The sequence below is a fragment of the Pseudomonas marvdashtae genome (assembly GCF_014268655.2).
In the GTDB taxonomy this organism is placed as follows: domain Bacteria; phylum Pseudomonadota; class Gammaproteobacteria; order Pseudomonadales; family Pseudomonadaceae; genus Aquipseudomonas; species Aquipseudomonas marvdashtae.
This window is the reverse complement of sequence record NZ_JABWQX020000002.1, coordinates 618577-671127: the sequence shown is the minus strand read 5'-3', so window position 1 is coordinate 671127 and position 52551 is coordinate 618577. Positions and strand designations below refer to the sequence as shown.

General features: G+C 59.8%; 59 protein-coding genes and 1 pseudogene (1 of these 60 only partly in view). 15 read left to right on the top strand and 45 right to left on the bottom strand.

What is annotated here, in order from left to right; translation table 11 throughout:
• Positions 1 to 213: 213 nt before the first annotated feature.
• Positions 214 to 2856 carry a bifunctional lysylphosphatidylglycerol flippase/synthetase MprF gene (gene mprF / locus HU742_RS22905; RefSeq protein WP_186644229.1) on the top strand — a complete coding sequence of 881 codons (2643 nt, stop codon included), beginning with the start codon at positions 214 to 216 and terminating at the stop codon, positions 2854 to 2856.
• The gene (locus tag HU742_RS22900; RefSeq protein ID WP_186644228.1) at positions 2856 to 4145 is read left to right on the top strand and encodes a virulence factor family protein; all 1290 of its coding nucleotides are present in this window, start codon (positions 2856 to 2858) and stop codon (positions 4143 to 4145) included. Before mprF ends, HU742_RS22900 begins: the two co-directional genes overlap by 1 nt.
• Before the next feature lie 190 nt (positions 4146 to 4335).
• Here HU742_RS22900 and HU742_RS22895 read toward each other — a convergent pair whose 3' ends face one another.
• The gene (locus HU742_RS22895; protein WP_437179908.1) at positions 4336 to 6177 is read right to left on the bottom strand and encodes a potassium transporter Kup; all 1842 of its coding nucleotides are present in this window, start codon (positions 6175 to 6177) and stop codon (positions 4336 to 4338) included.
• A 345-nt stretch (positions 6178 to 6522) separates the two neighbouring features.
• On the opposite strand from HU742_RS22895, the gene rimO reads away from it, so the two are divergent.
• From rimO to tsaA, 5 genes are all read left to right on the top strand, one after another.
• Positions 6523 to 7863 carry a 30S ribosomal protein S12 methylthiotransferase RimO gene (gene rimO / locus HU742_RS22890; RefSeq protein WP_186611251.1) on the top strand — a complete coding sequence of 447 codons (1341 nt, stop codon included), beginning with the start codon at positions 6523 to 6525 and terminating at the stop codon, positions 7861 to 7863.
• A 163-nt stretch (positions 7864 to 8026) separates the two neighbouring features.
• Positions 8027 to 8500 carry a GNAT family N-acetyltransferase gene (locus HU742_RS22885; RefSeq protein WP_186644226.1) on the top strand — a complete coding sequence of 158 codons (474 nt, stop codon included), beginning with the start codon at positions 8027 to 8029 and terminating at the stop codon, positions 8498 to 8500.
• 83 nt (positions 8501 to 8583) lie between these two features.
• Entirely contained in the window at positions 8584 to 9294 is a 711-nt protein-coding gene (locus HU742_RS22880; protein WP_186635142.1) for an rRNA pseudouridine synthase, read from the top strand.
• A 57-nt stretch (positions 9295 to 9351) separates the two neighbouring features.
• A complete protein-coding gene (locus HU742_RS22875; RefSeq protein ID WP_186644224.1) occupies positions 9352 to 9813 on the top strand; it encodes a YehS family protein in 462 nt (153 codons plus the stop codon).
• 71 nt (positions 9814 to 9884) lie between these two features.
• Entirely contained in the window at positions 9885 to 10583 is a 699-nt protein-coding gene (gene tsaA, locus HU742_RS22870) for a tRNA (N6-threonylcarbamoyladenosine(37)-N6)-methyltransferase TrmO (RefSeq protein WP_186644223.1), read from the top strand.
• A 64-nt stretch (positions 10584 to 10647) separates the two neighbouring features.
• Here tsaA and fpr read toward each other — a convergent pair whose 3' ends face one another.
• Positions 10648 to 11427 carry a ferredoxin-NADP reductase gene (fpr, locus tag HU742_RS22865; RefSeq protein ID WP_003184787.1) on the bottom strand — a complete coding sequence of 260 codons (780 nt, stop codon included), beginning with the start codon at positions 11425 to 11427 and terminating at the stop codon, positions 10648 to 10650.
• Positions 11428 to 11549: 122 nt separating this feature from the next.
• Between fpr and HU742_RS22860 the strand changes: the two genes are divergently transcribed.
• On the top strand, positions 11550 to 12476 hold the full coding sequence (locus tag HU742_RS22860) for a LysR family transcriptional regulator (RefSeq protein WP_053214485.1): 927 nt from the start codon (positions 11550 to 11552) through the stop codon (positions 12474 to 12476).
• 3 nt (positions 12477 to 12479) lie between these two features.
• Here the strand turns inward: HU742_RS22860 and HU742_RS22855 are convergent, their stop codons facing one another.
• The 3 genes from HU742_RS22855 to HU742_RS22845 all read right to left on the bottom strand — a co-directional run bounded on the left by HU742_RS22855 (position 12480) and on the right by HU742_RS22845 (position 14526).
• Positions 12480 to 12842, bottom strand: a complete 363-nt coding sequence (locus tag HU742_RS22855; protein ID WP_186611246.1) for a diacylglycerol kinase — start codon at positions 12840 to 12842, stop codon at positions 12480 to 12482.
• A 70-nt stretch (positions 12843 to 12912) separates the two neighbouring features.
• On the bottom strand, positions 12913 to 13566 hold the full coding sequence (erdR, locus tag HU742_RS22850; RefSeq protein WP_186635131.1) for a response regulator transcription factor ErdR: 654 nt from the start codon (positions 13564 to 13566) through the stop codon (positions 12913 to 12915).
• 216 nt (positions 13567 to 13782) lie between these two features.
• Positions 13783 to 14526: a tRNA-uridine aminocarboxypropyltransferase gene (locus HU742_RS22845; RefSeq protein ID WP_186644221.1), complete on the bottom strand. Its 744-nt coding sequence runs from the start codon at positions 14524 to 14526 to the stop codon at positions 13783 to 13785.
• A gap of 183 nt (positions 14527 to 14709) precedes the next feature.
• On the opposite strand from HU742_RS22845, the gene HU742_RS22840 reads away from it, so the two are divergent.
• A complete protein-coding gene (locus HU742_RS22840; protein ID WP_186611243.1) occupies positions 14710 to 15132 on the top strand; it encodes a quorum-sensing-regulated virulence factor family protein in 423 nt (140 codons plus the stop codon).
• 462 nt (positions 15133 to 15594) lie between these two features.
• A complete protein-coding gene (locus tag HU742_RS22835; protein WP_186644219.1) occupies positions 15595 to 16713 on the top strand; it encodes an LOG family protein in 1119 nt (372 codons plus the stop codon).
• A 45-nt stretch (positions 16714 to 16758) separates the two neighbouring features.
• On the opposite strand, the gene recX is transcribed toward HU742_RS22835, so the two are convergent.
• From recX to HU742_RS22810, 5 genes are all read right to left on the bottom strand, one after another.
• Positions 16759 to 17226: a recombination regulator RecX gene (gene recX / locus HU742_RS22830; protein WP_186611241.1), complete on the bottom strand. Its 468-nt coding sequence runs from the start codon at positions 17224 to 17226 to the stop codon at positions 16759 to 16761.
• 8 nt (positions 17227 to 17234) lie between these two features.
• On the bottom strand, positions 17235 to 18287 hold the full coding sequence (gene recA / locus HU742_RS22825) for a recombinase RecA (RefSeq protein ID WP_186635122.1): 1053 nt from the start codon (positions 18285 to 18287) through the stop codon (positions 17235 to 17237).
• 83 nt (positions 18288 to 18370) lie between these two features.
• On the bottom strand, positions 18371 to 18871 hold the full coding sequence (locus tag HU742_RS22820; protein WP_186635119.1) for a CinA family protein: 501 nt from the start codon (positions 18869 to 18871) through the stop codon (positions 18371 to 18373).
• A gap of 71 nt (positions 18872 to 18942) precedes the next feature.
• Complete coding sequence (locus tag HU742_RS22815) at positions 18943 to 19458, bottom strand: lysis system spanin subunit (RefSeq protein WP_186644217.1); 516 nt, start codon at positions 19456 to 19458, stop codon at positions 18943 to 18945.
• Positions 19455 to 20000: a glycoside hydrolase family 19 protein gene (locus tag HU742_RS22810; protein ID WP_186635113.1), complete on the bottom strand. Its 546-nt coding sequence runs from the start codon at positions 19998 to 20000 to the stop codon at positions 19455 to 19457. The genes HU742_RS22815 and HU742_RS22810 overlap by 4 nt, the downstream gene beginning before the upstream one ends.
• A gap of 63 nt (positions 20001 to 20063) precedes the next feature.
• Here HU742_RS22810 and HU742_RS22805 point away from each other — a divergent pair, with 63 nt between their 5' ends.
• The gene (locus tag HU742_RS22805) at positions 20064 to 20873 is read left to right on the top strand and encodes a WaaZ-like lipopolysaccharide core biosynthesis protein (RefSeq protein WP_225923643.1); all 810 of its coding nucleotides are present in this window, start codon (positions 20064 to 20066) and stop codon (positions 20871 to 20873) included.
• A gap of 82 nt (positions 20874 to 20955) precedes the next feature.
• Here HU742_RS22805 and HU742_RS22800 read toward each other — a convergent pair whose 3' ends face one another.
• From HU742_RS22800 to HU742_RS22695, 22 genes and pseudogenes are all read right to left on the bottom strand, one after another.
• Positions 20956 to 21972: a contractile injection system protein, VgrG/Pvc8 family gene (locus HU742_RS22800; RefSeq protein ID WP_186644215.1), complete on the bottom strand. Its 1017-nt coding sequence runs from the start codon at positions 21970 to 21972 to the stop codon at positions 20956 to 20958.
• 9 nt (positions 21973 to 21981) lie between these two features.
• Positions 21982 to 22194 carry a tail protein X gene (locus HU742_RS22795; protein ID WP_186644213.1) on the bottom strand — a complete coding sequence of 71 codons (213 nt, stop codon included), beginning with the start codon at positions 22192 to 22194 and terminating at the stop codon, positions 21982 to 21984.
• Positions 22187 to 22570 carry a phage tail protein gene (locus HU742_RS22790; protein WP_186635104.1) on the bottom strand — a complete coding sequence of 128 codons (384 nt, stop codon included), beginning with the start codon at positions 22568 to 22570 and terminating at the stop codon, positions 22187 to 22189. Before HU742_RS22790 ends, HU742_RS22795 begins: the two co-directional genes overlap by 8 nt.
• Positions 22570 to 24534 (bottom strand): phage tail tape measure protein, encoded by a 1965-nt coding sequence (locus tag HU742_RS22785; protein WP_367616117.1) that lies wholly within the window; start codon positions 24532 to 24534, stop codon positions 22570 to 22572. Before HU742_RS22785 ends, HU742_RS22790 begins: the two co-directional genes overlap by 1 nt.
• Before the next feature lie 212 nt (positions 24535 to 24746).
• Complete coding sequence (locus HU742_RS22780) at positions 24747 to 25322, bottom strand: phage tail assembly protein (RefSeq protein WP_186644210.1); 576 nt, start codon at positions 25320 to 25322, stop codon at positions 24747 to 24749.
• A 79-nt stretch (positions 25323 to 25401) separates the two neighbouring features.
• Positions 25402 to 25908 (bottom strand): phage major tail tube protein, encoded by a 507-nt coding sequence (locus HU742_RS22775; protein ID WP_186635096.1) that lies wholly within the window; start codon positions 25906 to 25908, stop codon positions 25402 to 25404.
• Positions 25908 to 27074 (bottom strand): phage tail sheath protein, encoded by a 1167-nt coding sequence (locus tag HU742_RS22770; protein WP_186644209.1) that lies wholly within the window; start codon positions 27072 to 27074, stop codon positions 25908 to 25910. Before HU742_RS22770 ends, HU742_RS22775 begins: the two co-directional genes overlap by 1 nt.
• A 2-nt stretch (positions 27075 to 27076) precedes the next feature.
• Positions 27077 to 27304: a hypothetical protein gene (locus HU742_RS22765; RefSeq protein WP_186644208.1), complete on the bottom strand. Its 228-nt coding sequence runs from the start codon at positions 27302 to 27304 to the stop codon at positions 27077 to 27079.
• Between the two features lie 85 nt (positions 27305 to 27389).
• Positions 27390 to 27647: a tail fiber assembly protein gene (locus HU742_RS22760; protein WP_186644207.1), complete on the bottom strand. Its 258-nt coding sequence runs from the start codon at positions 27645 to 27647 to the stop codon at positions 27390 to 27392.
• 9 nt (positions 27648 to 27656) lie between these two features.
• Positions 27657 to 28277, bottom strand: coding sequence for a hypothetical protein (locus HU742_RS22755; RefSeq protein WP_186644206.1), 621 nt, complete (start codon positions 28275 to 28277; stop codon positions 27657 to 27659).
• Positions 28278 to 28301: 24 nt separating this feature from the next.
• Entirely contained in the window at positions 28302 to 28832 is a 531-nt protein-coding gene (locus HU742_RS22750) for a phage tail protein (RefSeq protein ID WP_186644204.1), read from the bottom strand.
• The gene (locus tag HU742_RS22745; protein ID WP_186644203.1) at positions 28829 to 29473 is read right to left on the bottom strand and encodes a phage tail protein I; all 645 of its coding nucleotides are present in this window, start codon (positions 29471 to 29473) and stop codon (positions 28829 to 28831) included. Before HU742_RS22745 ends, HU742_RS22750 begins: the two co-directional genes overlap by 4 nt.
• The gene (locus HU742_RS22740; RefSeq protein ID WP_186644201.1) at positions 29470 to 30465 is read right to left on the bottom strand and encodes a baseplate J/gp47 family protein; all 996 of its coding nucleotides are present in this window, start codon (positions 30463 to 30465) and stop codon (positions 29470 to 29472) included. The genes HU742_RS22745 and HU742_RS22740 overlap by 4 nt, the downstream gene beginning before the upstream one ends.
• Positions 30462 to 30794, bottom strand: coding sequence for a phage baseplate protein (locus tag HU742_RS22735; protein WP_186635076.1), 333 nt, complete (start codon positions 30792 to 30794; stop codon positions 30462 to 30464). The genes HU742_RS22740 and HU742_RS22735 overlap by 4 nt, the downstream gene beginning before the upstream one ends.
• 10 nt (positions 30795 to 30804) lie before the next feature.
• Positions 30805 to 31416 carry a phage baseplate assembly protein V gene (locus HU742_RS22730; protein ID WP_186635073.1) on the bottom strand — a complete coding sequence of 204 codons (612 nt, stop codon included), beginning with the start codon at positions 31414 to 31416 and terminating at the stop codon, positions 30805 to 30807.
• Between the two features lie 3 nt (positions 31417 to 31419).
• On the bottom strand, positions 31420 to 31932 hold the full coding sequence (locus tag HU742_RS22725) for a hypothetical protein (protein WP_186644199.1): 513 nt from the start codon (positions 31930 to 31932) through the stop codon (positions 31420 to 31422).
• A 36-nt stretch (positions 31933 to 31968) separates the two neighbouring features.
• A complete protein-coding gene (locus HU742_RS22720) occupies positions 31969 to 32319 on the bottom strand; it encodes a phage holin family protein (protein WP_186611220.1) in 351 nt (116 codons plus the stop codon).
• A gap of 47 nt (positions 32320 to 32366) precedes the next feature.
• On the bottom strand, positions 32367 to 33011 hold the full coding sequence (locus tag HU742_RS22715; protein WP_186644197.1) for a hypothetical protein: 645 nt from the start codon (positions 33009 to 33011) through the stop codon (positions 32367 to 32369).
• A 19-nt stretch (positions 33012 to 33030) separates the two neighbouring features.
• A pseudogene (locus HU742_RS22710) lies at positions 33031 to 33144 on the bottom strand (Com family DNA-binding transcriptional regulator); the annotation flags it as partial.
• 30 nt (positions 33145 to 33174) lie between these two features.
• Positions 33175 to 33816 carry a hypothetical protein gene (locus HU742_RS22705; protein WP_186644195.1) on the bottom strand — a complete coding sequence of 214 codons (642 nt, stop codon included), beginning with the start codon at positions 33814 to 33816 and terminating at the stop codon, positions 33175 to 33177.
• Positions 33817 to 33856: 40 nt separating this feature from the next.
• Positions 33857 to 34012, bottom strand: coding sequence for a Com family DNA-binding transcriptional regulator (locus HU742_RS22700; RefSeq protein ID WP_186644248.1), 156 nt, complete (start codon positions 34010 to 34012; stop codon positions 33857 to 33859).
• A gap of 460 nt (positions 34013 to 34472) precedes the next feature.
• Entirely contained in the window at positions 34473 to 35207 is a 735-nt protein-coding gene (locus HU742_RS22695; protein WP_186635495.1) for a LexA family transcriptional regulator, read from the bottom strand.
• Between the two features lie 646 nt (positions 35208 to 35853).
• Between HU742_RS22695 and HU742_RS22690 the strand changes: the two genes are divergently transcribed.
• From HU742_RS22690 to fdxA, 3 genes are all read left to right on the top strand, one after another.
• Positions 35854 to 36021 carry a hypothetical protein gene (locus HU742_RS22690; protein ID WP_186611217.1) on the top strand — a complete coding sequence of 56 codons (168 nt, stop codon included), beginning with the start codon at positions 35854 to 35856 and terminating at the stop codon, positions 36019 to 36021.
• A gap of 259 nt (positions 36022 to 36280) precedes the next feature.
• Positions 36281 to 38848, top strand: a complete 2568-nt coding sequence (gene mutS, locus HU742_RS22685) for a DNA mismatch repair protein MutS (RefSeq protein WP_186644246.1) — start codon at positions 36281 to 36283, stop codon at positions 38846 to 38848.
• 144 nt (positions 38849 to 38992) lie between these two features.
• The gene (gene fdxA / locus HU742_RS22680; RefSeq protein WP_030139464.1) at positions 38993 to 39316 is read left to right on the top strand and encodes a ferredoxin FdxA; all 324 of its coding nucleotides are present in this window, start codon (positions 38993 to 38995) and stop codon (positions 39314 to 39316) included.
• Between the two features lie 491 nt (positions 39317 to 39807).
• Here the strand turns inward: fdxA and rpoS are convergent, their stop codons facing one another.
• From rpoS to HU742_RS22640, 8 genes are all read right to left on the bottom strand, one after another.
• A complete protein-coding gene (gene rpoS, locus HU742_RS22675; RefSeq protein ID WP_186611216.1) occupies positions 39808 to 40815 on the bottom strand; it encodes an RNA polymerase sigma factor RpoS in 1008 nt (335 codons plus the stop codon).
• A 106-nt stretch (positions 40816 to 40921) separates the two neighbouring features.
• Positions 40922 to 41767 carry a peptidoglycan DD-metalloendopeptidase family protein gene (locus tag HU742_RS22670; RefSeq protein WP_186635064.1) on the bottom strand — a complete coding sequence of 282 codons (846 nt, stop codon included), beginning with the start codon at positions 41765 to 41767 and terminating at the stop codon, positions 40922 to 40924.
• Positions 41768 to 41993: 226 nt separating this feature from the next.
• On the bottom strand, positions 41994 to 42629 hold the full coding sequence (locus HU742_RS22665; RefSeq protein ID WP_161796107.1) for a protein-L-isoaspartate(D-aspartate) O-methyltransferase: 636 nt from the start codon (positions 42627 to 42629) through the stop codon (positions 41994 to 41996).
• 41 nt (positions 42630 to 42670) lie between these two features.
• A complete protein-coding gene (gene surE, locus HU742_RS22660) occupies positions 42671 to 43420 on the bottom strand; it encodes a 5'/3'-nucleotidase SurE (RefSeq protein WP_186635061.1) in 750 nt (249 codons plus the stop codon).
• Entirely contained in the window at positions 43408 to 44466 is a 1059-nt protein-coding gene (gene truD, locus HU742_RS22655) for a tRNA pseudouridine(13) synthase TruD (RefSeq protein WP_186644193.1), read from the bottom strand. Before truD ends, surE begins: the two co-directional genes overlap by 13 nt.
• Complete coding sequence (gene ispF, locus HU742_RS22650; protein WP_186644191.1) at positions 44463 to 44936, bottom strand: 2-C-methyl-D-erythritol 2,4-cyclodiphosphate synthase; 474 nt, start codon at positions 44934 to 44936, stop codon at positions 44463 to 44465. Before ispF ends, truD begins: the two co-directional genes overlap by 4 nt.
• Before the next feature lie 43 nt (positions 44937 to 44979).
• Complete coding sequence (gene fghA / locus HU742_RS22645; RefSeq protein WP_186644189.1) at positions 44980 to 45825, bottom strand: S-formylglutathione hydrolase; 846 nt, start codon at positions 45823 to 45825, stop codon at positions 44980 to 44982.
• A gap of 8 nt (positions 45826 to 45833) precedes the next feature.
• Positions 45834 to 46946, bottom strand: coding sequence for an S-(hydroxymethyl)glutathione dehydrogenase/class III alcohol dehydrogenase (locus HU742_RS22640; RefSeq protein WP_025212132.1), 1113 nt, complete (start codon positions 46944 to 46946; stop codon positions 45834 to 45836).
• Between the two features lie 107 nt (positions 46947 to 47053).
• On the opposite strand from HU742_RS22640, the gene HU742_RS22635 reads away from it, so the two are divergent.
• Entirely contained in the window at positions 47054 to 47950 is an 897-nt protein-coding gene (locus HU742_RS22635; RefSeq protein WP_186644187.1) for a LysR substrate-binding domain-containing protein, read from the top strand.
• Positions 47951 to 47986: 36 nt separating this feature from the next.
• On the opposite strand, the gene ispD is transcribed toward HU742_RS22635, so the two are convergent.
• The 5 genes from ispD to pyrG all read right to left on the bottom strand — a co-directional run.
• Positions 47987 to 48694 carry a 2-C-methyl-D-erythritol 4-phosphate cytidylyltransferase gene (gene ispD / locus HU742_RS22630; protein ID WP_186644185.1) on the bottom strand — a complete coding sequence of 236 codons (708 nt, stop codon included), beginning with the start codon at positions 48692 to 48694 and terminating at the stop codon, positions 47987 to 47989.
• A complete protein-coding gene (gene ftsB, locus HU742_RS22625) occupies positions 48691 to 48969 on the bottom strand; it encodes a cell division protein FtsB (RefSeq protein ID WP_024779031.1) in 279 nt (92 codons plus the stop codon). Before ftsB ends, ispD begins: the two co-directional genes overlap by 4 nt.
• A 171-nt stretch (positions 48970 to 49140) precedes the next feature.
• Complete coding sequence (eno, locus tag HU742_RS22620; RefSeq protein ID WP_186611208.1) at positions 49141 to 50430, bottom strand: phosphopyruvate hydratase; 1290 nt, start codon at positions 50428 to 50430, stop codon at positions 49141 to 49143.
• Positions 50431 to 50584: 154 nt separating this feature from the next.
• Complete coding sequence (gene kdsA / locus HU742_RS22615; RefSeq protein ID WP_122565457.1) at positions 50585 to 51430, bottom strand: 3-deoxy-8-phosphooctulonate synthase; 846 nt, start codon at positions 51428 to 51430, stop codon at positions 50585 to 50587.
• 4 nt (positions 51431 to 51434) lie between these two features.
• A protein-coding gene (gene pyrG / locus HU742_RS22610; RefSeq protein ID WP_186611207.1) for a CTP synthase crosses the window boundary here: on the bottom strand, positions 51435 to 52551 show its 3' portion. Its footprint extends 515 nt past the window's final position; 1117 of the gene's 1632 nt are visible here — the last part of the coding sequence; its start codon lies beyond the right edge, outside the window; its stop codon occupies positions 51435 to 51437.

The window sequence follows — 52551 nt, the reverse complement described above, 5'->3', positions numbered from 1 at the left end:
TCTGGTAGCTCGTCGGGCTCATAACCCGAAGGTCGTCGGTTCAAATCCGGCTCCCGCAACCAAATATCAAGAAAGGCTGCTCGAAAGAGTGGCCTTTTTTGTGTGTGTCGAAAAAGACTCCATTACAAATATTTTGTAATTATTTTCCGCCGCAGGGATTGGTAACTTGGCTGGATACCCCCATCCTGTCGCGCATAGCTCAAGAGGTGATTGATGCGCGCCCACTCGTCTGACTCACAAGACACTGTTACTGCGACACAACCGATCAAGGCCGAGCGATTGCGCTGGCTGGATCGGATCAGCCAGTACCGCCAACCGATCGGCCTCGCTGTCACGTTACTGCTGTTCGCGATTGCCTTGATTGCTTGCCGGCATCTCCTCAGCGAACTCGACCTCTACGCCCTTCACGACGCTATCCTGGAGGTGCCGAGGCCGGCCCTGCTCGGTGCGATCGCCGCCACCGTGGCCGGTTTCATCATTCTGCTGGGCTATGAGTGGTCCGCCACTCGCTACGCCGGCGTGAAGCTGCCGCCACAGACCCTGGTCCTGGGTGGTTTCAGTGCGTTCGCCATCGGCAATGCCATTGGCCTTTCGCTGCTCTCGGGCGGTTCGGTTCGCTACCGGTTGTATGCCCGACATGGCCTGGGGGCGGCGGACGTTGCCCACATGACCTTGTTCGCCAGCCTGTCCCTGGGCTGCGCGCTGCCGCCGTTGGCGGCGCTGGCAACCTTGAGCAACCTGCCCGCCGCATCTGCGGCCTTGCACCTTCCAGCCGCTTTGCTGGGCTCGATCGCTGTCGCCGTATTGCTGCTGACCGCCATGTTGGCCATTGGTATCTACCGCCGTCGCCTGCCGGAGCAACCTTTGCGGGACAGCCTCCTGGTCAAGGCCGGTCGCCGGACCTTGCGCCTGCCAGGCCGACGCCTGACGTTCCTGCAATTGGTCATCACCGCTCTGGATGTCGCGGCCGCCGCCACGGTCCTATACCTGTTGCTGCCTGAGGCGCCACCGTTCGGTCCCTTCTTGCTGGTGTACTTGTTGGCGTTGGCGGCCGGCGTACTCAGTCATGTCCCGGGCGGCGTCGGGGTGTTCGAGGCGATCCTGCTGGCCGCGTTTGCCGACAAACTGGGGGCCGCGCCACTTGCCGCCGCGTTGTTGCTGTATCGCTTGATCTATGTGCTGCTGCCGATGCTGGTGGCGTGCGTGTTGCTGCTGATCAATGAGGCGCAACGATTGTTCCAGACCCGCCAGACGCTGCGGGCGGCGTCGGGTTTCGCCGCGCCGATCCTGGCGGTGCTGGTGTTTCTGTCCGGCGTGGTGCTGCTGTTTTCCGGCGTGACGCCCGAGATCGACACCCGCTTGGAGCACATCGGCTTCCTGATCCCCCATCGACTGGTAGACGCTTCGCACTTTGGCGCCAGCCTGGTGGGCGTGCTGTGCCTGTTGCTGGCCCAAGGCTTGCGCCGTCGCCTGTCCGCCGCCTGGATGCTGACCACCGTCCTGCTGCTGGTTGGTGCCCTGCTCTCGCTGCTCAAGGGTTTCGACTGGGAAGAAGCCACGCTGCTGACCCTGACGGCTGCCCTGCTGGCGGTGTTCCGGCGGTCCTTCTATCGGCCGAGTCGCCTGACCGAGCTGCCGTTTTCGCCACTGTTCCTGATCGCCAGCCTATGCGTGCTGGGCGCGTCGATCTGGTTGCTGTTGTTTGCCTATCAGGACGTGCCCTACAGCCATCAACTGTGGTGGCAGTTCACCTTGGACGCCGATGCCCCTCGCGGCCTGCGCTCATTGCTGGGCGCCGCGGTGCTGCTGGTGGTGGTGTCGCTGACCTGGCTGCTGCGTACCGCGCGACCGGTGATCCACCTGCCCACGGCAGAAGAGTTGGAGCGGGCCAAGACGATTCTCATGGCGTCTTCGCAGCCCGACGGTGGCCTCGCGCTGACCGGCGACAAGGCGTTGCTGTTTCATCCCAACGATGAAGCCTTCCTGATGTATGCCCGCCGTGGCCGTAGCCTGGTGGCGTTGTACGACCCGATCGGGCCAAGCCTGCAGCGCGCGGAAATGATCTGGCAGTTCCGTGACCTGTGCGACATCTACCACGCCAGGCCGGTGTTTTATCAAGTGCGCGCCGAGAACCTGCCGTACTACATGGACATCGGCCTGACCGCGATCAAGCTTGGCGAAGAAGCGCGCGTGGATCTCAAGCGTTTCGATCTCGAAGCCAAGGGCAAGGAGATGAAGGACCTGCGCTACACCTGGAACCGTGGCACCCGTGATGGCTTGTCGCTGGAGATCCATGAGCCAGGCCAGGCGCCGATGGATGAACTCAAGGTCATTTCCGATGCCTGGCTGACCGGCAAGAATGTGCGCGAGAAAGGCTTTTCCCTGGGCCGTTTCAGCAACGACTACCTCAAGCATTTCCGCATCGCCGTGATTCGTTTCGAAGGTCGCCCGGTGGCGTTCGCCAATCTGTTGGAAACCCACAACCACGAGCTGGCCAGCCTTGACCTGATGCGCGCGCACCCCGACGCTCCGAAACTGACCATGGAATTCATGATGGTCGGCTTGATCCAGCATTATAAAAACCACGATTACGCCCGCTTCAGCCTCGGCATGGTCCCACTCTCGGGCCTGCAACCACGTCGCGGCGCACCACTGGCCCAGCGCCTGGGTTCGATGGTGTTTCGCCGTGGCGAGCAGCTCTACAATTTCCAAGGGCTGCGCCGCTTCAAAGACAAATTCCAGCCTGACTGGGAACCTCGTTACATGGCCGTGCCCGCCGGACTCGATCCGCTGGTGGCACTGGCCGATACCGCCGCCCTGATTGCGGGCGGCCTGACTGGATTGGTGAAACGCTGATGATGCAACGCTCCTGGCGATACGTAGTGGCCGCCCTGCTGGTGCTGGCGGTGATTCTCGGTAGCGGCTACTGGTACTGGAACCGTCCGGCCCCGCAACCAACCCTGGAACAACTGGAACCCGCCGACGGCGTGTCGATGACGCGGATCACGCCCGGCACCAAGTCCCGCGCCCACGCGCTGGTGGCGGTCAATGAGGACCAGAAGCTCAGCGACACGCAGTTGACCACCCTCAGCCGCAGCGGCTCGGCCGAGATTGTCCAAGTGATCCTGCCCAAGGACTGCATGCTCCAAGGCCGCGCCCTGCAGGCTGGCCTGAGACAGCTCCAAGGCCCGGCCACGCTGGTCAGCGGCATCGGCCCTGGCGCGGTGCTGGCCTGGCGCTGGCTGGCCGAACAGAAAGACGACAAGGCCCAGGCCATCTCGGTGGACCTGGCCCTGGAAAAACCTGGCTGCACGCACCTGTTGCCGAAAAGCGCGGCACACGGTCGCTGGCTGGTGGCCTGGAACGATAACCCCGACGACACCAGTGCCGGCTTCGTACGCGATCAACGCAACGCCGAAACCAGCATCAGCGACTACGACATCAATCTGCCGCAGGTGCTGAACAACGAGCTGCGCAAGATCCTGGTGGGCGCCGAGAAGGGCAAGGGTGGCCTGAGCATTCCAGTCGTGGAAATCCCTGCCAGCCAGGCCCGCGATACCGTGACGTTGTTCCTTTCCGGAGACGGCGGCTGGCGTGACCTCGACCGCGACGTGGCCGATGAAATGGCCAAGATCGGCTACCCGGTGGTGGGCATCGACACCCTGCGCTATTACTGGCAGCACAAGAGCCCGGAGCAAAGCGCGGCCGACCTGACCGAGTTGATGCAGCACTACCGCCAGATCTGGGGCACCAAGCGCTTCATCCTGACCGGTTACTCCTTCGGCGCCGATGTGCTGCCAGCGATCTACAACCGCTTGCCTGCGACGGAGCAGCAGCGGGTCGATGCAATCATCCTGCTCGCCTTCGCCCGCACTGGCAGTTTCGAGATCGAAGTGGAAGGCTGGCTCGGCAACGCTGGCACCGAAGCCGCCACCGGCCCGGAAATGGCCAAGCTGCCCGCCGAAAAAGTGGTCTGCATCTATGGTGCTGAAGAAGCCGACGAAAGCGGTTGCACCGACAAGACAGCCGTCGGCGAGGCCATCAAGCTACCTGGCGGACACCACTTCGACGAAAACTACCCGGCCCTGGCCAAGCGGTTGATCGATGAAATCAACAAGCGGCAGAACAAGACAGCCGAACAATAAGCGGCTACCCGCCTGACAAAAGCCCCAGCAGCCTTCGAGTTGCCGGGGCTTATTTGTGATCGCCGCTTATACACAACCCTCTGTGCGAGCAAGCCCGCTCCCACAAGTTTTTTGGTTTGGCATCAACATATGCATCGCCCACAAAAAAGCCCCCGCCGCCGCAAGGCAACGAGGGCTTGTTGTTCCCGGTCTACATCTCGACCTGCGTCCCCAGCTCGATCACCCGGTTCAATGGCAGGTTGAAGAAGCGCAGGTTACCGTTGGCGTTCTTCAGCATGAAAGCGAACAGCGATTCGCGCCAGCGGGCCATGCCTTCGAGCTTGGAGGCGATGACCGTCTCGCGGCTGAGGAAGTAAGTGGTGCGCATCGGACTGAAATCCAGCTCGTCCAGATGGCACAACTTCAGGGCCTCGGGCACGTCCGGCTCGTCGGTAAAGCCGAAATGCAAGATGACCCGGAAGAATCCCTCGCCGTAGGCATCGACTTCGAAGCGCCGTTGCGGCGGTACGCGGGGAATGTCTTCGTACACCACTGTCAGCAAGACCACTTGCTCATGCAGCACTTGGTTGTGCAGCAAATTGTGCAACAACGCGTGAGGCACGGCATCCGAACGCGCGGTCAGGAACACCGCCGTGCCCTGTACCCGGTGAGGGGGTTGTACGCGGATGCTGCTGATGAAGACCGGCAGCGGCAACGCCCCTTCGTCGAGGCGATCGACCAGCAATTGCTTGCCGCGCTTCCACGTTGTCATCAACACGAACAAGGCAATGCCGGCGATGACCGGGAACGCACCGCCCTGGATGATCTTCGGCACGTTGGCGGCGAAATACAGCCCGTCCACCAGCAGGAAACCGAACAGCACCGGGACCGCCAGCAACGGCGGCCATTTCCACAGCAGCAGGATCACGGCGGACACCAAGATCGTCGTCATCAGCATCGTCCCGGTCACCGCCACGCCGTAGGCCGACGCCAACGCACCAGAGGACTCGAAACCGAGCACCAGCAGCACCACGCCGACCATCAGCGACCAGTTCACCGCACCGATGTAGATCTGGCCCTGCTCGGCGCTGGAAGTGTGCTGGATGTACATGCGCGGGATGTAACCGAGCTGGATCGCCTGGCGAGTCAGGGAAAACGCACCGGAAATCACCGCTTGCGAAGCAATCACCGTAGCCAGCGTCGACAGCCCCACCAGCGGCAGCAACGCCCAGCTCGGCGCCAGCAGATAGAACGGGTTGCGCGCCGCTTCCGGATCACCGAGCAGCAAGGCGCCCTGGCCGAAATAATTAAGCATCAGGCCGGGCAGAACCAGGATGAACCAGGCACGAGCAATCGGTTTGCGACCGAAGTGGCCCATATCGGCGTACAGCGCTTCGGCGCCGGTCAGCGCCAGCACCACGGCGCCGAGAATCGCCACGCCCATGCCCGGATGGACAACAAAGAACCGCACGGCCCAGGCCGGGCTCACAGCCTGCAACACTTCCGGATGCTGGCTGATGCCATAGACGCCGAGGGCGCCGAGCACCAGGAACCAGGTCACCATGATCGGGCCGAACAGAATGCCGATCCGCGCGGTGCCGTGGCGCTGGATCAGGAACAGTGCGACGAGCACCACCACCGACAGCGGCACCACCCAATGATCGATGCCTTCGAATGCGAGGCCGAGGCCTTCGACCGCCGAAAGCACCGAGATCGCTGGCGTGATCATGCTGTCGCCGTAAAACAGCGCTGCGCCGATCAAGCCGCAGATCACCAGCAACGTGCGCAGCCGCGCCCTTCCCGCCGCAGCCCGCCGCGCCAGGGCGGTGAGTGCCATGATCCCGCCCTCGCCCTGGTTGTCGGCCCGCAGGACGAACATCATGTACTTGATCGACACGACCCAGATCAACGACCAGAAGATCAGCGACAGGATCCCCAGCACCCCATCGTGATTGACGGGCACGCCATAGGCACCGGAAAACACTTCCTTGAGGGTGTACAACGGGCTGGTGCCGATGTCGCCATAAACCACTCCAACCGCCGCGACCAGCATGCTCAGCGGTTTCGCTGCCGAATGCCCGGCGTCCGCCGCCTGACTACTTGCGTGACCCATCCAATACTCCTGGTTTGCTGACGCGTCTTCTTGAACGAAGCACCATGCCGTGTGAGCCAGCATGGGCTTTTTTACGCATTGTTACAGACGTTTTATTGACTGTAGGAATTCTTCAAGAAGTAAAGGCGCGAAGCATAGCGCAGCACTCGTCGCATTTCCCTGCATAAACCCGCATAAAGCTGGTCAAGTGCGTCGGCCATGGATAGAATTGCGCACTTTTTGATCAGAGGCGCGTCAGGCGCCCTGTCTCGGCAAGAGACGATCTCCCCTACACCGAGGTTAGACATGTCCACCACTCCCGCGTCAGCCAATCCAAAGGTTGGCTTCGTATCCCTGGGTTGCCCGAAGGCTTTGGTCGACTCCGAGCGCATCCTCACCCAGCTGCGCATGGAAGGCTATGACGTTGTGTCCACCTATCAGGACGCCGACGTGGTTGTGGTCAACACGTGCGGCTTCATCGACTCGGCCAAGGCCGAGTCCCTGGAAGTGATCGGCGAAGCCATCAAGGAAAACGGCAAGGTCATCGTCACCGGCTGCATGGGCGTGGAAGAAGGCAACATCCGTAACGTGCACCCAAGCGTGTTGTCGGTGAGCGGTCCGCAGCAGTACGAGCAAGTGGTCAATGCGGTGCACGACGTGGTACCGCCGCGCCAGGACCACAACCCGCTGATCGACCTGGTGCCGCCGCAAGGCATCAAGCTGACCCCGCGTCACTACGCCTATCTGAAGATCTCCGAAGGCTGCAACCACAGCTGCAGCTTCTGCATCATCCCGTCGATGCGCGGCAAACTGGTGAGCCGCCCGGTGGGCGATGTGCTCGACGAGGCCCAGCGCCTGGTCAAGTCCGGCGTCAAGGAACTGCTGGTGATTTCCCAGGACACCAGCGCCTATGGCGTCGACATCAAGTACCGCACCGGTTTCTGGAACGGCGCGCCGGTGAAAACCCGCATGACCGAACTGTGCGAAGCCCTCAGCACGCTCGGCGTCTGGGTCCGCCTGCATTACGTCTATCCGTACCCGCATGTCGACGAGCTGATCCCGCTGATGGCCGCCGGCAAGATCCTGCCGTACCTGGACATCCCGTTCCAGCACGCCAGCCCGAAAGTCCTCAAGGCCATGAAGCGCCCGGCCTTCGAAGACAAGACCCTGGCGCGCATCAAGAACTGGCGGGAAATCTGCCCGGACCTGATCATCCGTTCGACCTTCATTGTCGGCTTCCCTGGCGAAACCGAAGAAGACTTCCAGTACCTGCTGGATTGGCTGACCGAAGCCCAACTCGACCGCGTCGGCTGCTTCCAGTATTCGCCGGTTGACGGCGCGCCGGCCAACGACCTGGACCTGGACGTGGTGCCGGACGACGTCAAGCAGGACCGCTGGGATCGTTTCATGGCGCATCAACAGGCCATCAGCTCGGCACGCCTGCAAATGCGCATCGGCCGCGAAATCGAAGTGCTGGTGGACGAGGTCGACGAACAAGGCGCCGTGGGCCGCTGCTTCTTCGACGCCCCGGAAATCGACGGCAACGTGTTCATCGACAACGGCAGCAACCTCAAGCCAGGCGACAAGGTCTGGTGCAAGGTGACCGACGCCGACGAGTACGATTTGTGGGCTGAACAGATCGGTTGATCCAGACAAGGCGGGGCTGCTGTTGTGGCGAGGGAGCCACAGGCTGTTTTCAGCCACCCGCCTGCCAGCCCCAAAAAAATCCTGAAGCCCCGCTCTTGCAACAAGATGCGGGGCTTTTTTACGGCTATCGTATGGAGACATCCACCACAAGGAACAGGCGGACATGCGTCAGCATTCGGTCATCCACACACCGAAACCGAGCGACTATCAGGAATTGACCCGTGTCTGGGAAGCGTCGGTACGCGCCACCCATGACTTCCTGCCGGACAGTTACATCGAGCTGTTGAAGAACCTGGTGCTCACCCGCTACCTGGATGCGGTAATGCTCATCTGCACGCGAGACAAACGCCAGCGCATCACCGGTTTCGCCGGGGTGGCGGCCGGCAAGGTCGAGATGCTTTTCATCGGTCCTGAACACCGCGGCCAGGGCTTGGGCAAACAGTTGCTGCGCTACGCCATGGAGCATCTGAACGCCAATCAACTGGACGTCAACGAACAGAATCCGCAGGCGCTGGGCTTTTATCTCAAGCAAGGCTTCGAAGTGGTCGGGCGCTCGCCAAGAGATGGCATGAACCAGCCCTACCCACTGCTGCACATGCGTTACAAACAGCCTGGCCTGAGGGCTGGACGCGGCTAATAGTTGCATGAGGCAAATGGACCCGCGATTAACCGGCGCCAGGCAGGTACAATGCCCACCCTCTTTTTGTTACGGCCCCCGTCATGACTGACCCGATTCGTCTCTCCAAACGCCTCATCGAACTCGTCGGCTGTTCCCGTCGGGAGGCTGAGCTGTTCATTGAGGGCGGCTGGGTCACCGTGGATGGCGAAGTGATCGATGAGCCGCAGTTCAAGGTGACGACCCAGAAGGTCGAACTCGACCCCGAGGCCAAGGCTACCGCGCCGGAGCCAGTGACACTCCTGCTGAACGCCCCGGTGGGCATGGATGTAGACACCGCGATGGCCTCCCTTGGACCGCAGAGCCTGAGCGATGAACATCGCTTCGGCAAGCGCCCGCTCAAGGGGCATTTCCTGCGCCTGACCGCCAGCGCCGACTTGCAGGCTGGGGCCAGCGGCCTGCTGGTGTTCACCCAGGACTGGAAGATCCTGCGCAAGCTCACCGCCGACGCGGCCAAGATCGAGCAGGAATACGTGGTCGAAGTGGAAGGCGAAATGGTCGCCCATGGTCTCAATCGCTTGAACCATGGCCTGACCTACAAGGGCAAGGAGCTGCCGGCCGTCAAGGCCAGCTGGCAGAACGAGAACCGCCTGCGCTTCGCCATGAAGAACCCGCAACCGGGCGTGATCGCGCTGTTTTGCCAGGCGGTCGGCCTCAAGGTCGTCGCCATCCGCCGGATCCGCATCGGCGGCGTCTCCATCGGCAAGGTGCCGCTGGGCCAGTGGCGCTACCTGTCTGCCAAAGAGAAATTCTAATTTTCCGGCGCCGCAGCGAAGCGCGGCGCCCACTGTCGATTGATCAGGACTGCACACATGATTCACAACGACGTACTGCGCAGCGTGCGCTACATGCTCGACACCAGCGACAAGAAAGTCATCGAGATCATCAAGCTGGGCGGCCTGGAGGTTTCCTTGGAAGACCTCGCCGGCTACCTCAAGAAAGACGAGGAAGAAGGCTTCGTGTTCTGCCCTGACGAGGTCATGGCGCATTTTCTCGATGGCCTGGTGATCTTCAAGCGCGGCAAGGACGAAAGCCGTCCGCCGCAGCCAATCGAAGTGCCGGTGACCAACAACATCATCCTGAAGAAACTGCGCGTCGCCTTCGAGCTGAAGGAAGACGACATGCACGCCATCCTCAAGGCTGCCGAATTCCCAGTGTCCAAGCCGGAACTGAGCGCGCTGTTTCGCAAGTTCGGCCACACCAATTACCGCCCGTGTGGCGACCAGTTGCTGCGCAACTTCCTCAAGGGCCTGACGCTACGCGTCAGAGCTTAAACAGCAGCGACAAGCTTCAAGCGACAAGTTCAAAGCTTGCGGCTTGTAGCTTGCAACTTGAAGCGCTTGAAATGACCTACAACGTCTCCCCCATCGGCTTCGTCCGCTCCTGTTTCAAGGAGAAGTTCGCCATCCCGCGCCAACCACAACTGGCCCCTGCCGCGCGCGGCGTGCTGGAGCTGGTGGCGCCGTTCGATCAGGGCGACGCGGTGCAGGGCCTGGAGCAGGTCAGTCATGTCTGGCTGCTGTTTCTGTTCCACCAGGCCCTGGAGGACAAGCCACGCTTGAAAGTGCGGCCGCCGCGCCTGGGCGGCAACAAATCCATGGGCGTGTTCGCCACCCGCGCCACCCATCGTCCCAATGGAATCGGCCAGTCGGTGGTGAAGTTGGATCGGATAGAAGCCGACCGGCTGTGGATCTCGGGCATTGACTTGCTGGACGGTACGCCCGTGCTGGACATCAAGCCCTACGTGCCCTATGCCGACATCGTCGGCTCAGCCTCCAACGACATCGCCAGCGCAGCGCCTGGCCTGATCCCAGTGCAATGGGCGGACTCAGCCTTGCTTCAAGCCCGCGATCACGCCTTGCGCCTCGACGAGCCGTTGGTGGAGTTGGTTGAGCAATGCCTGGCGCAGGACCCCCGCCCGGCGTACCAGATTCCTACAGCCGAACGGGAATATGGCGCGCAGTTCTGGGACCTGGACGTACGCTGGCATTACCCGGAGCCCGGCGTGATTCGCGTGCTGGAAGTGGTTCCGGCGGGCAAATAAGCCTGGAAACGAAAAAGCCCGCGCGACCTTATTCAGGCGGCGCGGGCTTTTTATGGACTGCGACTTACTTTTCCACAAACGCTCGTTCGATCAAGTAATCCCCCGGCTCACGCATACGCGGCGAAACGGTCAGGCCGAAGCTGTTGAGCACTTCGCTGGTCTCGTCGAGCATGCTCGGGCTGCCGCACAGCATCGCACGGTCGTCTTGGGGGTTGATCGGTGGCAGGCCGATGTCGCGGAACAGCTTGCCGCTGCGCATCAGGTCGGTCAGGCGGCCTTCATTCTCGAAGGGCTCGCGCGTCACGGTTGGGTAGTAGATCAGCTTGTCACGCAGCGCTTCGCCGAAGAATTCGTTCTGCGGCAGGTGCTCGGTGATGAACTCACGGTAGGCGACTTCATTGACGTAACGCACGCCGTGGCACAGGATCACTTTTTCGAAACGCTCGTAGGTTTCCGGATCCTGGATGACGCTCATGAAGGGCGCCAGGCCGGTACCGGTGCTGAGCAGATACAAATGCTTGCCTGGCTTGAGGTCGTCCAGCACCAGCGTGCCGGTAGGCTTCTTGCTGATGATGATCTCGTCGCCTTCCTTCAGGTGCTGCAACTGAGAAGTCAGCGGGCCGTCGGGGACCTTGATGCTGAAGAATTCGAGATGCTCTTCCCAGTTCGGGCTGGCAATCGAATAAGCGCGCATAAGCGGGCGGCCGTTGGGCTGCTGCAGGCCGATCATCACGAACTGACCGTTCTCGAAGCGCAGGCCCGGATCGCGGGTGCACTTGAAGCTGAACAGAGTGTCGTTCCAGTGATGAACACTGAGGACACGCTCGTGGTTCATGTTGCTCATGTACGGGGGACTCCTGGAAATGATGCCTGCGCCGATAATCTGCGCAATTGCATCGCATTCTAATGGCGGCGACAATATCTGTTAAATGGATTATTAAGATAAGGGTTATCGGTTATATAGATATGCGATTTACTCTACGTCAACTTCAAGTCTTCGTCGCCGTCGCCCAGCAAGAGAGCGTGTCCCGTGCCGCGGGTCTGCTCAATCTTTCGCAGTCGGCTGCCAGCACCTCCATCACTGAATTGGAGCGCCAATCCAGCTGCCAACTCTTCGACCGCGCCGGCAAGCGCCTGAGCCTCAACGCCTTGGGTAAACAGTTGTTGCCACAGGCCGTGGCGTTGCTGGACCAGGCCAAGGAAATCGAAGACCTGCTCAACGGCAAGTCCGGCTTCGGCTCACTGGCGGTCGGCGCCACGCTGACGATTGGCAATTACCTGGCGACCCTGCTGATCGGCGGTTTCATGCAGCGCCATCCGGAAAGCCAGGTGAAGCTGCACGTACAAAACACTGCCAACATCGTGCACCAGGTTGCCCACTACGAAATTGATCTGGGTCTAATCGAAGGCGACTGCAGCCACCCGGACATCGAGGTGCAGAGCTGGGTCGAGGATGAGTTGGTGGTGTTCTGCGCGCCCCAGCATCCACTGGCCAAGCGCGGGCAGGCGACCATGGAGGAATTGACCCATGAGGCCTGGATCCTGCGTGAACAGGGTTCCGGCACCCGGCTGACTTTCGATCAGGCCATGCGCCACCACCGCAGCGCGTTGAACATTCGACTGGAGCTGGAGCACACCGAAGCGATAAAACGCGCCGTGGAATCCGGCCTGGGGATCGGCTGTATCTCTCGCTTGGCTTTGCGTGATGCCTTTCGCCGCGGCAGCCTGGTGGCCGTGGAAACGCCGGACATGGATTTGGCGCGGCAGTTCTACTTCATCTGGCACAAGCAAAAATACCAGACCTCGGCCATGCGTGAATTTCTCGAGTTGTGCCGGGCATTTACCGCAGGGGTCCAGCGCAGCGACGAAATCGTCCTGCCGGCCATCGCCTGAGACTCAAAGCAGTACCAGGCCCCACACCAACGCAATCATCGTCAGGGCGACAAACTGGGCGGCACTGCCCATGTCCTTGGCGTTCTTCGACAGCGGGTGCAGCTCGAGGGAAATACGGTCGATCGCCGCCTCCACTGCTGAATTGAGTAGCTCGACGATCAGGGCCAGCAGGCAGACCGCGATCAACAACGCTTGTTCGACACGGCTGACATTCAGGAAGAACGACAGCGGAATCAGGATGACGTTGAGCAGGACCAGTTGGCGGAATGCGGCTTCGCCGACGAAAGCGGCACGCAGCCCGTCCAGGGAATAGCCGGAGGCATTGAGGATGCGTTTCAGGCCGGTTTGGCCTTTAAAAGGTGACATAGAGTAGGCAACTGATCGAAAGGAGTGGAGAAGCTAGTGTAAACCCAGTCAAAAAAGCGTGAATTCCACGCTACGACTGCGGCGAAATTGACTCAAGTTGTTGCAACAACAACGCCGCCTGGGTTCGGGTACGCACGTTGAGTTTGCGGAAGATGGCGGTGACATGAGCCTTGATGGTCGCCTCCGACACGTTCAATTCATAAGCAATCTGCTTGTTCAACAGGCCTTCGCAGACCATGGTCAGCACTCGGAACTGCTGCGGCGTCAGACTGGCCAACCCTTCGCTGGCAGCCTTGGCTTCCGCCGACACGCTCACCGCTTCGAACGCCTGCGGCGGCCAGGACACATCGCCATCGAGGACGGCCTTTACGGCCGCCTGAATCATTTCCAGCGAACTGGATTTGGGAATGAACCCGCTGGCACCGAACTCGCGGGCCTTGACCATCACCGAAGCCTCTTCCTGAGCCGACACCATTACCACGGGGATCTGCGGATACTGTCCGCGCAATAACACCAGGCCAGAGAAGCCATACGCGCCGGGCATGTTCAGATCCAGCAGCACCAGGTCCCAGTCGGCCTTCTCAGCCAATCGAGTTTCCAGTTCCGCGATGCTGGCCACCTCCGTCAACCGGACATCCGAGCCAAGGCCCAGGGTCACTGCCTGATGCAACGCGCTGCGAAAAAGCGGGTGATCATCGGCAATCAGGATTTCGTATGTGGCCATTTTTCAAATGATCCTGTTTTTAGTGGCAGGCCCGATGCATTCGTGCCTCGCCAAACAACTCAAGACACCACCACGCAGCGGTATCCACAGGGGCACGTTCAACGCCAATCACAGCGTTTCAAACTTTTGGCCGCACCCTGGTCGGCGCCAAGCATGCCCAGCGAAGCCGGGGTGGTCAAGCAGCACGGCCACTGCTGTATCGAGTATGGGCCACTATTAGGCCAACACCTCGTGAGCCGCACGGACAAAGGGCTGCAACTCGGCATGGGCCGGGGTCGATACGTTCACCTCTTGCTGGCACTTGGCACCGAGGTAATGCTGGCTGAACACATCGAAATAGGCGTCCAGGGCCGACGCCGCGTCACTGTCTCCCGCCAACTCCAGGCACAGCGCAGCAACTTCGGCAGTGCACAGGTGCTCGCTACGGGAGGAGCGCCGCAAGCGATAGCGCGACAGCTTGTTGGGCAACAGGCTCAAGATAGGCAAACGGTCAAAATAAGGACTCTTGCGGAACATCTTCCGCGCTTCCGTCCAGGTGGCGTCCAGAAGAATGAAAAGAGGACGCTTGGAGTGATCGAGATCAACCGTATGGGTGACTCGCGACGGTTCGACGTATTCGCCAGGAAACACCAGGTACGGTTGCCATTGCGGATCGCCCAGCAGCGCCAACAGTTGCTCATCGACGTCGGTGCGCGACCAGATGAACGCATGATTGTCATGCACCACATCGGCAATCAGCCAACCGGTGTTGCTCGGTTTGAAGACTTCCTTGTTGGTCATGATCAGGCAGACCCCGGAGCGGGTCTCGACGCTCGGGCGCCAGGCGCACAAGCAATGGCTTACGATCACTCGGCATGCGCTGCAACGAGGCGCGCGCCAGCCCCGGGCCTGAATCGGCTTGATGCCTTCATCGATGCGCTGGTCGCGCAAGCGGGCTACGGCGTTAGGGGCATGGTTCATCGCGGGCAACGCCCACAGACAGGAAAACTCGACACGAACAACACTCGGCAGGGCAATGAAGACCGGCAGTCTACCAGAGCGCGCAAACCTGTACCGTCTACCCAGGCTCCCCTATAATCGCCGCCACTGAACGCACAGTCACGTGACCGGTCGAACCACCAGTTACTGAACCAGGAGAGTTTCATGCTGCGCCTTATCGTCCCTACCGTTGCCGTTTTGCTGGCGACGTCCATCAGCGCTCAGGCCGCGTCGCTGAAAGAACTCGAACTGAACAAGATGCTGCAAAACGTAGCCACGCAAAGCAGCGTCGGCACGCCGCGAGCCATCAACGAAGACATTCTCGACCAAGGGTATACCGTCGAAGGCACCGAGTTGGTCAATCACCTCAGCGTGCAAAGCAGCCATGCCCAGAAAATGCGCGCAGACCCCAAGGCCGTGTATTTCCAGCTGGGCTCCACCGTGTGTACCAATCCAGGTTTCCGCAAGCTGATGGCCAAGGGCGCAACCATGCGCTACGAGTTCACCGAGGTGAAAACCAACCGCCCGGTCGCAACCGAACGCTTCCAGGAATCGGACTGCCCGAAACCGGCCAAGACCAAGAAATAATCAACCCGAGCGAGCGCGCCGTTGTTCATCGTCGGCGCGCAACTCCGCCACCAGCGCCTGCAAAGCGCGAGCGCCATTCCTTGCCCTCCAATCGGTAGCAATACTCCTCTTCAAGACTCATCCGGTCGGTGACCTGACCAGCGGTTGAGCATTCGTCAGTTGCAAACCTTTACTTTCGAACGTCATGATCGAGAAAGCGAAGATCGACACAAGGGACTAGATTCAAAGTATCGCCTTATGACGGGCAGAACGAGGCTGCCCTCACCGATGCCGACGTGTGTTTTTTTTTCATCCAAGGGAAGAAAACAGAATCTGCTGGATGGCTTGCTCGCCTTGCTGCACATCGCGCCTAGCCAGTTTGATGCCCGGGCACAGGCCCGGACTGACAACGACACAGGACGTGTCGTGGCCCTGGCGAATCTCTCGTTCGGGCCGGGGGTTCTGTTCAGAAGGAGACACTGAATGCCGTACAAACCGAATGACCTGCTCAGTCGTCATTTTGAAAACCATGGCCACGACCTCACCCGCAAGGTCGAAGAGCAACTCAACCTGATATCACCCAACAGCCCTAACCTGCCCATTTATCGAGACATGATCCTGACCGTGCTGCGCATGGCCCAGGAAGATCACAATCGCTGGAACGCCAAGATCACGCTCCAGGCGTTGCGCGAGTTGGAACATGCGTTTCGCACGCTCGAACAATTCAAGGGTCGGCGCAAAGTCACGGTCTTCGGCTCGGCCCGGACTCCCATCGAACATCCGCTGTATGGCTTGGCACGGGAGCTGGGCGCGGCGCTCGCTCGGTCAGACATGATGGTCATCACCGGCGCGGGCGGCGGCATCATGGCTGCGGCCCATGAAGGTGCGGGGCGTGAACACAGCCTGGGATTCAACATTACCCTGCCTTTCGAACAGCACGCGAACCCCACCGTGGAGGGTACGCAGAACCTGCTGCCGTTCCACTTCTTCTTTACTCGCAAGCTGTTTTTCGTCAAGGAAGCCGATGCCCTGGTGCTCTGCCCAGGCGGGTTTGGCACCCTTGACGAGGCCCTGGAAGTGTTGACGCTGGTGCAGACGGGTAAAAGCCCGTTGGTACCGGTGGTGCTGCTGGACGCTCCCGGGGGAAAGTTCTGGCAAGGCGCCTTGGATTTCATCCGCGAACAGCTCGAGGAAAACCGCTACATCCTGCCGACCGACATGAAGCTGATGCGCCTGGTGCACAATGCCGAGGACGCCGTGGAGGAAATCAACCAGTTCTACCGCAACTTCCACTCCAGCCGTTGGCTCAAGCATCAGTTCGTGATCCGTATGCACCACCCGCTCAACGAACAAGCGTTGCAGCGGATGCAGGCTGATTTTGCCGATCTGTGCCTGAACGACTGTTTCCACCAACACGCCTACAGCGGCGAGGAGCCGGAGGAAGCCCCGTTCAGCCATCTGACCCGACTGGCATTTACCTTCAACGCCCGTGATCACGGCCGGTTAAGAGAGCTGGTGGATTATATCAACCTGTCAGAAAACTGGGCCCAGCCCGCCACCGAGGTCCACCCCCTTACCTGGGATCCGATCAAGGTTTCCTAAACCCCATAAAAAAACGGCCCGCTATCGAAATAGCGGGCCGTTTGTTTAGTCATCCAGGCTGCGACCGCTGAACAAGCGATTGATCATTTCCATGGAATATCCTCGATACGCCAGGAAACGCCCTTGCTTGGCTCGCTCCCGTGCATCGATGGGCAGATGCCCTGAAAACTTGCGCCGCCAGGTGTCCGTTAGCTGTTCTTGCCAGTCGATACCGCTTTCGCGCAAGGCGAGTTCGATATCCGGACGTTGTAAGCCGCGTTGGCCAAGTTCCTCGCGAATCCGCATCGGACCGTAACCGGACCGGGCGCGGTAAGAGACAAAGCTTTCGAGGTAACGCGATTCCGACAGCAGACCCTCTTCCGTCAAACGGTCGAGGGCCGTGTCGATCAACTCGTCGGGGGCGCCGCGTTGACGCAATTTACGCGTCAGCTCAACTCGACCGTGCTCACGTCTGGCGAGCAGGTCCATTGCGGTTCGCCGCACCGCGACGAGGGTATCGAGTACGGCGGTCATCGGATCGATCAGATGTCAGCGTCAGCCAGATTCTCTGCAGTTTCCCGATTAGCCACGGACTTGACGTCGGCAACCGGGCTCAACAGCTTGTCACGCAACTGCTTCTCAAGGGCAGCGGCAACTTCCGGATTATCCGCCAGGAACTTGGCCGAGTTGGCCTTGCCCTGGCCGATCTTGGTGCCGTTGTAGGCATACCAGGCGCCGGATTTCTCGACGAAGCCATGCAGCACCCCCAAGTCGATCATCTCGCCGTTGAGGTAGATGCCCTTGCCGTAGAGGATCTGGAATTCAGCCTGACGGAACGGCGATGCCACCTTGTTCTTCACCACTTTGACGCGGGTTTCGCTGCCGACAACCTCATCACCTTCTTTCACCGCGCCAGTACGGCGGATGTCCAGGCGAACCGAGGCGTAGAACTTCAGTGCGTTACCGCCGGTGGTCGTTTCAGGGCTACCGAACATCACGCCGATCTTCATGCGGATCTGGTTGATGAAGATCACCAGGCAGTTGGCGTTCTTGATGTTACCGGTGATCTTGCGCAGGGCCTGGGACATCAGGCGAGCCTGGAGGCCCACGTGCATGTCGCCCATTTCACCTTCGATTTCAGCTTTCGGTACCAGTGCCGCCACGGAGTCGACGATGATCACGTCAACTGCGTTGGAGCGCACCAGCATGTCGGTGATTTCCAGGGCTTGCTCACCGGTGTCCGGCTGGGAAACCAGCAGGTCGTCGACGTTGACGCCCAGCTTGCCGGCGTATTCCGGGTCCAGGGCGTGTTCGGCGTCGACGAAGGCGCAGGTCGCGCCGGCTTTTTGAGCCTGGGCGATCACGGACAGGGTCAGCGTGGTTTTACCGGAGGATTCAGGACCGTAGATTTCAACGATACGACCTTTTGGCAAGCCGCCGATGCCAAGCGCGATGTCCAGGCCCAGGGAGCCGGTGGAGATGGAAGGAATAGCCTGGCGGTCCTGATCGCCCATACGCATTACGGCACCCTTGCCGAATTGACGTTCGATCTGACCCAAGGCCGCAGCCAAGGCTTTCTTCTTGTTGTCGTCCATTAAAGTCCTCACGTAATCAATAAGGCCTGACGGCCAACACCTGTATAAGTAGCCAGTATTATTCCACAGCGATTGAGGATCGCCTACCCCTGATTTGAGATTTCTGCGGCGGCATGTTGTAACAGCCCGTCTAGGGCGGCCTTCACCGTTTGTCGGCGGACCTCGTCGCGGTTGCCTGGAAAGAATCGCTGCTCGCTGAACAGCGCCTCGCCAACGCCCCAGGCGAGCCATACGGTGCCCACCGGCTTGCTCGGCGAGCCCCCGTCTGGCCCGGCCACGCCGCTGACCGCCACGGAAAAACGCGCCAGGCTTTTCTGCTGGGCACCCCGCGCCATGGCTTCCACCACCTCGCGGCTGACCGCGCCGACCTTCTCGAACAGCCCGTCGGGCACGCCCAACTGCTGGGTTTTCTGACGATTGGAATAGGTGACAAACCCTGCCTCGAACCAGGCCGAACTCCCCGGGATCCGAGTGATCGCCTCGGCAATCCCACCACCGGTGCAGGACTCGGCGGTGGTGACATGGGCATTGAGCAGCTGCAGGCGCCTGCCCAATTCAGCGGCCAGTTCGGTAATGTCGTCCATGAAGCTCTCCTGATTCGACGCGATTGGGGCCTACCGTACACGACCATCCGAAGCATGCAAGGCTCGGCAGATCACCGGCCCAGCGCACTGACGTAAGCCTGGCAAGCCTGCAGCGCAATCAGTCCACGGTCACCCGCGTCGGTGATGGCGATAATTCGTTGAGCATGCGCCGGGTCAAGTCGGGCGCGTGGGGCACCATGATCCATGCCGCTGGCGCCGGGGGCGGCAGGCACTGCACAGCCGGCGGCAACATCGTCGGCGTCGAGGAGGACTGACAGCCGGACATCGGCAGTAGCAAGGCGATCGCGCAAGCGATCCTGGTCACGTTGGGCATCGCTCAAGGCTCGGTAGTGGATTTGCTCGCTGGCGGAAAGTTGCTGTTCGAGGGCGAGGCGTCTTTCTGTTTCTCTTTGCTGCGAAGCGGCCGCTGCAACGCTCATCTTTCTCAGGGTTTCAGCGTGGGAATTGGCCAGCTCGGCCAACGTCTTGCCGTAACGCCAGTCCTGGATTTTCCAGGCCACGCTGGTCGTCAGCAGCAAAAAAACCACGGCGGTGAGAGGCAGAAACCTCAGCAGGGCCGGGTTCATTCCAGCACCCGCAGCGCTCGCCCATATAAAACCTGGCGGTCCGCGGCGCCGTTCTGGCCGCCGTTGATTCGCCGGGTGATCGCGTCGAAATCGCCGGCGTCCGCGAGAGGATTAAGCCCCCGTGAGGCCCAGAACCACGCAGCCGAAAGCGCGGCCCACTGGGGTTGCTCCAGCAGCGCCGGTTCCGCGACCAGATCAAGGCCCAGCGCCTCACCGCAAGCCTGGTAGTTCGCCCGACCGGTAATCTGGATCAGCCCACGCCCCCGGTACCTTTGACCGTCACCGTCCGCTTCAGGCGTATTACCCAGGCACGAAGCCAGCCGACCGGTGTCATACTTTGATAAATAAACATCGTTGCCCAGCTCCCGTAGATAACGTAGCTGGCCGGACTCATGGCCGACCTGGGCGATAAACGCGGCGACACGCTTGAGGCCGATAATCTGGTAACGGCCCATGGCGATGTTCAGGACAGGTGCAAAAACGCCGGCACTGGCGCCGGCGTTTGGAAGAATACGCAGCAGTTGGGCTTGCGTGATGGGCATGGCGATTTCCTTAACGAGGTTGAAGGGCATCGTCGATCATTTGAATAACAAAATGGGACGTACATGAGCAGGGCGAAAAATCTGGGCAAAGCGCTCATCGCAGAAACAGCTGCATCTTTTAAACAGACCAGTTTCAGTGAATGCAAGAACATAAAAAGTGGCCCGGTTTTTATCATCGCCTCAGGCAACTCGGCGAGAGGCTTCCCGATAGAAGAGTTTTCAACCGTGCCGATGATTACCATGAACGGCGCTATATCCATGTTCAGCCAAGCCGGCACCAAGCCCTTTTTCTACATATGCTCGGATACCAACTTCCCGCTTCAACAGCCGGAACTCTTCGCAACCGCAATGCAAATCAGTGAAAACGTTGCGTTGTGGGAGGAACAGTTCGACATCGTCCAAACCAAGCCCAACGGGAACGCCTTCGGCTTGAAAAAGGCCCCCAGGGCCTCAATGTTTACAACGTTATTCAACCCGCAGGAATCGCTTGTCAGGGACAGTTTTCTCTTGAGCAAGCGAAGCAAGGACATTGGCTTCAGCAAAGACATGTCCCTTGGCTGCTTCGATGCTCGAACGGTCATGTATCTCGCCCTACAAACTGCCTACCATCTGGGTTTCAACAAGGTTTTCCTAGTCGGCTTCGACTTGAATCAGGCGGCTGGCCGATTCTATGAAACATCGGAAAGCAAACGCTCGCCTTGCGGACTGGACCAGCATTACGGCACCCGGATTCTGCCTTCCTTGAAACTGATGTCCGAGCACATCGTCAGCGACGACTTTCAGGTCTATAACTTGTCCGCGGATTCCAAGGTTCCGGGACATATTATTGAGAAGATCAGCCTTGATGACGCGCGACGGATGCTTAATAGGTGAACGCCGCCAAGCCGGCACTTGATTACTCCAGACACCGCGAGCAGTTCGTTTTAGCTGGATCGACGTGCACTGGTAACAAATGTCAGCCCCTCGCATCCAGACAAGTCGCCTCGATCTTGCAGCGGTAGCTTTTTTCCCGGTCGCCGCTGGCGGTGACCTTGTCGATCGACCAGCGGCCGCGCATGAAATCCGGCCAGGTTGGGTCAAGCAGCACGATGCCTTCTGCGGATAACGCCGGATTGCCAGGGCATTCAATGGTGACCTTGAGCGCTTCGCGCATCATCCGGCGTACCTCCCCTTCAGCGGCGGCGCGGGCATCGTCTGCGCTTTGGAAGCGCTGACGCAGCGTCTTGAATGGCGCGATACCGCTTTCTTCGACACGCGCTTTGCCCGCCACCGCATCCCACCAAGTGGTCTTGCAGCCCTGGTATTTCGCCCGGGCCGCTTCATCAAGAACCGCAGAGACAAAGGCTTGGTCACCTGGACGATTGTTCGTCGTCACCGACAGCTTTGTGTCCGGGAGGATTTTGCCCGACAGCGATTTCGCCTGGCCGCGACGTGCCAGCACATACAACTCGTTGATCGGCTTGGCGACCGCGTCGTAACGATGGGCCAGCCGAGTCAGGAATCCCATGTCGGTTTCGTTGGACTGGTCGATGTGCTCGATCTTGATCAGCGACAACTCGGGGGCGACGCGAGGGGAAAATCCGTGCCTCGAGGTCAATTGACGAAACAACGTCCCCAGAGTCGTCGGGCCGTGACTGACAGATCGGCGCTGCTTGAAACCGGTCTGGTCCGACGCGCTGAACGGCGCCGCCGTCGCCACCAATGTCAGGCGCAGGGGAAACAATGTCGGTGTGCGCCGGGTCACGACGAACTCACCTTTATCCACGAGCCCGGACTCTTGGTAACCGACCCGCAAGCCGATTTTCCCCTCAAGGCTGGGCAGTCCCTCGAGCCCTTCCAGGCTGAGCGTGAGCGTCAGTTGATCGGACTCGATACCCGCCGCATCGATGTGCGTCCAACTGAGCAATCGCTGGTTGAGCAGCGCGGCGTTCGCGCCATAAATTTCTACCGCAGGTGTAAAACCCAATGACATGTCGCCTCCTTAATCCCAGGCCGAAACCGATGGGGTTGCAACCGGTTTGAGCTCCACTTCCGGCAGGACGACCCACACGCCCGCAGGCAATACCGGACCCCATTCCGCCAGCCCCGGATTCAGCCGCCAGAGCGCTTCTTCGGCGGCGTCATCACAACGTCCGAGCTCGCGGTACAACAACAGATTCACCGAGTCGCCGGCGATGCTTCGAACCCTACGCATTGGCGAACTCCGTCAATTCAATCACCCAGCCAACCACCATCGCGGTGCCGTCGTCGATGATCTCGGTCTGGGTTTCCGAGACCTTGTTGATTTGCCACAAGCCCCAGTTGCGGCCGATGCCGTCCACCAGCGGCAAAGGGATGCGCAGCGCTTGCAATGCACGCAGCTCATCGAGTCGATCCATGGCGGTCGCGTACATGGACTTGCCGGTAATCGTCAGCCCTTGCAGGCCTTGGCCGACCTGGCTGGACTTGGGTTTGCTGGTGAGGATGTCGATGCTTTTCCAGCCACCGTCCGAGGTACGAACCAGGGAGTGGTAGGCGAAATTGCGAGACAGCCCGAAAATGAAACTGCCCAACGCCATTTGCTGACGCATCAGGTCACTCCGTCAGTCAGGGCCGCATCACTGCGCATGGCAAGTGAATTAGGCATGAGTTGGAATTGGCTGGTGATTTGTTGCACCACCAGGTTCGCCAATTGAGCGGCGCTGGCCTGGTCTTGGCCATTGATGTAGATGTTCGCGGTCAGGGCGTTTTGCTGGGTGGCGGCCTGGGCTTGGGGCAGCCCTCTCGTGGTTTGATCAGCCGGGGGGAGTTTGTCGACGGGCGAGGCGAGCTTCTCGCCCAGCCAGGAACCCGACTCACCGCCGATCCAGCTTCCCGCCAGACCGCCGACAATCGCGCCGAGGGCTCCACCTATGGCGGTGCCGATACCCGGACCGAAAAAGGTGCCGATCGTGGCGCCCGCAGTTGCACCTGCCGAAGCTCCGGCCCAGCCGCCGCCTGCAGCTCCCAGGCCTGCGCCAATCATCTGGACGTCGCCGTTAACTGCGCCTTCGACCAACTGGGGGACGGCGCCGAGAACAGGCGCTCCGGGCATGAAGCGCAACGAGCGCGCTGAAGTATTCATGCCTCGCAGGGAACGACCGACGCTCCCGCCAACCTCGGCTTTCGCAGCGCTCGCGGGCTCCAATATCCGCTTGGCCGCTCGATTGCTCAGCTCATCGGTGATGGCTTTAAGCAGCGCGCCCACCAGCGGTTTGAGCGCCGCACCGACCAGTACAATGGCAGCGGTGGCTTTGGGTGAAGTTTCGGCCAACTCGCTCATGCCGTCGTTAAGCGAACCGAGCCATTGCAACGAGCTGTCCATGACAGGCGCCACGGCATTGCCAGCGGCCAACGACAGCCGTTCGTTGCTGGCGTTAAAGACGTTCAACCGGCCTTGCAGGGTATTCGATAGCGCCAGCGCGTCCTGCTTCACCGAGCCGTCATTGCCCAGTTGTGAAGTGGCGTATTGGCCTGGAGCTTTCACCTGCCAGAAGGCCGCATTCACATCGTCCAGTTTCTGCGCCATGCGCAGCACCGCCTCATTCCCGGTGCCAAACAGCGAAGACGCAAGGTTCGTGCGTTTGTCGGCCGGCTGCGCGTTCAACGCTGCAAGCACGGACATCACCGTCCCCGGCGCGGCGTCCTTGTCGCGCAGGCCGCTCGCCACCTCTTTGGAATCCAGCCCCAGTCGCTTCCAGGCCGCTTGTTCAGTCGCGGAGACTTGATTGCCCTTGCCCAGCGCAGTCGTAAAACTATCAAGCGCCGCGCCAGCTTCAGCTTGTTGCGTACCGGTGTTGAGAATCGCCGCTGTCAACGCCGCGGCTTGCTCTGGCTGCAGGCCTACCGAAGTCGCCGCCGCACCGTCACGTTGCAACACGGTGCCGATATCACTCGCTTTTGCACCACCGCTGATCTTGCCTAGGTGGTTGGTCGCGTCCGCCAGATCAAACGCTTTCCCTGCGCTGAGCTTCATGGAAGTACGCCAGCCAAGCAGCATCTCGGCGGCGTCCATGGCCGGCATTCTGAACGTCGAGGCGGTCACGCCTGCATCACTGGCAAACCGCAACAGTGCCAATTGCCGGTCCGAGGCATTGGGCAGTTCACTGCCAATTCCATTCTTGGCGGCCAGGCTTTGCATCCTCACCAGCTCAACCGCCGTGGTTCCGCCGGCCGCTACCAATGGCGCGCTGGCAATACGCTGGGTTGGCTCAGCCATCTCGGCAATCTGGCGAGGCGTGAATTGGCCGGCCTGTTTGAGGTCGGCCATGGCCGAATCCATTTCAATCGCGGGTTTCAACAGCGCCGGCGGTTCGATACCGCGCCCCGCCTTACCTTTAGGATCATTGGCCGATTCACCTTTGGCGCCAGCGCCCATCGTCTGGAAGAAGGCGCGCTGCACCGAGAGTTTCAAGGTCAGCGACTCGACCGCCGTGGTCAGAAGGCCGAGCTTGAGCCCGAGGTTTTCCAGCGCCAGGTTGAATCCTGGCAGCCGATCGCCGGCGGAAATAATCAAATTGCTCGTGGGGCTGGCATTTGGAGCCGCTAACCCACTCTTATCGAAGGCTGCGTATCTGAGGGAATATCTATCGTCCGCCATTGGGCGCTACTCCTGTTTCACGCCAAGGCGAGTGATCGCGATGTCGTATCGGCGCAAGGCCTTGCCGGCGTCCCACTCCAGGATTTCCGCTTCACTCACCGAGTAAATGAGCGGCACCACATCGAGGATCAATTCGATGTCGCGCTCCGAAAGAAGTCCGCCGGTTTGTTTAAAAAATCGTCGATGCGTACCTGAAGTTGCGTCCAGTCGGGCACGGTCAGCGAGGCCAGGTCGGGAAGCATCAGGCCAGTGCAATGGGCCGTGATGAACTCGGCGCGTTCCTTGGCCGTCTTCAGTTTTTTCATCGCCTTGGTGGCCCGCAGCACGGGCATTTCCAGGGTCAACGAGGTCAGGCTGCGGCCCGCGACGTCGAGGGGTTGCAGCAGTTGCACCTGGTCGGGATCGGCGGGGGCGCCATCCACCTGTTCCAAGAAGTGGGAGGTCGGGCGCGTGGACATTTCGTGTACGTATTGCGCGATGCTCACGTAGTCCGGGCGCTTGAGTTGATCCAGCTCCTTGAGGGACAGGCCGGTCGCCAGCTTGGCCAGTTCGAAGAACTGATCGTCTTCGCCATCGCCGGCACGGGCCAGGGCGTCTTTTTGCGCGGCGTAGTACAGCGGCTTGAGTTGCAGTTGTTCGATTTGCGTCCCATCGTCACCCGTGATCGGCGACAACAGGACGTGAACAGGAGGTGTCCAGGACATGATGTATTCCTTGCTGAATGGCGAGCGACCCGTGGACGAACACGCGTCCACAGATCGGGTCAGCCGCCAGGTTTCTGGCTTAGGGCAGCAATACCGCACGGCGGGCATCGCCAAGAATGTCGACGCCGTTGAGCACGAACTTCTGTGTGCGCACATCGATGTCGATCACCGGGATGCCGTTTTCCAGACGGTTATAGGTGCGGCAGGCCAGCTCGAGGGTGGTGGTGGGTTTGTCGTTCATCTTCAACGCAGCTTCGTCCAGGGACTTCAACTTGCCGCCCACCGTGTGGTAGGTAAACCACGTGTTGCCGTCCTGATCCTGCCCGGCTTCGCGCACATTCAGCAGGATGTCATCGCCGACGCTCACGCCCAGGGCCAGCATGATTTCCGGGCCGACGCCTTGCAGCACCAGCTTGGCGGTCAGCGCCTTGCCGCTCTTGGCCATTTCCTCGCCAATGAAGCGCCCGCCGCGCATCTCTTCCATTTCGAATTCAATTTTCGGCGGCGTGAATTCTTCCACGGTCGCCGACAATGGCAGGCCTTGCAGGGTGGCCGCGATGGCCTGTCTTACGCGGTTGGTAAACATTAGAGAACGTCCTCCAGGAACTGCTCGATGATTTCATCGCGGGCATTGAGTTGATAAATCATGTGTTCGTTTGGCGCGTAGCGGCCGTAGTCGATGACCACATACCAGGTGCCGTTCTTGTACTTCTCGACGCTGTTCAATTCCGGGTGCAGGTAAACGCTGCCGCCAGGAATGGTTTCGTCGGCGACCAGGGTTTGCAGCCAGTCGTTGATGCGCTTGACCTCCTGGTCCATGAACGACTTGGTCAGATTCTTGGCCATGGCTTTCTGGCCGGCCTTCACCAGCTTGCGGCTGATGGCATCTTCCAGGCCGACGTAGCTGATGAACTTGCCGGTGATGGAGCGGTTACCCAACAGCGAGAAGCCGCCGAGGATGGTTCGGGCGTAATAGCTGACGCCGTAGCGGTTGAGCAGATCGCCCTCGGTTGAGGTGTCGAGGATGTTGTATTCGACGGTGCGGGAAACGTCTTCGGCGTAGGTCACCTGGTTGCCCGGGCTCTCCCACTGCTTGACCTTGGCGAGGGCAGCGATGGCCAGGCTCGACGGCGCCAGGAAAACGTTTTTCTTCGCCGCCTTGGAATACACCGCCGGCATGTTGTGCACCACCAGGCAACGGTCAAAACCGAGGTCGGCGCCGCCCAGTTCCTGGCTGTAAGTCACTTGATCGGCGACCGAGACGTCCTTGCCGTCGAGCACCACACGGGCCTTGATGCGCTTGCCAAACGAAGCGAACTCGCTCGCCACCGCCTTGGTGCCGGTGAAGCCCGGCGCGCCGATGATGGTCAGGTCTTCGGCGACCCCACTCAACGCCGCCATCCCCAACTTGCGCCCGGTCTGCGCCTCGATACCGCCGATCACATTGTTCTGCGTATCGGCCAGCGTCGCGCCCTCCTCGACGATGACCACGTAGACCGGCACCTTGACCACTTTGAGAATCTGGTACACCGCGTGGAACAACGTCCCCGCCTCGGCACCGGTCGGGTCCAACTGGGCCTGGGTGGTAAAGCTGTTGATGCGAAACGGGGTGTTTTTCGGGATCAGCGCGTTGGCGTTCGGTGCGGTGCCGACCAGACCGATGACGTTATCGCCCAGGCCACCCATGGCCTCAGGGGACTCAGTAGCGTTGACGGTGATGCCGTTGTGCTCGAAGTTCAAAACCTCAGCCATGGTTATTCAGCCTTCTTGGTGGTGGCCTTTTTGGCCGGGGTGGTTGGGGTGGCTTGCGTGTCAACTGCCGGTTTCTGCGTATCCAGGACGCCGGTCAGTTCGAGGCGACCGGCACTGCGCAAAGCACTGGCCTCGACATCCAACAGCTCCATTTTCTGGCCGGCGCTCGACCAGTGGCCGCCACCGATAGGAAATGGCAGCAGCACGGTGTAATGCTTACGAATGGGCATCTACGGTCTCTCCAGATGCGAAAACACAAAAGCCCCATTTAGGGGCTCAATGCGGGCGAAAAAAAACCGCTCTCGCGGTCGTGGTTTACTTGATGAAATCTGGCAGCACGGGCCAGCGCAGCCTGGACGGTTCCTCATCCGCTTCTGGGATGTCTCGCAAGGCCTGGCGGTAAGCCTTGATCTCGGCGAGTTGGGCTTCTGTCGCCGGGAAGTCCGGTAGTTGGGTAAAATCCGTGTCTCGCAGAAGTTGATTACGACGCGTGCGAATGGCAGCCCATTCGATTTCAGGCGACGGTACGGCCAGGGGAATTTCGGGTGTGTCATTGTTGGAAAGATCAGACATGTTCGTTCCTTAGCTGAAAACGACGGTTTCGGCCAGCGACAACCTGGTGACCAAATCCCCAAGGTTGAACAACCGACCATTGCCCACACGCATGGTGTCAATGCGCACGGTGGTGTAATAAATGTTTGGAATCAGAATTCGCATGACAATATTTCCGTTTGTATCGACATAGATAGAAGGGGTCATGTTTCCAAAAGTCGAAGCGTTTTGCAGGACCCGAGTGGGCTGGTAGCAATACCCCACCAACGTTTCGTCGATTATTTTGGCTGTGCCGTAACTGTAGCCCTTGATATTGAACCAGAACATCTCCGAATTGGTATTGATGTTAAGCGGTACTTTGAAATGCATGTATACATTTGCGCTGGCACCCAGGTTGGTGGAAACAAAATCACCTTGTGCCGTTGCACCATAGACGCCGCCTGTCCCGTGAACATGCCCCTGCAAGACGTTGCGTCGAATCGTGCCCAGGGCAGTTGGATCCCCTTCTACATCCTTCAGGCTTCGCCACTCATTGAACTGTGTCAAAGCCGTGGCCATGGTCGTGTTGATACTGCCGATTTTTCCATTGACCACAGAGGTCAAGTTATTGGCCGCTGATACCAGCGACGCGATAGTGGTTTCCAGACTCACATTCAGGTTCCTTGTACTATTTGATTATTTAGCTTCGAGCGCCATTACTCGAAACATCAGGCCAACGTGCCGCACCATGTTGTCGATATTGGCGGTAGCCAACGTGGCGATTTCTTCACTCAACAGAATATTCAGGTTGTCGGACCCGACCACCACCGTGACGCTTTGCGCCGGCAACGGTGAAATATCCAGCGTGAACTTTTGCAATACTCGCGCGGCCGCCGCTTTGTAGGTCAGCAACTTTCCAGCTACCGAATACACCGCTAACAACGTGCCGGTAGAAAGATAGAAACCGAACTCGCCAATCTCATATTCATCCGGCCCCTCAAACAAAGCTGCCATTCTCAGCTGCCCTGGATCCAGATCTTCGTAATCCACGATTGGCACACGCTGTCGTTCATTGCGAAGCGCCGTTTCCGATCCGTTGGGATCGTAGCGGGCGGTGCCGGCCCCGATGTGGGTGATCTCACCTTTCAAGCCTTGGTTTTTCGCCTTTAACACTTCGGCCAGGCCGGCGGAAGTGAAGCGAACCAAGCGCGTAATGTCTTCTGTCATGGCTGCGCCCTGAGGTCGTAATCGTTAATGGTGTAGGGTTGGAAAAAGCCGGTGCTGATAAGCCGTGCATCAAAATCAAGTGATGGCAGCGCCCCGCACAGAAACAGTTCTGCTTCGCTCAATGCTCCATGGGAGGCTGACGCAAGCGCCAGACTGCCCCTCGTTTGATGTACGAGCGTGATAGTGGCCTGGTCGCGCTCGCTCTTGGCGGCATTGATTCGCCGTATCAAGCGATTATGATCGCCGCTGGACCAACTCCGACCGATGACCGCGTGCACATCAAATGTGTAGGGGTGAGCACTAGGTTGTTGCTCATACCAGGCGGTGACATGCGGCACGAATCCCATAGACTCGACGGCATGATTCAGCGCTTGGCGAGTACCGGCCTGGCGCTGGATTTGCCAGGACAATGAAATAGTCAGACGCTTTTCCAGGTCGCTGGCTTCCGCGTCCCACTCACCGACCCCACGATCCGCCGCCAAATACGGCAGGAACCCCAAAGGCGTTCCCAGCGGATTCATCAACTCGGGAAACGGCGGATCAATGCGCTCGAGCAACCGGGCGAAGCCCAGGTCCAGCGCTCTTTCCAGCGGCGAACTGTTCACCGGCAACAGGCTCAAGCGAGGTTGATCGTCATTCATAACGTATCCACCTCGACCTCGACGCCCGTGCAGTACGGCGCCTGGAAAGCCGTCGTCACAATCGGCGCAAGCGGTTCGAGAATCTGCAACTGAACCGCGCCGGCGCTGTGCAGCGTGTAGTCGATCCAGCTCGGGTCCACCCGGCCTTCCAAGCGATGGCACGCCTCGGCGTATTCCTGCAATTGCCGCTGTGCGGCAGCCTGGGTGAGACCGGAGTCAGGGCCGGGATTGATCTTCGCCACGACGCGGATTTTGTAGTTCTTGATCTGCGCGGCCTGCACGATGACCCGATCCGTTTCCGGTCGCACATCAGGCCGGGCGAAGTGCTCGCGGACGCCGTCGAGCAGCGCCTCGGATGGCGTGCCATTGCCCTCTCGGGAGAGCACCGTGACCGTGACTTCGCCGGGCGCCGTACGGCGACCGTTGCCGTCCTTGATCTGCGCCGCATGACCATCCGGTGCGAAGGTGTAGGTGACCGTCACCTCACCCGCCGAAGCGTTTTCGACGTTCACCACTGGCCGTTCACCCAAGGTAAAAATCTCCCGCCGATACTGCATGCGCGAACCGGCCGCCGGGGCGTGCGGCGCCAGGTAGTAGCGCAACCGCGCATCATCATCGCTTTCGTACATCGGAGGGATGGGCGGAAATGCCGCTGGGTCGCCGGGGTCGAGCAATTGGCGTTCCAGCCCCATGTCCGCGAGGCGCGCGTCGAGGTTGGTTCCCGTCGCCCACCACGCCAGCATCTGCTTGATGCGGGCGTTGTATTTGCGTTCGTGGGTTTGCAGCCGAACGCAGAACGCCTCGAGGGCCAGGGTCAGCAGTTCGCTTTCGTTCTCGAGACTGTCCACCAGCTTGGCGGCGCTTGCAGGAGAGCGTGCGGCGACGTACTCGACCACGAAGGTCTTGAACTCTGCGAGCAACTCCTCGAACGCTTCGACGGTGACGATGGCTGGTTCGGCCAGTTGGTTCTGGCCGGGAATCAACATGCTCATGTCACCACCTCAAAAGTCTGTTTGCGGTTTTTCCAGGTGCCGGCGAAACGCAGCAGCAATCCGGCACCGTGCCGGCTGGCGACGATGACCTGCGGCTCAAAATCGTCGATGCCGTTGTGCGGGTTGTAGAACGCTTGGGCGGCGTGGCTCTGGGCAAGAATCAGCAAGTCATCGCCGAGGTTCTGCCCGAGCAACTCGGTCAACGCGCAGCCATACAAAGGCCGCTTCTGGCGAGTGCCCAACGGCGTGGTAAGTGCGCGGGTGGCGCGCTGCACAAATTGCAGCCAGTCGTCGACCGTCGCGCCGGTATTGCGATCGATTCCAATCATGGGAAATCCTTTATGCGGTACTGATGACGCGCCCCTGGTGATCCACCACCGGGCCGCTCAGGTGCACACCAGCGGCGTCGAGCCGAACGCCGACGGCGCCCAGTTTTAGTTCGATGGTTTGCGGCGTCATCACCAGACTCGATGGGCCAACGCTCAACTGGAGCGATTCACGGGAACCGCTGAACGTCGCCGGGCCGTTCATCCAATGCAGGACATGGCTGGCATGGTCGTAGCCGTTTTCCGTACCGTCCTGGTAGAGGCGACGCGTCAGCGAAGCCTCGGTCGAGACGGGCGGGAACTGGCCGCCGTTAAGGCCGAACAGCGCCACCGACTGCCCGCCGCCATCGCCGCCGCCATGGTTCAGCAACAGGCACTGCTCGCCCACGGACGGAATCCGCGACTCGCTCTGAGCGCCGGCGCTCGGGTTGAAAAAGCGGATCGCCGGGGTCAGCAGTCCGCCATGGCTGACCTTGCAGGTGTTGCTAGCCGCATCGACTTCCTGGCAGACACCGATGCGACAAACGCCGTCGGCGCGCCGATGCAAGTCCTCGAGCTCGGCTTCCATCTGCGCGAGGCGCTCGATGATCGGCCCCAGTTGCATCCGTAGAAACGCATCGAACATGGCTCAACCCTCGAGTGCGGTGTATTGGTCCGGGTCGTCGATGTTCGACACTTCCCAGGTGCGGGCAAATTTCGGGATGCCCAACGGGTCATCCAGCAGCATCGGGCCGAGGTACAGGGTTTGGCTGAAGGAAAGGGTCCAGGCGGTGTAGGCCCGTGCCGGATTGATGAAGGTGGATGGCAGGCCATCGACCTCTGCGGGCAGGTCGCATTGATCGCCCGACAGGCCCCAGCGGTTATCCATGACCAAGTGCTTCAGTTCAGCGGCCAAGTCGCAGGCGTCCCATCCTGGAACGGCCATGACCACTTGCAGTGACACCGTCAGAACATGGGCGATACGCCCGTTGTTGGAACGGTGGCCGGGTGCATCGCGCTCAATCGCAATCAGCACCCAGGGTTGGTCGTCAGTGCCATCGAACTCCTGGGGGCTGCCGACTTTCAAGGTGGGATAGGTGATGCGCAGCGTCTGGGCAATGGCGAAGAATAGCTGCGATGGTTTTTCGATAAGGGCGGCCATAGATCGCCTCCTTTTTTATGGATCAGCGATGTGGGTTCACGAGTGGTCGGGAGGAACGTCCCGCGGGGGGACTTCGCCGATGCCGATTCGCTTGGCGACCCAGCGCTCGTAAAGACCGATGGCCACATCGGCACCGGCCATGGCGGTCAGGCAACCCAGGGCGCACGCGCTCCAGATCGACATCCCGAGGGCGTACAAAAGCATGGTTGCCGATACGCCGCAGACCACGCAGGCGCCGGAGCGCAGAACCACGCGGCGCAGCAACGGCCAGCCACGGGCGCCCTCCTTGTCGGCACGCCACATCTCGCCGGACACCCCGCCCACCAAGGCGAGCACGATGACCAGCCAGATCGGCATGTCCAGCAACGCTTGTTGCTCGTTTGTCATGTCAGGCTTCCTGGGGGGTGATGGTTAACAACGAGAGAATCGACAAGCTATCGAGTGATGAGCATGTCGAGACTGGTCGCGTCGCAAGAGTTGTTGGCTTTCCTGTCGATGACCAGATAAAGCGAAGACGTCGGCGTGACTGCGACGCTATTCAGCATGAACGTGGCGCTACCGCCGTTTGCCAGGCTCCCGGACTGGAGCACCGTGTCACCCAGGTTGAGCGACCAGCCAACACCATCCCCGCAAGCGTTATGCAGGTCATTGACCCGCCCCAGCACGTTGATATTGCCGGTGACAGGACTGGCCCAGCGGAAAATGCTCTGGCTGTTGGTACCGGGATGCGTGGCTACATCGCCCTGCTTGAACACGAAACTGGTGCCCGAGCCGGTGAAGGTGAAGCTTTCATTTGGAATGGAGATCCAAGCGCCCGTCGCATCGTCGCGCCAGCAGGTAGTGGGCTTGCCATTACAGACCCCGGCCTGGAACGACGGAAAGAGCGTGTAGTTGGCCGAGGCATTCACCCCCGATTTGTTTTGCATGAACGACCAGGGTGAGCTGGCCGGAGCGGCCTCGGTCATCAGGTACATGTCCCGGGCCAGGTTCCACGACAGGGCCGTATCAGCCTTGGCACTCAGGGATACGAAGGACGACAGAAACGCCGTCGCCAGCAGGATTTTTTGCAGGAGTTTCATATTCTTGCCTCGATGGATGTCATTGAGTAAGGCGTGCAGGGTTTATCCCGCACACGGTTCGCTCGCTGGCGTTCACTCGAGGCTCAACGGCCTTCACATGATTCAACGTTCCGCATCGGAAACATTTGATCTGGAGTTGGGTATTTGCTTGAACCGATGAATGCTATTTGGTTATCAGCATGTCGATGGTGCTGGAGTCGCAAGAGTAATTAGTCTTTTTATCAAGAACGAAATAAATCGGCGCAGCGGCGGTGACCGATACATTGTTAAGGGAAAAAACAGCCCCTGCACCTTTGGCCAAGCTACCCGACTGCAGAACCGCACCGCCCTGGTTAAGCGACCATGCAACACCATCGCCACAGGCGCTGTGGATACTGTTGATACGCCCCAGAATATTGACGGCGCCGGTGACAGGACTGGTCCAGCGGATGATGGTTTGACTATTCATACCAGGATGAAAAATCACATTACCTGGCGGAACAGTAAAGCTGCCGTTTCCACTGTAGTTATAGGTTTCCTTGTGAACGGTAACGTGAGCCCCGGACGGAATGTCTTGCCAGCAGGTCGCAGGCCTTCCGCCACATACATCGGCCGTAAACGACGGCAGAAGGATGTAGTTGTCGGGATTATTCACGCCAGAGGTGTTTTCCATGAACGCCCAAGGCGAGCCTGTCGCAACACGCTCTTTTGCGAAGATCACATCTTTTGCCAAGTTCCAGGATTGGGCGGTTTCAGCCCAAGCGTTAACGAATGCGCCAGAAAATAGAAACAAGCCCAGCAATGAAGCAACGGTAACTTTTTTCATGAGATAACCTTTTGATTCGGATGATTTTGATTAAGCAGCTTTAGCGCTCATGTCGCTCGCCGGCGTTCACTCGAGGCTCAACGGCCTTCACATGATTCAACGTTCCGCATCGGGAGCATTTGATCTGGAGTTCGGTGTTCTCGCCCATGCGGGCCAGAAGTCTTTTGCAGTGACCGCATCTGAAATCCTTCAGCATCGAAAGCCCTCCCATTGGCGGCGGTTTGAAGCGCCTTGCGGCACAGGCATTCCAAAAAGCCCGGTTGCCCAGGCTTTTCAGTAATGCGCTTGATCTTTCGGCGCGACTGGCGCGGTACGGATCCATTCAAATTGTTCCTCCGACCGCGGCCCCTGCCCGCCGGATAACTGCTTCTGGTGCTTTACGCTGCACACCCGGGTCAGTTGCCAACCCTCTGAACCGTTAAAGGCCGGTTCATCGCTGCCTGTTGGTGGAACTAAAGAGCTTCGTTGCCAGCCGCTTTGTCGAGCGGCTTGGACACAGAATATGCATGGATGCATATACAGTCAATGCGTAAATGCATTTATTTATGCATGTCGAATGCGCTAATGCATGGAACCCTTGCAGATACGGGGTCGCGGGTTATCAGGAGGCGAAAAAAAACCCGCACGGTGGCGGGTTTTATCTGACAGCGCAGGGGTTAACGGGCGTACATGCCCCACCAGAAGACGTGACCGAGGATGACGATTTGTTCGTCTTGCATCTCCTGGAACGTGTAGTCCTCGTCCGGATGTTCATCACGGTTGAAGCTGCGCAGGCGAATGCCGGTGGGCAGGCGGTAAAGCTGCTTTACCCGCAACTGGCCGTTGTGATTGATGGCGTAGAGATCACCGTCGACGATGTCGCCGATCCCACACTTGCCCGCATTCACCCCGACCGTCGCACCGTCGCGCAGCACCGGCAACATACTGTTGCCGCGCACGGTCACGCACTTGGCCTGGTCGAACTGCACGCCGTTATGGCGCAGGCTGCGCTTGCCGAAGCGCAGGCTGGAGCGCTCGCTTTCCTCGATGACGAATCTTCCTGATCCAGCAGCCAATTCAACCTCACGCAGAAAAGGAACGGACACCTCGTCTTCCTCGACGGGCGTGTCATCGTCCCACAGGCTTATGTCCTTGAGTTCGGAATGCGGCTCTTCGCGACGGCTGCCGCCGGCCGACGCAATGTCGGCGCGCCCGCGCAACTGATCGGTGCTCACAGCGAAATATTCGGCGATCTTCGAGATGTGTTTATCCGAGGGATCGACGATCTTGCCGCTGAGAATCCGCGAGAGAGTGGACTGAGGCACGCCGGTACGCCGGTGAAGCTCCGTAGGGGAGATCCCGTGCTGATCGAGCAATGCTCTTAATACGATAGAAACGTTGCGTTTTTGCATAACGCGCATAATGCTTGTTCTTTTTGCGGAAGACAAATGCTGATTCGCATAAATATGCAATTCCAGCCAGTTGCATTCATTGTGGCGAGGGAGCTTGCTCCCGCTTGACCGGGCTGGCGCTCCAGTGCGAAGCGCTCACAAAAAAGGGTCTGCTGCGCAGCCCAGCGGGAGCAAGCTCCCTCGCCACGGAATCGCCCTACACGCCCTTGGGAAAAGGCTCCAAAGCCGTCCTTCAAATGTGCGACGCAAGGCTACGTTTTCTTGCGCCTCTGCCTACAACTACGCCAGAATCCGTCGGCTTGTGCGCCTTGGACCCCACCGGTACCTTGACTCCATCACTGCCCATCAGTGATCGGGTTTAGTAGCTCGGTATTCCAAGGTGCTCACTGCTCCATTCAGCCTGGTGTTTCTTACCTGTGCTCAATGGTAGCTGTGCGCAGGGCGCCCTCGGGCGCGCCGGTTCCTTGGATCCCCGGTCTACTAACCTGCGTACAGCTGCCACCCATCTCGTTTAGTAGCGGATTGGTAGCGGCTCCAACTTAAGGATCCAAGACTATGGTGTCGATAAGGTTGACTACCATATCCCTGAGCAACACACGCGGGCGGACCTAGAGGCCTTGCTCGAAGCACCGTCAGGAGGGCATCTATGATTTCGATCAAGCTTGGCTTGTCCAAAGGAACCAAAAGCACCTTCGCCGATTTTATTCGTAACGCGAAATCGGATCAAAAGAAGCGTGTTTATAGCGAGGTTTTGACGGAAGCTACCAAGCAGCAAAACCTGGTCATGATGCAGGCCGAGGCGAAACGAGCCTGATTTCAAGACTGAAGCGAAGCCCGACCATGCGTCGGGCTTTTTTTTGCCTGGTTCGTGCTTCACAGATATTTTTTCGCCACATGTAGGGCAAATTTGGAGGACAAAAGCCCAGTTTCACTAACCTTATCGAAGCACTCATCCCTGGGTCGCCCCCCACCCCCCATGTTAACCTTGCACCCATCGCGGAAAAGCCGGGCCAATGCCCCTCCTTTTGCCCTACACCTTTCAACGAGCTTCCCTGATACCCATGAATACCGCCGTGAACGACCTGTCCTCTCACACGCCGATGATGCAACAGTACTGGCGCCTGAAGAACCAGCACCCCGACCAGCTGATGTTCTACCGCATGGGCGATTTCTACGAGATCTTCTACGAGGACGCGAAGAAAGCCGCCAAGCTGTTGGACATCACCCTGACGGCGCGTGGGCAATCGGCGGGCATGGCGATTCCGATGTGTGGGATTCCTTACCACGCGGCGGAAGGTTATCTGGCGAAGCTGGTCAAGCTAGGCGAATCCGTGGTGATCTGCGAGCAAGTCGGCGACCCGGCCACCAGCAAAGGCCCTGTTGACCGCCAGGTCGTGCGGATCATCACCCCGGGCACGGTCAGTGACGAAGCCTTGCTGGATGAACGCCGGGACAACCTGATCGCTGCGGTGTTGGGCGATGAGCGCCTGTTCGGCCTGGCGGTGCTGGACATCACCAGCGGCAATTTCTCGGTGCTGGAAATCAAGGGCTGGGAAAACCTCCTGGCGGAGCTGGAGCGGGTCAACCCGGTGGAACTGTTGATTCCCGATGATTGGCCCAAAGACCTGCCGGCGGAAAAACGCCGTGGCGTACGTCGTCGGGCGCCGTGGGATTTTGAGCGTGACTCAGCGTTGAAAAGTCTCTGCCAGCAATTCTCCACACAAGACCTCAAGGGCTTTGGTTGCGAGAACCTGACCTTGGCCATTGGCGCCGCCGGTTGCCTGCTGGCTTACGCCAAGGAAACCCAGCGTACCGCCCTGCCCCATTTGCGCAGCCTGCGTCACGAACGCCTGGATGACACGGTGGTGCTGGACGGCGCGAGCCGACGCAACCTGGAGCTGGACACCAACCTGGCCGGCGGGCGCGACAACACCCTGCAATCGGTGGTCGACCGCTGCCAGACCGCCATGGGCAGCCGCCTGCTGACCCGCTGGCTGAACCGTCCGCTGCGGGACCTGACCGTTTTGCTGGCGCGCCAGACCTCCATCACCTGCCTGCTCGACCGCTATCGTTTCGAGCAGTTGCAACCGCAGCTCAAGGAAATCGGCGACATCGAGCGGATCCTCGCCCGTATCGGCTTGCGCAACGCCCGGCCCCGCGATTTGGCGCGCTTGCGCGATGCCCTCGGCGCATTGCCCGAACTTCAGGTGGCAATGACTGACCTCGAAGCGCCGCACCTGCAACAACTGGCGCGCACCACCAGCACCTACCCGGACCTGGCCGCACTGCTGGAAAAAGCCATTATCGACAACCCGCCGGCGGTGATCCGCGACGGTGGCGTGCTGAAAACCGGCTACGACGCCGAACTCGACGAGCTGCAATCGTTGAGCGAAAACGCCGGCCAGTTCCTGATCGACCTCGAAGCTCGGGAAAAGGCCCGAACGGGCCTCGCCAACCTCAAGGTCGGCTACAACCGCATCCACGGTTATTTCATCGAACTGCCGAGCAAGCAGGCCGAGCAAGCCCCAGCCGACTACATTCGCCGCCAGACCCTCAAGGGCGCCGAGCGTTTCATCACCCCGGAACTCAAGGCCTTCGAAGACAAGGCGCTGTCGGCCAAGAGTCGCGCCCTTGCCCGCGAGAAGATGCTCTACGAAGCGTTGCTCGAAGACCTGATCAGCCAGCTCCCACCGTTGCAGGACACCGCCGGCGCACTGGCGGAGCTGGACGTCTTGAGCAACCTGGCCGAGCGCGCACTGAACCTGGACCTCAACTGCCCGCGCTTCGTCAGCGAGCCGTGCATGCGCATCAGCCAGGGACGTCACCCGGTCGTCGAGCAGGTGTTAACCACGCCGTTCGTGGCCAACGACCTGAGCCTGGACGACAACACCCGCATGCTGGTGATCACCGGTCCGAACATGGGCGGTAAATCGACCTACATGCGCCAGACCGCGCTGATCGTGCTGCTGGCACATATCGGCAGTTTCGTGCCGGCGGCGAGCTGCGAACTGTCCCTGGTGGACCGCATCTTCACCCGGATCGGCTCCAGCGACGACTTGGCCGGCGGGCGTTCGACCTTCATGGTGGAAATGAGCGAAACCGCGAACATCTTGCACAACGCCACCGAGCGCAGTTTGGTGCTGATGGACGAAGTCGGCCGTGGCACCAGCACGTTCGACGGCCTGTCCCTGGCGTGGGCGGCGGCCGAACGCCTGGCCCAGTTGCGGGCCTACACGTTGTTCGCCACGCATTATTTCGAACTGACGGTGTTGCCGGAGAGCCAGCCGCTGGTGGCCAACGTCCACCTCAACGCCACCGAGCACAACGAACGCATCGTGTTCCTGCACCACGTACTGCCGGGCCCGGCCAGCCAGAGCTACGGTTTGGCAGTAGCGCAGCTGGCCGGCGTACCAAGCGACGTCATTACACGTGCCCGCGAGCACCTGAGTCGCCTGGAAACCACCAGCCTGCCGCACGAAGTACCTCGACCAACCAAAGGCAAACCAGCCGTGCCGCAGCAAAGCGACATGTTCGCCAGCCTGCCGCACCCGGTGCTCGATGAACTGGCCAAGCTTGACCTTGATGACATGACCCCGCGTCGGGCACTGGATTTACTCTATACATTGAAGACACGGATCTAACGCACAAGCTTTCAAGCTGTTAGAATCTCGCGCGGTTTGGGACGCTGCGACCTTATTAGCCTGGGTTTGCAGATTATCGCTCCCAAACCTTGCGACCCCGCCGTGAAGGGGCTTCGCTGCAGCCGCCTGAGGAGAGAATTAGAAATGACCTTCGTCGTCACCGACAACTGCATCAAGTGCAAGTACACCGACTGCGTAGAAGTGTGTCCGGTGGACTGCTTTTACGAAGGGCCGAATTTCCTGGTCATCCACCCGGACGAGTGCATCGACTGCGCCCTGTGTGAACCGGAATGCCCGGCAAATGCCATTTTCTCGGAGGACGAAGTGCCAGCCGGCATGGAAAACTTCATCGAGCTGAACGCCGAACTGGCGGACATCTGGCCGAACATCACCGAGAAGAAAGACGCCCTGCCGGACGCCGAAGAGTGGGATGGCAAGACTGGCAAGATCGCAGATCTGGAACGCTGATTATCCAGCGTTTACTGAAAAGGCCCCTTGCGGGCCTTTTTGCTTTTCCGAGCATGGCAAATCGCGGACAAAAAAAGGGGCGGTTTGACCCGCCCACATTTTTTCCCTAATCCCTTTAATCCTTTTCATCGTCCTGATGAATCGCTCCTGCGATGTCCTTCCTGCCCATCGTCCTTGGTGGGTGTGTCTGTCCGTCGACACAGGACTGATATTAGTATTTTGCCGCGCCAGTGCAATCGGGCTCGTCCGTCCCCTTTCCCGCTGTAACGCCTCAGTCACAAACAATAAATCCTTATAGAACAACGAAATAGAAAAAATCTACGCCCTTGTTAGTCATCTATCCTATCAGCGGGAAACCGAACACTTACGTAACACTAGGCAAAGGCTTACAAGCCGAAACTACAAATTAGGTAGGACTTGAAAAGTTGCCGCCGGAAAACGCAAAAGCCCCGAACCAGTCGGGGCTTTTTCTACTGTGCTTGCGTGAGGTGTTATTGGAACAACGATTCGCTCGACAACCCATTTTTCTCCAGGATCTCCCGGAGGCGCTTGAGGCCTTCGACCTGGATCTGCCTGACCCGCTCCCGAGTCAAACCAATCTCCAGGCCGACGTCTTCAAGCGTGCTGCTCTCATGACCGCGCAAGCCGAAGCGGCGAATGACCACTTCCCGTTGCTTGTCCGTGAGTTCCGAGAGCCACTGGTCGATGCTCTGGGACAGGTCATCATCTTGGAGCAATTCGCACGGGTCGGTCGGACGGTCATCGGTGAGAGTATCGAGCAGGGTCTTGTCCGAATCCGGCCCCAGCGAAACGTCCACCGAGGAAACCCGCTCGTTGAGACCCAGCATGCGCTTGACCTCACCCACCGGTTTTTCCAGCAGGTTGGCGATTTCTTCGGGCGAAGGTTCATGGTCGAGTTTCTGGGTCAATTCACGAGCGGCCCGCAGGTACACGTTCAGTTCCTTGACCACATGAATCGGCAACCGGATGGTCCGGGTCTGATTCATGATTGCCCGTTCAATGGTCTGGCGAATCCACCAAGTGGCATAGGTCGAGAAACGGAAGCCGCGCTCAGGATCGAATTTCTCGACGGCGCGAATCAGCCCCAGGTTGCCCTCTTCAATCAGGTCCAGCAGCGAAAGCCCACGATTGACGTAACGTCGGGCGATTTTCACCACCAGGCGCAGGTTACTTTCAATCATGCGTTTTCGACCGGCAGGGTCGCCGCTTTGCGACAGGCGCGCAAAATGAACTTCTTCCTCGGGGGAGAGCAGCGGCGAAAAACCGATTTCGTTGAGGTAAAGCTGAGTGGCGTCCAGCGCCCGGGTGTAGTCGATGTACTTATGTTGTTTAAGTGAAGCGGAGTGTTTGGATTTGGCACGAACGGAAGGTGGAGTCGCCCCTTCATCATTCGACATCGAATCCATAGCGATGCCGGTGTCCATCAGGAGCACCTCATCGTCGATGTCAAACTCCGGCACTTCTTTACTGAGAGCCATTGTTATAGTCCTTTGGTGAGTTCGACCTCAAGCTCGAGCGACGCCTTTATCCTTGGCAACGCTGGAGCCTGTTCCCTCTACGTGACGGAACAGGCTGACAACTGAATCAACGACGTGGCAGGAATTGCAGCGGATCTACGGGCTTACCTTGTCGGCGAATCTCAAAATGAAGTTTCACCCGGTCCGTACCCGTCGAGCCCATTTCGGCAATTGTCTGTCCGACCTTGACCTGCTGCCCCTCCCGAACCAACAGCCTGCGGTTGTGACCGTAGGCACTGACGTAGGTATCGCTGTGTTTGATGATCACGAGTTCGCCGTAGCCCCTTAAACCACTCCCGGCGTACACAACCGTGCCATCAGACGCGGCTAAAACAGGCTGTCCCAAATCCCCGGCGATATCAATTCCTTTATTCAAACTACCGTTTGAAGAGAATTTTCCAATGAGAACGCCATTAGAAGGCCACCCCCAGCCGGTCGGGGCGGGGCCTGCCGGAGGCATCGGCGCGGGCGCCGGCTTGTTCGCGACGGACGGTACAGTCGCCGTTGCAGCACCGGCCGGACGACGAATGACCGTGGTTTTGCTCGAGGATGAAGGGGTCGAACCCGACTGCGTGACGACCGCGGTCGGCGTTGAACCGCTGCGACCATCAAAGCGAATTGTCTGACCCGGATGGATCGTATAAGGCGCAGGAATGTTGTTACGAGCCGCGAGGGCTTTGTAGTCCCAGCCGTAGCGAAAAGCGATGGAAAACAGCGTATCGCCGCGACGGACTACATACTGGCCGGTCGTCACTGTAGGACGTTGTGGCGTCGCATTGTTGCGATCGACCACCCGGACGTTACCCGATGGCGTACTGGAACAACCGACCAGCAAGGTACTCAAGAGAAGGCCAGTCACCAGGCGCTTAAAGCTCGTGATACCCATACGCTGCGCAATGACTGTGAGACTCACCCGCCGCTCCCTTTGTGGTGGCTGAAGAAATGGATAGCTGCCTGTCCAGGCAGACCTGTTGCCCCGTGGCTGACCGATACCGCTCCTTTATAAAGGAAGCGCGAAAGGCCGCCGCACACGTTTGCTCGACGCTGTTGAACGCTGTTTGACAGGCCAGTGCTCGACTGACCGGTGCAGCCGTAAGACACAGCCCATGCCATGGAATTCAGCGCTCGTTTATAAATGCTCAGGCCAACGGTCCATTGAGCAACGGCACAAAACGCACTGCCCCGAGGACGTGTCGCGAAAAACCGTGCTCTTCGCGAACGATCAACATCAGTTGCTGGACTTCGCCCGCGCCTACCGGAATGACCAGGCGCCCGCCGGGGGCGAGTTGATCCAGCAAGGCCTGCGGCACGTCCGTGGCAACGGCCGTGACAATGATGCCGTTATAAGGCGCCAGCGCCGGCCAGCCTTCCCAACCGTCGCCCCAGCGAAACACCACGTTGCGCAGGTTCAACTCCACCAGGCGTTCCTTGGCGCGATCCTGCAGCACCTTGATGCGCTCCACGGAAAACACCCGCTCCACCAGTTGCGACAATACCGCGGTCTGGTAACCCGACCCCGTGCCGATCTCCAGCACCTTGTCCAACGGCCCTGCCTCAAGCAGCAACTCGCTCATGCGAGCGACCATATAAGGCTGGGAAATGGTCTGGTTGTGGCCGATCGGCAACGCGGTGTCTTCGTAGGCACGATGGGCCAAGGCCTCATCGACGAACAGATGCCGTGGCGTGCGACGGATCACTTCCAGCACCTGGGCGTTGGACAGCCCTTCTTCGTAGAGCCGCTGGATCAGTCGCTCCCGGGTACGCTGGGAGGTCATGCCGATTCCGCGGCGGAGCATATCGTCTTGTTCGCGAGCCATCAGCGCAGCCCCTCCAGCCAGCCATCGAGATGTCGAAAGGCATCGTTGAAGGTCCGATCGAGCTGCAAGGGCGTGATCGAGACATAGCCTTGCATGACCGCATGAAAGTCCGTGCCAGGCCCGCCGTCCTCGGCATCGCCGGCGGCTGCGATCCAGTAGCCGGCCTTGCCGCGCGGGTCGACGACGTGCATCGGTTTGGCGGCGCGGGCGCGATGGCCCAGGCGGGTCAGTTGGATGCCGCGAATATGGTCAAGCGGCAGATTCGGGATGTTCACATTCAGCACCGTGCGCGGCGGCAGGTCCAGCTCGCCATGGGCCTGCACCAGTTTACGGGCGAAGTAGGCGGCGGTGGGCAAGTTATCGACCTGCCGTGAAACAAACGAAAAGGCAAACGAAGTATGGTTCAGGAAACGGCCTTCCAGGGCCGCCGCGACAGTACCGGAATACAGCACGTCATCGCCAAGATTAGCGCCCAGGTTGATACCTGAGACCACCATGTCCGGCTCGCGCTCCAACAGGCCGTTGAGGCCCAGGTGCACACAATCGGTCGGCGTGCCGTTGATACTGATGAAGCCGTTGTCCAGATAGCAGGGGTGCAGCGGACGGTCGAGCGTCAGCGAACTGCTGGCGCCGCTTTTGTCCTGGTCCGGGGCGATGACCACGCACTCGGCAAAATCCGCCAGTGCAGCATAAAGCGCGGCAAGGCCGGGTGCTGTCACCCCGTCGTCGTTAGAAATCAGAATACGCATGGGCTGTCCGTCTGCCCTACCGGCACCAGATCGACGAGTTCGCGCACCAAGACAGTGGCGAAGCATCCGGCCGGCAGGACGAATTCCAATTGCAGAATGTCAGGCGAGGGATAATGCCACGACAGCCCGCCGATGGGCAGTCGCAGGATGCGACGTTCGTGACTCATTCCCGCGTTTATCAACCAGTCTCGCAACGATGCCTCGCTTTCGGCGACGGCCTGCTCAAGCTCGAAGACCGCGCCAGCGGTCGGCGAAGGGCCTTCGCCCCACTGAGGCCCGGTCGGGTGCAGATCGAGGATTGCCAGGCGCGGATCGCTGCATTCAGCTTCGCCCGCCGGGAAGAAACTGCGGCTGTCAGTGAACGCCAGCAAATCGCCTACCTGGGCGGTTTGCCAGGTGCCATCGGCCACCCGGGCCGCCAGCACTTTGTTAAATAGAAAGCTACGGGCCGTGGACAGCAGGCGCGAACGCACGTTGCGCTGCTCCGGCAATGCCCCACGAGCAGCCCAGGCACGGGCATCAACGACGTTGCCACCGTCATGGCCAAAGCGCTGGGCGCCGAAATAGTTCGGAATGCCTTGGCGAATAATCTGTTGCAGACGCGCTTCGATAGCCTCTTTGTCGCCCTTGAACTGGGTCAGGCGCAGGGTGAAACCATTGGCCGAATGCGCGCCGCGCTGCAGCTTGCGCCGATGGCGACCGGTCTTGAGAATCTTCAGCGTTTCATTTTCCGCCGCCGACAAATCCGGGTCGGCCTTGCCTGGCAGTTGCACGCTGAACCACTGGCGGGTCAGGGCTTGGCGATCCTTGAGCCCGGCATAGCTGACCGTGCGCAACGGTACCCCGGCAGCCTTGGCAATGCGTCGGGCCGCTTCTTCGGTGTTCAGGCCGCGTTTTTCAACCCAGATCCACAAATGCTCGCCATCGCCACTCAACGGAATATCGAGCACTTCATCGACCTGGAAATCTTCCGCCGTGGCCTTGAGTACCGCGCTGCCCAGCGACTCACCGTAGGCCCGCGGGCCCAATAGTTCGAGTTCGGTCATGGGCGCAGCAACAACGCAACGGAATGGACGGCAATACCTTCTTCGCGACCGACGAAGCCAAGCTTCTCGGTGGTGGTGGCTTTCACGTTCACCTGGTCCAGCTCAACCTGCAGATCCTCGGCAATCCGCAGGCGCATCGCTTCGACGTGTGGCGCCATCTTGGGCGCCTGGGCAACGATCGTGTTGTCGACGTTGCCGATTTTCCAGCCTTTGGCGTGGATCAACGAAACCACGTGACGCAGCAACACGCGGCTATCGGCGCCCTTGAATTGCGGGTCGGTGTCCGGGAAGTATTTGCCGATATCGCCCAAGGCGGCCGCGCCAAGCAATGCATCGCTCAGAGCGTGCAGCAAAACGTCACCGTCAGAATGCGCGAGCAGCCCGAAGCCGTGTGCGATACGCACGCCGCCCAGAGTAATGAAGTCGCCTTCAGCGAAACGGTGAACATCGTAGCCGTGGCCAATACGCATAAAAAAACGCCCCGATTTTTGTCAGGGCGTGATTCTACCTGCATTAGCCGTTCAGGGCGCGTGCATGATGTTGCAAGTGTTCATCGATGAAGCTGGCGATGAAAAAGTAGCTGTGGTCATAGCCCGGTTGCAGGCGCAGTTCCAAAGGATGGTCGGCCGCCTTGGCGGCTTGTTGCAAGGCTTCGGGCTTGAGCTGGTTGGCCAGGAAATCGTCACGATCACCCTGATCCACCAGCAGCGGGAGCTTTTCACCGGCCTCGGCGATCAACGCACAGGCATCCCACTCACGCCATTTCGAGCGGTCTTCCCCCAGGTAGCGGGAGAAAGCTTTCTGCCCCCATGGGCAATCCATGGGGTTGTTGATCGGCGAAAACGCCGATACCGAGCGATAACGCCCGGGGTTGCGCAACGCGCAGACCAGCGCGCCATGCCCACCCATGGAGTGACCACTGATGCCACGTTTATCAGACGCCGGGAAATGGGCTTCGACCAGCGCCGGCAATTCCTGCACGACGTAGTCATGCATCCGATAATGCCGCGCCCAAGGATCCTGCGTGGCGTTGACATAAAAGCCCGCGCCGAGCCCGAAGTCCCAGGCGCCATCCGGATCGCCCGGCACGTCGGCGCCACGGGGGCTGGTGTCCGGCGCGACAATGATCAGCCCCAACTCGGCAGCCAAGCGCTGGGCCCCGGCCTTCTGCATGAAGTTTTCGTCGGTGCAGGTCAGTCCGGACAACCAATACAGCACCGGCAGCTTGCGACCCTGCTCGGCCTGCGGCGGCAGGTAGACGGCAAACACCATGTCACAACCAAGCACTTCGGAACGGTGTCGGTAACGCTTGTGCCAGCCGCCGAAGCTTTTCTGGCAGGAAATGTTTTCCAGGCTCATGACCGACCTCAGAAATGAATAACGGTACGAATGCTCTTGCCTTCGTGCATCAGGTCAAAGGCCTTGTTGATATCTTCCAGGCCCATGGTGTGGGTAATGAACGTGTCCAGCGGGATCTCGCCTTTCTCGGCCATTTCCACGTAGCTGGGCAACTCGCTGCGACCGCGCACACCACCAAATGCCGAACCGCGCCAGACGCGCCCGGTCACCAACTGGAATGGACGGGTGGCTATTTCCTGCCCGGCCCCGGCCACGCCGATGATCACCGACTCGCCCCAACCTTTATGGCAGCATTCCAGCGCGGCACGCATCAGTTGAACGTTGCCGATGCACTCGAAGGAAAAGTCCACGCCGCCGTCGGTCATATCGACGATGACTTCCTGGATCGGACGGTCGAAGTCTTTCGGGTTGACGCAGTCGGTGGCACCGAGCTGCTTGGCGATTTCGAACTTGGCCGGGTTGATGTCGATGGCGATGATGCGCGAAGCCTTGGCTTTCACGGCGCCAATCACCGCTGACAGGCCGATGCCGCCCAGGCCAAAAATGGCCACGGTGTCACCCGGCTTGACCTTCGCGGTGTTGAGCACCGCGCCGATACCAGTGGTGACGCCACAACCCAGCAGGCAAACCTTTTCCAGCGGCGCTTCTTTTGGAATCTTCGCGACGGAGATTTCCGGCAACACGGTGTACTCGGAGAACGTCGAAGTACCCATGTAGTGGAAAATCGTCTCGCCCTTGTAGGAAAAACGCGAAGTGCCATCCGGCATCAAGCCCTTGCCCTGGGTAGCGCGAATCGCCTGACACAAGTTGGTCTTGCCCGACTTACAGAACTTGCACTGGCCGCACTCCGGGGTGTAGAGCGGAATCACGTGGTCGCCCACCGCTACCGAAGTCACGCCCTCACCGATGGCTTCGACAATCGCGCCGCCTTCGTGGCCGAGGATCGACGGAAAAATCCCCTCCGGATCGGCGCCGGACAAGGTGTAGGCATCGGTATGACAAACACCCGAAGCCACTACGCGCAGCAACACTTCGCCTGCCTTGGGCATGGCGACGTCGACTTCGACGATTTCCAGCGGTTTCTTGGCCTCGAAGGCAACGGCGGCGCGCGACTTGATCATTCGAATACTCCGGTAAATAAAAACGAGACAGGGAGTGTAATCCTCCACCGGACGATGAATAATCCGGCCGAAAGCAAAACATTATTGCTGTATAGGGATAATCTTCAATGTCCGATAGCCGCTGGGAAGGAATCGATGAGTTTGTCGCCGTGGCCGAATGCAGCCAATTCACCGCCGCCGCCGAACGCCTTGGGGTTTCTTCGTCCCATATCAGTCGCCAAATCGTACGGCTTGAAGAGCGCCTTCAAACACGATTGCTCTATCGAAGCACTCGCCGGGTAACGCTGACCGAAGCCGGCCAAACCTTCTTGCAGCATTGCCAGCGCCTCCAGGACGGACGCGAAGAAGCATTGCGGGCGGTGGGCGACCTGACCAGCGAACCCAAGGGCATGCTTCGAATGACCTGCGCCGTGGCCTACGGCGAACGGTTCATCGTGCCGTTGGTGACGCGGTTCATGGGGATTTATCCGCAGTTGCGGGTGGACATCGAACTGAGCAACCGGCCACTGGACCTGGTCCACGAAAGCCTGGACCTGGCGATTCGCCTCGGCCGTTTACAGGACTCGCGCCTGGTGGCCACGCGCCTGGCGCCACGGCAAATGTACCTGTGCGCTTCACCGTCCTATCTGGAACGCTACGGCCGGCCCCACAGTTTGTCTGAACTGAGTCGCCACAACTGCCTGATCGGCAGCTCCGACCTCTGGCAGCTAGAACAGAACGGCCGGGAATTTTCGCAGCGGATACAGGGAAACTGGCGTTGCAACAGTGGGCAGGCGGTGTTGGACGCTGCGCTGCAAGGCGTGGGGTTGTGCCAGCTTCCGGATTATTACGTGCTGGAGCACTTGAAAAGCGGTGCGTTGATTTCACTGCTGCAAGCCCATCAGCCTCCCAACACGGCGGTGTGGGCGTTGTATCCACAGCAGCGGCATTTGTCGCCGAAGGTGCGCAAGTTGGTGGATTACTTGAAGGAAGGGTTGGCGCAGCGGCCGGAATACCGCGGTTAGGAGCCGGCGGTTTCATGGGTATTGAACCCGTGTGGGCTAGCGGCGATTAGCCCAACGTTGACGCAACCACTCCAGATCTTCCGGCCGGGTGACCTTGATGTTGTCGGCCCGCCCTTCGATCAACCGAGGCGCCTGCCCCGCCCATTCCATGGCGGACGCTTCGTCGGTAATCAGCGCATCCGCCACCAAGCTGTCGGCCAAGGCCCGATGCAGGGCACCGAGGCGGAACATCTGCGGTGTATAGGCTTGCCAGATCACGCTGCGATCAACGGTTTCCAGCACGCGCCCGTGTTTATCGACGCGCTTGAGTGTGTCCCGCGCCGGGACGGCCAGCAGACCGCCGACCGGATCGATCGACAGCTCGCCCAGCAAAGTGTCCAGGTCTTCCCGGGCCAGGTTCGGCCGGGCGGCATCGTGTACCAGCACCCAATCATGATCATCGGCGCCCTGCTCGTGCAGATGCAGCAAGGCATTGAGCACCGAGTCCGAACGTTGCGCGCCTCCGTCTACACGCTGGATGCGCGGGTCGTCGGCACAACCCAGGGTCGGCCAGTAAGGGTCATCATGGGCAATGCTGACCACCACGCCCTTGACGGTCGGGTGATCGAGGAAACAGCCAAGGCTGTGTTCGAGAATAGTGCGCCCGGCCAGTTGCAGATATTGCTTGGGACGGTCCGCGGCCATTCGGGCGCCAACGCCCGCGGCAGGAATCACGGCCCAGAAGGCCGGTAGACGAATACTCATTGGGCGAGCTGATAGAGGGTTTCGCCCTCCTTGACCATGCCCAACTCATGACGGGCCCGCTCTTCCACGGTCTCCATGCCTTTTTTCAGTTCCATCACTTCGGCGTCCATTACCCGATTGCGCTCCAGCAGTGCTTCGTTTTCAGCGTGCTGATCGGCTATTTGCTGGGTCAGGTCGGCCACTTGCGCCAAGCTGCCGTTACCCACCCACAGGCGGTACTGCAGGCCGGCCAGCAACAAGAGCAAGACAAGGAACAACCAATTGGGACTGCGCATCGAATATCAGGTATCCAGTGAAAAAAGACCGCCATGCCAAACTTTGAAGCGTCTGATAGCACGAAGCCTGGAGAACCCAGGCTTGTGCTTGATAAGGCATCAGATTAGAGGCAAAACCGCCGTCATGGCGACCTTTGCGACAAAATCCGCTGTCTTTTTACCATTTACCGCTTAACCGCGAAACTCGGCGCGACCGTTGTACTTGGCCTTGCCATTCAACTGCTCTTCGATACGCAGCAGTTGGTTGTACTTGGACACGCGGTCGGAACGGCACAGCGAACCGGTCTTGATCTGGCCCGCCGCAGTGCCGACGGCCAGGTCGGCGATGGTCGAATCTTCGGTTTCACCGGAGCGGTGGGAGATCACGGCGGTGTAGCCGGCGGCCTTGGCCATCTGGATGGCTTCCAGGGTTTCGGTCAGGGTGCCGATCTGGTTGAACTTGATCAGGATCGAGTTGGCGATCTTCTTGTCGATGCCTTCTTTCAGGATCTTGGTGTTGGTCACGAACAAGTCGTCACCCACCAGCTGGGTTTTTTCGCCGATCTTGTCGGTGAGGATTTTCCAGCCGGCCCAATCGGACTCGTCCAGACCGTCTTCGATGGAGATGATCGGGTAACGTTCGGTCAGGCCCTTGAGGTAATCGGCGAAACCTTCGGCGGTGAACACCTGGCCTTCGCCGGACAGGTTGTACTTGCCGTCTTCGTAGAACTCACTGGCGGCGCAGTCCAGGGCCAGGGTCACGTCGGTGCCCAGTTTGTAGCCGGCGTTGGCCACGGCTTCGGAGATCACTTTCAGTGCGTCTTCGTTGGACGCCAGGTTCGGCGCGAAACCGCCTTCGTCGCCCACCGCAGTGCTCAGGCCACGGGCTTTGAGCACAGCCTTGAGGTGATGGAAGATCTCGGTGCCCATGCGCAGGCCTTCGGAGAAGGTCTTGGCGCCGACCGGCTGTACCATGAATTCCTGGATGTCGACGTTGTTATCGGCGTGCTCGCCGCCGTTGATGATGTTCATCATCGGCACCGGCATCGAGTAGACGCCCGGCGTACCGTTCAGGTTGGCGATGTGTGCATACAGCGGCAGGTCCTGGTCCTGGGCGGCAGCCTTGGCAGCGGCCAGGGAAACGGCGAGGATCGCATTGGCGCCCAGGGTGGCTTTGTTTTCAGTACCGTCGAGCTTGATCATGGCCTGATCGAGGGCTTTCTGGTCGGCAGGATCCTTGCCCAGCAACAGGTCGCGGATCGGACCGTTGATGTTGGCGACGGCTTTCAGCACGCCCTTGCCCAGGTAACGGCTCTTGTCGCCATCACGCAGCTCCAGCGCTTCGCGCGAGCCAGTGGAAGCACCGGACGGCGCGCAGGCGCTGCCGATGATGCCGTTGTCGAGAAGCACGTCCGCTTCGACAGTGGGGTTGCCACGGGAGTCGAGAACTTCACGACCTTTGATGTCGACGATTTTTGCCATTGTTGTAAACACTCCAAAGTTGACGAAAACGACGCAGCGAGAGGAAATCTTTTACCGTCGGCGGGCAGAAAGCAGCGGGCAGGCTTGCCGACGATAACGCCCGGCCCGCAGGCCAGAGCGTTTATCGAGCGGTACTTTACCGGAGAAAGCCGTATTACGCGGTTTCTATCGTCGGAAAACCCTTGACCAGCTCGTCCAGCGACTTGAGCTGAGACAGGAAAGGTTCCAGCTTGTTCAAGCGCAAGGCACAGGGGCCGTCACACTTGGCGTTGTCCGGATCAGGATGGGCTTCGAGGAACAGGCCCGCCAGGGACTGGCTCATGCCGGCCTTGGCCAGGTCGGTCACCTGGGCGCGACGTCCGCCGGCGGAGTCGGAACGACCGCCGGGCATTTGCAACGCATGGGTCACGTCGAAGAACACCGGATACTCGAACTGCTTCATGATGCCGAAGCCGAGCATGTCCACTACCAGGTTGTTGTAGCCGAAGCTCGAACCACGCTCGCAGAGGATCAACTGGTCGTTCCCGGCTTCTTCGCACTTGCTCAGGATGTGCTTCATTTCCTGGGGCGCGAGGAACTGGGCTTTCTTGATATTGATCACCGCGCCGGTCTTGGCCATCGCCACTACCAAGTCGGTCTGGCGCGACAGGAAGGCCGGCAACTGGATGATGTCGCAGACCTCGGCGACCACCGCAGCCTGGGCCGGCTCGTGGACGTCGGTAATGATCGGCACGCCGAAGGCTTGCTTGATGTCCTGGAAGATCCGCATGCCTTCTTCCAGGCCGGGGCCACGGTAAGAAGTGACCGACGAGCGGTTGGCCTTGTCGAAGCTGGCCTTGAAGACATAAGGGATGCCCAGCTTCTGGGTGACCTTCACGTATTCTTCGCAGACCTGCATCGCCATGTCGCGGCTTTCCAGCACGTTCATGCCGCCGAACAGCACCATGGGCTTGTCGTTGGCAATCTCGATGTCGCCGACGCGGATGATCTTCTGGGCCATGGTCTTATGCCTTCTTCTGGTGTTGAGCCAAAGCGGCTTTCACGAAACCGCTGAACAACGGATGACCGTCGCGCGGTGTCGAGGTGAACTCCGGGTGGAACTGGCAAGCGACAAACCATGGGTGATCCGCCGCCTCGACCACTTCAACCAGCGCGCCGTCACCGGAGCGGCCGGAAATCTTCAGGCCGGCTTCGATCAGTTGCGGCAGCAGGTTGTTGTTCACTTCGTAGCGATGACGATGGCGCTCGACGATCACATCCTTGGCGTAGCAATCGTGCACTTTGGAGCCGGCTTCAAGCAGGCATTCCTGGGCGCCGAGGCGCATGGTGCCGCCCAGGTCCGACGTTTCGGTACGCACTTCCACGGCACCGGTGGCGTCTTCCCACTCGGTGATCAGGCCGACGACCGGGTGGCCGCTGGCACGATCGAACTCGGTGGAGTTGGCGTCCTTCCAGCCCATCACGTTACGGGCAAACTCGATGACCGCCACTTGCATGCCCAGGCAGATGCCCAGGTACGGCACCTTGTTTTCACGAGCGTATTGCACCGCGGTGATCTTGCCTTCTACACCCCGCAGGCCAAAGCCGCCGGGCACGAGGATCGCATCGGCGCCTTCGAGCAGACCGGTGCCCTGGTTCTCGATGTCTTCGGAATCGATGTAGCGCAGGTTGACCTTGGTGCGGTTGCTGATACCGGCGTGGCTCATCGCTTCGATCAGCGACTTGTAGGCGTCAAGCAGTTCCATGTACTTGCCGACCATGGCGATGGTGACTTCGTGCTCAGGGTTGAGCTTGGCATCGACCACGGCCTCCCATTCGGACAGGTCGGCGCTCGCGCACTGCAGACCGAAGCGCTCGACGACAAAGTCGTCCAGGCCTTGGGCGTGCAGGATGCCCGGGATCTTGTAGATGGTGTCGGCGTCTTCGAGGCCGATCACCGCGCGCTCTTCAACGTTGGTGAACTGGGCGATCTTGCGACGCGAGGAAATGTCGATCGGGTGATCGGAGCGGCAGATCAGCACGTCCGGCTGCAGGCCGATGGAGCGCAGTTCCTTGACCGAGTGCTGGGTCGGCTTGGTCTTGGTTTCGCCCGCGGTAGCGATGTACGGCACCAGCGTCAGG

Bases quoted from the DNA above. Each gene is read 5' to 3' on its own strand.
- HU742_RS22885 (WP_186644226.1), top strand. From the start codon at position 8,027: ATGCGTCAGCATTCGGTCATCCACACACCGAAACCGAGCGACTATCAG.
- HU742_RS22745 (WP_186644203.1), bottom strand. From the start codon at position 29,473: ATGAATGACGATCAACCTCGCTTGAGCCTGTTGCCGGTGAACAGTTCG.
- HU742_RS22635 (WP_186644187.1), top strand. From the start codon at position 47,054: ATGTCCGATAGCCGCTGGGAAGGAATCGATGAGTTTGTCGCCGTGGCC.
- rimO (WP_186611251.1), top strand. From the start codon at position 6,523: ATGTCCACCACTCCCGCGTCAGCCAATCCAAAGGTTGGCTTCGTATCC.
- HU742_RS22775 (WP_186635096.1), bottom strand. From the start codon at position 25,908: ATGTTTACCAACCGCGTAAGACAGGCCATCGCGGCCACCCTGCAAGGC.
- truD (WP_186644193.1), bottom strand. From the start codon at position 44,466: ATGACCGAACTCGAACTATTGGGCCCGCGGGCCTACGGTGAGTCGCTG.
- fdxA (WP_030139464.1), top strand. From the start codon at position 38,993: ATGACCTTCGTCGTCACCGACAACTGCATCAAGTGCAAGTACACCGAC.
- HU742_RS22770 (WP_186644209.1), bottom strand. From the start codon at position 27,074: ATGGCTGAGGTTTTGAACTTCGAGCACAACGGCATCACCGTCAACGCT.
- HU742_RS22715 (WP_186644197.1), bottom strand. From the start codon at position 33,011: ATGAAACTCCTGCAAAAAATCCTGCTGGCGACGGCGTTTCTGTCGTCC.
- HU742_RS22735 (WP_186635076.1), bottom strand. From the start codon at position 30,794: ATGATTGGAATCGATCGCAATACCGGCGCGACGGTCGACGACTGGCTG.
- HU742_RS22795 (WP_186644213.1), bottom strand. From the start codon at position 22,194: ATGCGTAGGGTTCGAAGCATCGCCGGCGACTCGGTGAATCTGTTGTTG.
- HU742_RS22860 (WP_053214485.1), top strand. From the start codon at position 11,550: ATGCGATTTACTCTACGTCAACTTCAAGTCTTCGTCGCCGTCGCCCAG.
- HU742_RS22800 (WP_186644215.1), bottom strand. From the start codon at position 21,972: ATGTCATTGGGTTTTACACCTGCGGTAGAAATTTATGGCGCGAACGCC.
- HU742_RS22690 (WP_186611217.1), top strand. From the start codon at position 35,854: ATGATTTCGATCAAGCTTGGCTTGTCCAAAGGAACCAAAAGCACCTTC.
- surE (WP_186635061.1), bottom strand. From the start codon at position 43,420: ATGCGTATTCTGATTTCTAACGACGACGGGGTGACAGCACCCGGCCTT.
- HU742_RS22780 (WP_186644210.1), bottom strand. From the start codon at position 25,322: ATGTCCTGGACACCTCCTGTTCACGTCCTGTTGTCGCCGATCACGGGT.
- HU742_RS22725 (WP_186644199.1), bottom strand. From the start codon at position 31,932: ATGGCCGCCCTTATCGAAAAACCATCGCAGCTATTCTTCGCCATTGCC.
- HU742_RS22790 (WP_186635104.1), bottom strand. From the start codon at position 22,570: ATGCGTCAGCAAATGGCGTTGGGCAGTTTCATTTTCGGGCTGTCTCGC.
- HU742_RS22805 (WP_225923643.1), top strand. From the start codon at position 20,064: ATGAGCAGGGCGAAAAATCTGGGCAAAGCGCTCATCGCAGAAACAGCT.
- HU742_RS22720 (WP_186611220.1), bottom strand. From the start codon at position 32,319: ATGACAAACGAGCAACAAGCGTTGCTGGACATGCCGATCTGGCTGGTC.
- erdR (WP_186635131.1), bottom strand. From the start codon at position 13,566: ATGGCCACATACGAAATCCTGATTGCCGATGATCACCCGCTTTTTCGC.
- fpr (WP_003184787.1), bottom strand. From the start codon at position 11,427: ATGAGCAACATGAACCACGAGCGTGTCCTCAGTGTTCATCACTGGAAC.
- HU742_RS22845 (WP_186644221.1), bottom strand. From the start codon at position 14,526: ATGAACCATGCCCCTAACGCCGTAGCCCGCTTGCGCGACCAGCGCATC.
- HU742_RS22810 (WP_186635113.1), bottom strand. From the start codon at position 20,000: ATGCCCATCACGCAAGCCCAACTGCTGCGTATTCTTCCAAACGCCGGC.
- HU742_RS22765 (WP_186644208.1), bottom strand. From the start codon at position 27,304: ATGCCCATTCGTAAGCATTACACCGTGCTGCTGCCATTTCCTATCGGT.
- HU742_RS22640 (WP_025212132.1), bottom strand. From the start codon at position 46,946: ATGATCAAGTCGCGCGCCGCCGTTGCCTTCGAGGCCAAGAAACCGCTG.
- HU742_RS22880 (WP_186635142.1), top strand. From the start codon at position 8,584: ATGACTGACCCGATTCGTCTCTCCAAACGCCTCATCGAACTCGTCGGC.
- HU742_RS22875 (WP_186644224.1), top strand. From the start codon at position 9,352: ATGATTCACAACGACGTACTGCGCAGCGTGCGCTACATGCTCGACACC.
- fghA (WP_186644189.1), bottom strand. From the start codon at position 45,825: ATGAGCCTGGAAAACATTTCCTGCCAGAAAAGCTTCGGCGGCTGGCAC.
- rpoS (WP_186611216.1), bottom strand. From the start codon at position 40,815: ATGGCTCTCAGTAAAGAAGTGCCGGAGTTTGACATCGACGATGAGGTG.
- HU742_RS22695 (WP_186635495.1), bottom strand. From the start codon at position 35,207: ATGCAAAAACGCAACGTTTCTATCGTATTAAGAGCATTGCTCGATCAG.
- HU742_RS22855 (WP_186611246.1), bottom strand. From the start codon at position 12,842: ATGTCACCTTTTAAAGGCCAAACCGGCCTGAAACGCATCCTCAATGCC.
- ispF (WP_186644191.1), bottom strand. From the start codon at position 44,936: ATGCGTATTGGCCACGGCTACGATGTTCACCGTTTCGCTGAAGGCGAC.
- recA (WP_186635122.1), bottom strand. From the start codon at position 18,287: ATGGACGACAACAAGAAGAAAGCCTTGGCTGCGGCCTTGGGTCAGATC.
- HU742_RS22820 (WP_186635119.1), bottom strand. From the start codon at position 18,871: ATGGACGACATTACCGAACTGGCCGCTGAATTGGGCAGGCGCCTGCAG.
- HU742_RS22895 (WP_437179908.1), bottom strand. From the start codon at position 6,177: ATGCTGGTCGCGGCGGTTGGAGTGGTTTATGGCGACATCGGCACCAGC.
- ftsB (WP_024779031.1), bottom strand. From the start codon at position 48,969: ATGCGCAGTCCCAATTGGTTGTTCCTTGTCTTGCTCTTGTTGCTGGCC.
- HU742_RS22750 (WP_186644204.1), bottom strand. From the start codon at position 28,832: ATGACAGAAGACATTACGCGCTTGGTTCGCTTCACTTCCGCCGGCCTG.
- HU742_RS22840 (WP_186611243.1), top strand. From the start codon at position 14,710: ATGCTGCGCCTTATCGTCCCTACCGTTGCCGTTTTGCTGGCGACGTCC.
- HU742_RS22835 (WP_186644219.1), top strand. From the start codon at position 15,595: ATGCCGTACAAACCGAATGACCTGCTCAGTCGTCATTTTGAAAACCAT.
- HU742_RS22700 (WP_186644248.1), bottom strand. From the start codon at position 34,012: ATGCTGAAGGATTTCAGATGCGGTCACTGCAAAAGACTTCTGGCCCGC.
- HU742_RS22760 (WP_186644207.1), bottom strand. From the start codon at position 27,647: ATGTCTGATCTTTCCAACAATGACACACCCGAAATTCCCCTGGCCGTA.
- HU742_RS22815 (WP_186644217.1), bottom strand. From the start codon at position 19,458: ATGAACCCGGCCCTGCTGAGGTTTCTGCCTCTCACCGCCGTGGTTTTT.
- recX (WP_186611241.1), bottom strand. From the start codon at position 17,226: ATGACCGCCGTACTCGATACCCTCGTCGCGGTGCGGCGAACCGCAATG.
- ispD (WP_186644185.1), bottom strand. From the start codon at position 48,694: ATGAGTATTCGTCTACCGGCCTTCTGGGCCGTGATTCCTGCCGCGGGC.
- tsaA (WP_186644223.1), top strand. From the start codon at position 9,885: ATGACCTACAACGTCTCCCCCATCGGCTTCGTCCGCTCCTGTTTCAAG.
- HU742_RS22900 (WP_186644228.1), top strand. From the start codon at position 2,856: ATGATGCAACGCTCCTGGCGATACGTAGTGGCCGCCCTGCTGGTGCTG.
- HU742_RS22740 (WP_186644201.1), bottom strand. From the start codon at position 30,465: ATGAGCATGTTGATTCCCGGCCAGAACCAACTGGCCGAACCAGCCATC.
- eno (WP_186611208.1), bottom strand. From the start codon at position 50,430: ATGGCAAAAATCGTCGACATCAAAGGTCGTGAAGTTCTCGACTCCCGT.
- kdsA (WP_122565457.1), bottom strand. From the start codon at position 51,430: ATGGCCCAGAAGATCATCCGCGTCGGCGACATCGAGATTGCCAACGAC.
- HU742_RS22665 (WP_161796107.1), bottom strand. From the start codon at position 42,629: ATGACCTCCCAGCGTACCCGGGAGCGACTGATCCAGCGGCTCTACGAA.
- HU742_RS22705 (WP_186644195.1), bottom strand. From the start codon at position 33,816: ATGAAAAAAGTTACCGTTGCTTCATTGCTGGGCTTGTTTCTATTTTCT.
- HU742_RS22730 (WP_186635073.1), bottom strand. From the start codon at position 31,416: ATGTTCGATGCGTTTCTACGGATGCAACTGGGGCCGATCATCGAGCGC.
- mprF (WP_186644229.1), top strand. From the start codon at position 214: ATGCGCGCCCACTCGTCTGACTCACAAGACACTGTTACTGCGACACAA.